Source organism: Streptomyces sp. NPDC006372, from assembly GCF_040612515.1.
Taxonomy (GTDB): domain Bacteria; phylum Actinomycetota; class Actinomycetes; order Streptomycetales; family Streptomycetaceae; genus Streptomyces.
The window spans coordinates 56,697-107,087 of the sequence record NZ_JBEXQJ010000034.1; the positions used below are offsets into that span (position 1 = coordinate 56,697).

Annotated in this window: 40 protein-coding genes and 3 pseudogenes (1 of these 43 cut by a window edge); 25 read left to right on the forward strand and 18 right to left on the reverse strand. The window is 72.0% G+C overall.

Going from position 1 to position 50,391, the window contains the following annotated elements:
• Positions 1-93, forward strand: the 3' end of a protein-coding gene (locus ABZ016_RS34685; protein WP_356920681.1) for a DUF3140 domain-containing protein. The gene continues 240 nt to the left of window position 1, outside the view; the window shows 93 of its 333 coding nt (coding positions 241-333); its start codon lies beyond the left edge, outside the window; the stop codon is at positions 91-93.
• A gap of 328 nt (positions 94-421) precedes the next feature.
• Here ABZ016_RS34685 and ABZ016_RS34690 read toward each other — a convergent pair whose 3' ends face one another.
• From ABZ016_RS34690 to ABZ016_RS34705, 4 genes are all read right to left on the reverse strand, one after another.
• On the reverse strand, positions 422-655 hold the full coding sequence (locus tag ABZ016_RS34690; RefSeq protein ID WP_356920682.1) for a hypothetical protein: 234 nt from the start codon (positions 653-655) through the stop codon (positions 422-424).
• A gap of 385 nt (positions 656-1,040) precedes the next feature.
• Positions 1,041-2,060, reverse strand: a complete 1,020-nt coding sequence (locus tag ABZ016_RS34695; protein ID WP_356920683.1) for a hemolysin family protein — start codon at positions 2,058-2,060, stop codon at positions 1,041-1,043.
• The gene (locus ABZ016_RS34700) at positions 2,057-3,403 is read right to left on the reverse strand and encodes a hemolysin family protein (protein ID WP_356920684.1); all 1,347 of its coding nucleotides are present in this window, start codon (positions 3,401-3,403) and stop codon (positions 2,057-2,059) included. The genes ABZ016_RS34695 and ABZ016_RS34700 overlap by 4 nt, the downstream gene beginning before the upstream one ends.
• Positions 3,404-3,591: 188 nt before the next feature.
• Positions 3,592-4,092 (reverse strand): MarR family transcriptional regulator, encoded by a 501-nt coding sequence (locus tag ABZ016_RS34705; protein WP_356920685.1) that lies wholly within the window; start codon positions 4,090-4,092, stop codon positions 3,592-3,594.
• A gap of 125 nt (positions 4,093-4,217) precedes the next feature.
• Between ABZ016_RS34705 and ABZ016_RS34710 the strand changes: the two genes are divergently transcribed.
• A complete protein-coding gene (locus ABZ016_RS34710; RefSeq protein WP_356920686.1) occupies positions 4,218-4,733 on the forward strand; it encodes a YceI family protein in 516 nt (171 codons plus the stop codon).
• 103 nt (positions 4,734-4,836) lie between these two features.
• On the opposite strand, the gene ABZ016_RS34715 is transcribed toward ABZ016_RS34710, so the two are convergent.
• Complete coding sequence (locus tag ABZ016_RS34715) at positions 4,837-8,892, reverse strand: bifunctional nitrate reductase/sulfite reductase flavoprotein subunit alpha (RefSeq protein ID WP_356920687.1); 4,056 nt, start codon at positions 8,890-8,892, stop codon at positions 4,837-4,839.
• A gap of 194 nt (positions 8,893-9,086) precedes the next feature.
• On the opposite strand from ABZ016_RS34715, the gene ABZ016_RS34720 reads away from it, so the two are divergent.
• The 4 genes from ABZ016_RS34720 (at position 9,087) to ABZ016_RS34735 (ending at position 11,775) form a co-directional block, all read left to right on the forward strand.
• Positions 9,087-9,482 carry a cell division protein SepF gene (locus ABZ016_RS34720; protein ID WP_030244370.1) on the forward strand — a complete coding sequence of 132 codons (396 nt, stop codon included), beginning with the start codon at positions 9,087-9,089 and terminating at the stop codon, positions 9,480-9,482.
• 100 nt (positions 9,483-9,582) lie between these two features.
• Positions 9,583-10,806 carry an ATP-binding protein gene (locus ABZ016_RS34725; RefSeq protein ID WP_356920688.1) on the forward strand — a complete coding sequence of 408 codons (1,224 nt, stop codon included), beginning with the start codon at positions 9,583-9,585 and terminating at the stop codon, positions 10,804-10,806.
• On the forward strand, positions 10,799-11,125 hold the full coding sequence (locus ABZ016_RS34730) for a nucleotide pyrophosphohydrolase (protein WP_356920689.1): 327 nt from the start codon (positions 10,799-10,801) through the stop codon (positions 11,123-11,125). The genes ABZ016_RS34725 and ABZ016_RS34730 overlap by 8 nt, the downstream gene beginning before the upstream one ends.
• A gap of 179 nt (positions 11,126-11,304) precedes the next feature.
• Positions 11,305-11,775: a DUF6099 family protein gene (locus ABZ016_RS34735; protein ID WP_356920690.1), complete on the forward strand. Its 471-nt coding sequence runs from the start codon at positions 11,305-11,307 to the stop codon at positions 11,773-11,775.
• A 104-nt stretch (positions 11,776-11,879) separates the two neighbouring features.
• Here the strand turns inward: ABZ016_RS34735 and ABZ016_RS34740 are convergent, their stop codons facing one another.
• On the reverse strand, positions 11,880-12,059 hold the full coding sequence (locus ABZ016_RS34740) for a hypothetical protein (RefSeq protein WP_356920691.1): 180 nt from the start codon (positions 12,057-12,059) through the stop codon (positions 11,880-11,882).
• A 239-nt stretch (positions 12,060-12,298) separates the two neighbouring features.
• On the opposite strand from ABZ016_RS34740, the gene ABZ016_RS34745 reads away from it, so the two are divergent.
• A complete protein-coding gene (locus tag ABZ016_RS34745; RefSeq protein WP_356920692.1) occupies positions 12,299-13,222 on the forward strand; it encodes an LLM class F420-dependent oxidoreductase in 924 nt (307 codons plus the stop codon).
• Between the two features lie 22 nt (positions 13,223-13,244).
• Here the strand turns inward: ABZ016_RS34745 and ABZ016_RS34750 are convergent, their stop codons facing one another.
• Entirely contained in the window at positions 13,245-14,057 is an 813-nt protein-coding gene (locus ABZ016_RS34750) for an SAM-dependent methyltransferase (RefSeq protein WP_356920693.1), read from the reverse strand.
• A 160-nt stretch (positions 14,058-14,217) separates the two neighbouring features.
• Between ABZ016_RS34750 and ABZ016_RS34755 the strand changes: the two genes are divergently transcribed.
• From ABZ016_RS34755 to argF, 11 genes are all read left to right on the forward strand, one after another.
• A complete protein-coding gene (locus ABZ016_RS34755; RefSeq protein WP_356920694.1) occupies positions 14,218-15,681 on the forward strand; it encodes a 3' terminal RNA ribose 2'-O-methyltransferase Hen1 in 1,464 nt (487 codons plus the stop codon).
• The gene (locus tag ABZ016_RS34760; RefSeq protein WP_356920695.1) at positions 15,678-18,272 is read left to right on the forward strand and encodes a polynucleotide kinase-phosphatase; all 2,595 of its coding nucleotides are present in this window, start codon (positions 15,678-15,680) and stop codon (positions 18,270-18,272) included. Before ABZ016_RS34755 ends, ABZ016_RS34760 begins: the two co-directional genes overlap by 4 nt.
• Positions 18,273-18,363: 91 nt before the next feature.
• Positions 18,364-19,881, forward strand: coding sequence for a hypothetical protein (locus ABZ016_RS34765; RefSeq protein ID WP_356920696.1), 1,518 nt, complete (start codon positions 18,364-18,366; stop codon positions 19,879-19,881).
• Between the two features lie 16 nt (positions 19,882-19,897).
• On the forward strand, positions 19,898-20,989 hold the full coding sequence (locus tag ABZ016_RS34770) for an AAA family ATPase (protein WP_356920697.1): 1,092 nt from the start codon (positions 19,898-19,900) through the stop codon (positions 20,987-20,989).
• A complete protein-coding gene (gene fxsT / locus ABZ016_RS34775) occupies positions 20,989-25,482 on the forward strand; it encodes an FxSxx-COOH system tetratricopeptide repeat protein (RefSeq protein WP_356920698.1) in 4,494 nt (1,497 codons plus the stop codon). Before ABZ016_RS34770 ends, fxsT begins: the two co-directional genes overlap by 1 nt.
• A 124-nt stretch (positions 25,483-25,606) precedes the next feature.
• A complete protein-coding gene (locus tag ABZ016_RS34780) occupies positions 25,607-26,782 on the forward strand; it encodes a hypothetical protein (protein WP_356920699.1) in 1,176 nt (391 codons plus the stop codon).
• Positions 26,779-27,906 (forward strand): caspase family protein, encoded by a 1,128-nt coding sequence (locus ABZ016_RS34785; RefSeq protein WP_356920700.1) that lies wholly within the window; start codon positions 26,779-26,781, stop codon positions 27,904-27,906. The genes ABZ016_RS34780 and ABZ016_RS34785 overlap by 4 nt, the downstream gene beginning before the upstream one ends.
• A gap of 97 nt (positions 27,907-28,003) precedes the next feature.
• Entirely contained in the window at positions 28,004-28,240 is a 237-nt protein-coding gene (locus ABZ016_RS34790; RefSeq protein ID WP_356920701.1) for a hypothetical protein, read from the forward strand.
• Positions 28,241-28,336: 96 nt separating this feature from the next.
• On the forward strand, positions 28,337-30,025 hold the full coding sequence (locus ABZ016_RS34795; protein ID WP_356920702.1) for an HEXXH motif domain-containing protein: 1,689 nt from the start codon (positions 28,337-28,339) through the stop codon (positions 30,023-30,025).
• 109 nt (positions 30,026-30,134) lie between these two features.
• Positions 30,135-31,358 (forward strand): arginine deiminase, encoded by a 1,224-nt coding sequence (locus tag ABZ016_RS34800; RefSeq protein ID WP_356920703.1) that lies wholly within the window; start codon positions 30,135-30,137, stop codon positions 31,356-31,358.
• A gap of 97 nt (positions 31,359-31,455) precedes the next feature.
• Positions 31,456-32,463: an ornithine carbamoyltransferase gene (gene argF, locus ABZ016_RS34805; RefSeq protein WP_356920704.1), complete on the forward strand. Its 1,008-nt coding sequence runs from the start codon at positions 31,456-31,458 to the stop codon at positions 32,461-32,463.
• Between the two features lie 12 nt (positions 32,464-32,475).
• On the opposite strand, the gene ABZ016_RS34810 is transcribed toward argF, so the two are convergent.
• A complete protein-coding gene (locus ABZ016_RS34810) occupies positions 32,476-32,943 on the reverse strand; it encodes an ATP-binding protein (protein WP_356920705.1) in 468 nt (155 codons plus the stop codon).
• A gap of 307 nt (positions 32,944-33,250) precedes the next feature.
• On the opposite strand from ABZ016_RS34810, the gene ABZ016_RS34815 reads away from it, so the two are divergent.
• Positions 33,251-34,078, forward strand: coding sequence for an enoyl-CoA hydratase family protein (locus ABZ016_RS34815; RefSeq protein ID WP_356920706.1), 828 nt, complete (start codon positions 33,251-33,253; stop codon positions 34,076-34,078).
• A complete protein-coding gene (locus ABZ016_RS34820; protein WP_356920707.1) occupies positions 34,063-36,420 on the forward strand; it encodes a bifunctional salicylyl-CoA 5-hydroxylase/oxidoreductase in 2,358 nt (785 codons plus the stop codon). Before ABZ016_RS34815 ends, ABZ016_RS34820 begins: the two co-directional genes overlap by 16 nt.
• Positions 36,421-36,553: 133 nt before the next feature.
• Here ABZ016_RS34820 and ABZ016_RS34825 read toward each other — a convergent pair.
• The 3 genes and pseudogenes from ABZ016_RS34825 to ABZ016_RS34835 form a co-directional block, all read right to left on the reverse strand.
• Positions 36,554-36,832: pseudogene (locus ABZ016_RS34825) on the reverse strand (transposase); the annotation flags it as partial.
• Positions 36,833-37,560: 728 nt separating this feature from the next.
• A pseudogene (locus ABZ016_RS34830) lies at positions 37,561-38,072 on the reverse strand (transposase family protein); the annotation flags it as partial.
• A 74-nt stretch (positions 38,073-38,146) separates the two neighbouring features.
• Positions 38,147-38,551, reverse strand: a complete 405-nt coding sequence (locus tag ABZ016_RS34835; protein WP_356920708.1) for a Rid family hydrolase — start codon at positions 38,549-38,551, stop codon at positions 38,147-38,149.
• Between the two features lie 253 nt (positions 38,552-38,804).
• Here ABZ016_RS34835 and ABZ016_RS34840 point away from each other — a divergent pair.
• Positions 38,805-39,316: pseudogene (locus tag ABZ016_RS34840) on the forward strand (transposase family protein); the annotation flags it as partial.
• 33 nt (positions 39,317-39,349) lie between these two features.
• Here the strand turns inward: ABZ016_RS34840 and ABZ016_RS34845 are convergent.
• Both ABZ016_RS34845 and ABZ016_RS34850 read right to left on the reverse strand, forming a co-directional pair.
• A complete protein-coding gene (locus tag ABZ016_RS34845; protein WP_356920709.1) occupies positions 39,350-40,168 on the reverse strand; it encodes a PaaX family transcriptional regulator C-terminal domain-containing protein in 819 nt (272 codons plus the stop codon).
• Between the two features lie 15 nt (positions 40,169-40,183).
• On the reverse strand, positions 40,184-41,806 hold the full coding sequence (locus tag ABZ016_RS34850) for an AMP-binding protein (protein WP_356920710.1): 1,623 nt from the start codon (positions 41,804-41,806) through the stop codon (positions 40,184-40,186).
• A gap of 128 nt (positions 41,807-41,934) precedes the next feature.
• Between ABZ016_RS34850 and ABZ016_RS34855 the strand changes: the two genes are divergently transcribed.
• Complete coding sequence (locus ABZ016_RS34855; protein WP_356920711.1) at positions 41,935-43,065, forward strand: acyl-CoA dehydrogenase family protein; 1,131 nt, start codon at positions 41,935-41,937, stop codon at positions 43,063-43,065.
• Positions 43,062-43,460, forward strand: coding sequence for a RidA family protein (locus ABZ016_RS34860; RefSeq protein WP_356920712.1), 399 nt, complete (start codon positions 43,062-43,064; stop codon positions 43,458-43,460). Before ABZ016_RS34855 ends, ABZ016_RS34860 begins: the two co-directional genes overlap by 4 nt.
• A gap of 13 nt (positions 43,461-43,473) precedes the next feature.
• Here the strand turns inward: ABZ016_RS34860 and ABZ016_RS34865 are convergent, their stop codons facing one another.
• Positions 43,474-43,668 (reverse strand): DUF5999 family protein, encoded by a 195-nt coding sequence (locus ABZ016_RS34865; protein WP_039933917.1) that lies wholly within the window; start codon positions 43,666-43,668, stop codon positions 43,474-43,476.
• A 245-nt stretch (positions 43,669-43,913) separates the two neighbouring features.
• On the opposite strand from ABZ016_RS34865, the gene ABZ016_RS34870 reads away from it, so the two are divergent.
• Entirely contained in the window at positions 43,914-44,354 is a 441-nt protein-coding gene (locus ABZ016_RS34870; RefSeq protein WP_356920713.1) for a DUF6299 family protein, read from the forward strand.
• A 7-nt stretch (positions 44,355-44,361) separates the two neighbouring features.
• On the opposite strand, the gene ABZ016_RS34875 is transcribed toward ABZ016_RS34870, so the two are convergent.
• The 4 genes from ABZ016_RS34875 to ABZ016_RS34890 all read right to left on the reverse strand — a co-directional run bounded on the left by ABZ016_RS34875 (position 44,362) and on the right by ABZ016_RS34890 (position 49,205).
• Positions 44,362-45,126 (reverse strand): class I SAM-dependent methyltransferase, encoded by a 765-nt coding sequence (locus ABZ016_RS34875; RefSeq protein WP_356920714.1) that lies wholly within the window; start codon positions 45,124-45,126, stop codon positions 44,362-44,364.
• An 88-nt stretch (positions 45,127-45,214) separates the two neighbouring features.
• Entirely contained in the window at positions 45,215-46,411 is a 1,197-nt protein-coding gene (locus ABZ016_RS34880) for an aminotransferase class V-fold PLP-dependent enzyme (protein WP_356920715.1), read from the reverse strand.
• A gap of 5 nt (positions 46,412-46,416) precedes the next feature.
• The gene (locus ABZ016_RS34885; protein WP_356920716.1) at positions 46,417-47,736 is read right to left on the reverse strand and encodes a pyridoxal-phosphate dependent enzyme; all 1,320 of its coding nucleotides are present in this window, start codon (positions 47,734-47,736) and stop codon (positions 46,417-46,419) included.
• A complete protein-coding gene (locus tag ABZ016_RS34890) occupies positions 47,733-49,205 on the reverse strand; it encodes a Y4yA family PLP-dependent enzyme (RefSeq protein ID WP_356920717.1) in 1,473 nt (490 codons plus the stop codon). The genes ABZ016_RS34885 and ABZ016_RS34890 overlap by 4 nt, the downstream gene beginning before the upstream one ends.
• A 298-nt stretch (positions 49,206-49,503) precedes the next feature.
• Between ABZ016_RS34890 and ABZ016_RS34895 the strand changes: the two genes are divergently transcribed.
• The coding region (locus tag ABZ016_RS34895; protein ID WP_356920718.1) for a type I phosphomannose isomerase catalytic subunit at positions 49,504-50,391 on the forward strand (888 nt) is incomplete at its 3' end.

Genomic DNA, 50,391 nt, shown 5'->3' on the forward strand with positions numbered 1-50,391 from the left:
CGCCGGCACCTGGCGCAGCGGCCCTCCGGCGACGTACAGGACACCCGGTGGCGCCACTCACTCATGAACTGGGGGCATGACCCACTGACGTGACACCGTTCAGTGCCTGGGTCGCCTGGTGCTGCGTCTCCTCGGACACCACGCGGGCCTCCTCCACGACGTCACCGCGTTCGCGTACGAGGCTCTCGTAGATGGGAAGTTCTTCGGTCGTGGTCGATTCGGGTTTCATTGGGATGGTCCTATCGCTTTACAGCCGGGTCTGAGGGGCCCGTGTAAGTCTGCGTCATTACGTTCCGCGGTGTTACCCACCCCCGTCGTGTCCATATTTCCGTCACGTGCTTCGCGAATTCCCCAACATTGCGACCGTGAGCAGCACGAAGGGCCCCGGGAATCGATCCCGGGGCCCTTCGTACGGGGTTCGTCAGAGCGACGTCGTGTGAACGCCCGCGTTGGCGCCCGCCGCGGCGCCCTCCGTCGACAGCGCCGCCTGCAGGTTCCCGCAGAGCTCGGCGGTCAGCGGGCCGACCAGGCCGGCGGAGAGGCCGCCCGCGAGGCCGCCCGCAAGACCCGCGGACGCACCCGCGTTGCCGCCGGAGACCTGCTCCAGGTCCGCGTCGGACAGCTCGGCGATCTCGACCCGGGGGGTGTTGTTCATGGGGGTGTTTCCCTTCGCGTGAATGTCGCAATGGCGAGGAGCGTGGGTGATGGCCGGATCGAAGAACCGGGTTTCCGTACCTGCGCTCCGCCGTGCGCAGGATCAAAGCACTCCCTGCCGCACGACGGCCAGCCGCCCGCCCGCGCGGTACCCCGCTTTTCGCCTGACGTCTTCACCGTCATGACCGAGGGTGCACCGAATGGGCGCACTTCTTCACACGGCCCGTCGCCGAACCATGGGCGGGGGTATTGCGCCCCGAATTCCGAAGCGGGCACTTCGGCGCCAATTCCCCAAGCCGTGCCATGGACTTGGCGCCCGGCGTGCCGCCCCGCCGCATCCTCGCCCGCCATGTGCAGATGTGCTGGAGGTTCGGCCCCCGCCCCCGTCAGACCGCCGCCGGCTGCATCAGCCGGGCCAGCAGATCGTCCAGGGTCACCAGGCCGGTGAGCCGGCCCGAGACGTCGCGGACGACGGCCAGGGACGACCGGCGGCGGCGCAGCACCTCGATCGCGTCGGCGACCGTGGTGGCCTCCCTCAGCTCGGGCACCGGGCGGGCCAGCTCACGGGCGGTCGTGGCCCGGCCCCGCGCCCGGGCGACCAGGGCGTCACGGGCGTGGACGGAGCCGAGGACGGTACCGCCCTCCCGGACGAGCAGCCGGGTGCGGTCATGACCGGCGGCCAGCCGCAGCAGGGCGTCGACGTCCGCGCCGCCCTCGACCCACGTGATGCGCGCGGCCGGGACGGACAACGCGGCGACGGGCGTCTCCGGCTCGGTCAGCGACCGGGTCAGCAGCTGCGAGTCGGTCGCGCTGATCAGCCCGAGCCGCTCCGACTCCTCCACCAGGTGGGTCAGCTGCTCCCGGTCGTGCACCGGGGCCAGCTCGTCGCGCGGGGCCACCCGGCACAGCCGCACCAGCGCGTTGCTCACCGCGTTGAGCAGCCGGATCAGCGGACGCACGGCCCGCACCACGGCCCGGAAGGGCGGCGACAACAGCATCGCCGAGCGCTCCGGGTGGGCGATCGCCCACGACTTGGGGGCCATCTCACCGACGACCATGTGCAGGAACACCACCACGACCATCGCCACGGCGAACGCCACGCCGTAGCTCACGGCACTGGGCAGCCCCAGCTTGTGCAGCAGCGGGTCCAGCTCGTGCGAGATCGCCGGCTTCGACACCGACCCCAGGCCCAGCGTGCACACGGTGATGCCCAGCTGGGCACCGGCCAGCATCAGCGACAGCTCACGCATGCCGGCCAGCGCCGCTCCGGCTCCGCGCCGCCCCTCGGCCGCCGCCTTCTCCATGCGGTGCCGCTTGGCGGCGACCAGCGCGAACTCGGCCGCCACGAAGAAGCCGCTGCCGATCAGCAGCAGTACGGTCACGAAGACCGCCATCGGGAAACTCACGCCATCTCCTCGGCTTCTTCCACGGCCCCCACCGGCGGGCCGATCCGCACCCGGTCGGCCACGTGCCGGTCGAGCGTCCGGACCTCGATCACGGCCCGGCCGCCCTCGGGCAGCCCGACCGTGACCCGGTCGCCCACCGTCGGGAAGCGGCCGAGCCGGTCCACGACCAGGCCGGCCACGGTGTCGTAGTCGTCGTCCTCAGGCAGCCGGACACCGGTCGCCTCGGCCACCTCGTCCAGCCGGCGTCCGGCGTCCACCAGCCAGCCGTCGCCGTCCGCGACGGCGAGCAGGGTGACCCGGTCGGACTCGTCCGCGATGTCGCCGACCAGTTCCTCGGCGATGTCCTCGTACGTGACGATGCCGGCCACGCCGCCGTGCTCGTCGAGGACGACCGCGAACTCGTCGTCCTGCTCGCGCATCCGCGACACCGCGTCCGGCAGTGCCAGCGTGTCCGGCAGCAGCAGCGGACGGCGCGCCACGGCACCGGCGGTGGCGGCCGCGAGGCGGGCCGCGGGCAGCGCCATCAGCTCGCGCACCCCCAGCACGCCCACGATGTCGTCCGGGTGGTCACCGAGGACGGGGTAGTTGGAGTGGCCGTGCGCGGCGATCAGTCCGACCGCCTCGTCGGCGCCGGCGTCCGTGCGGACGAAGACGGCGTCGGCGCGCGGCACCATCACCTCGTGGAGGGTGCGCTCGGAGAACTCCAGCGCGTGGTCCAGCAGGGCGGCGGTGTCCTTGGGCAGCGCGCCCTGCTCGTGGGACTCGCCGATCAGATGGCCCAGTTCCTCCAGCGTCGCACCGTGGTGCAGCTCCTCGACCGGCTCGATGCCGACCCTGCGCAGCAGCTTGTTCGCCGCGTTGTCGAAGATCCGCACCACCGGGCCGACGATCTTCAGATACGCCAGCGTGGACGGGGCCAGCGCCTTCGCCAGCCGCTCCGGCACGGCGATCGCGAGGTTCTTCGGCGCCAGCTCACCCAGCACCATCTGCACGACCGTGGCCAGCACGAAGGCGAGCACGACGGCGATGCCGCTCACGGCCGCGCCGGGCAGGCCCAGCCCGGACAGGGCGGGTCTGAGCAGCGCGGACACCGACGGCTCGGCGATGAAGCCGACGACCAGTCCGGTGACGGTGATGCCGAGTTGCGCGCCCGACAGCATGAACGACAGCCGCTCCAGCACCTTCAGGGCGCGGACGGCCGCGCGGTCCCCGGCCTCGGCCGCACGGGCGAGGGCGAGCCGGTCGGCGGAGACGTACGCGAACTCCTGGGCGACGAAGTAGCCGGTGCCGGCGGTCAGCACGAACACGGCGAGCAGGCCCAGCAGAGCCTGTGCGGCACTCACCGACCACCACCCCGCCGTGTGCCGCGATCACTCGTGTCGTGGCGGGATGGTCGGGGACTGTGCCCCGGAGGGTCCGTCGGTCTGGCGGACAAAGAAGTCGCTCCTTGTGTGAGGTGTGCACTCGGGACAACGACCGTCGTCGTGCCCGTGTTCCCGCCCGAATTCTACGACGGTGTAGAGACAGCCGCTCAAGTGCCTCGGGGCTCCTGGGCGAGGTCCGGCACCAGCCCGCGCATCGCCGCGCACTGGTCCGGCCCCATGAAGCGGGCCAGGCCCTCGGTGACCGTCTCGGCGAGTGCGCCGGAGGTGTCGGTGAGGAGGCGGCGGGCCTTGTCGGTGAGGGCGACCTCGATGCCGCGCCTGTCGCCGCACACCGACCGGCGGGTGACGAGGCCGGCGTGCTGGAGGCAGGCGATCTGGTAGGTGAGGCGGGTCTTGGGGCGGCCCAGGAGTTCCGCGACCCGGGTCATGCGCAGGCCGCCCTCGGGCTGCTCGGCGAGCAGGCACAGCACCAGGAACTCGTCGTGCGAGACGTCCAGCTTCTCCTTCACGACCGCGCGCAGTCGCTGCTCCACGGCTCCCGTGGCGGCGAGCAGCAGCATCCAGGCGCGCAGCTCTGCCGGCAGCAGCCCGGCGCCCCCGGTGGGGCATTCGGGCAGGTCGGCGGGGTGCTCCTGAGGTTCGGCCATGCGGTCCAGCGTACCTGTCGTCCAAATTTGAAGGAGAGGGGTTGTTCAAATTTGGACGAGGGGCTAGCGTGCGGTTCATCGAAACAGTCATCCAATTTTGGACGACATGAGTGTGGGAGAAGATCATGACCGTCGCCGTGGAAACCGGACTGTGGCAGCTCGACGCGACCGCATCGACCGTCGGCATCCGGCACAGGACCATGTGGGGCCTGGTCACCGTCAAGGGCGGCTTCGGCGCCCTCAGCGGCACCGGAGAGGTCCGGCCCGACGGGTCCGCCGTCGGCACCCTGACCGTCGACGTCGCCACTCTCGACACCGGCAACGCCAAGCGCGACACCCACCTGAAGGGTGCCGACTTCTTCGACGCCGGCCACCACCCCGAGATCACCTTCGTGGCCCGCAGCGCCGAGCTCCGCGACGGCGACCAGGTGCACGTCGTCGGCCAGCTCACCGTGCGCGGCGTCAGCAGGCCGCTGTCCCTCACCGCACGCCTGAAGGACGGGGACGCGGCGGGGCTCACCCTGGAGGCGGAGTTCAGCGTGGACCGCGAGCAGTTCGGTATGGGCTGGAACCAGCTGGGCATGATCCGCGGCCGGACCACCGTCACCACCACGCTCCGCTTCGTCCGGGCCGCGGGCTGACGTCGCGGTCAGCCCCTTCCGCGCACCGCCTGCCGGGCAGGCGAGCGGGGCCTGGACGGAGGTGAAGAGGCCGGTGTGAGGGGAGTAAGGACCCGCCCCGCGGTCAGTACACGTCCCGCACGTACCGCTTGTCCGCCGCGAGTTGCTTCACGTACGCGGCGGCCTCCGCCTCGCTCAGCCCGCCGTGCGTCACCGTGATGTCCCGCAGCGCCCGGTCCACGTCCTTCGCCATCCGGGAGGCGTCGCCGCACACGTAGAAGCGCGCGCCGTCCCGCAGCCAGTGCCACAGTTCCGGCCCGTGCTCGCGCATCCGGTCCTGCACGTACACCTTGTTGCGCTGGTCCCGGGAGAAGGCGGTGTCCAGGCGGGTGAGGGTGCCCTCGTCGCGCAGCGCCGTCAGCTCGTCCTCGTAGTAGAAGTCCGTCGCCCGGTGCTGCTCCCCGAAGAACAGCCAGTTGGGGGCCCGGTGGCCCAGCGCCCGCCGTTCCTCCAGGAACCCGACGAACGGCGCGACGCCGGTCCCGGGGCCGACCATGACCATCGGCGTCGACGCGTCGGCCGGGGGCCGGAAGTGCGGCGCACGCTGCACGAACACCGGCACCTCGGTGTCCGGCCCGGAGTCGGCGAGGAACGGCGAGCACACCCCGCCGCGGGCCTGCCCGCGCAGGTTCTCGTACCGCACCACGGACACCGTCAGCGACACCTGCCGCGGATCGACCAGGGGGCTGGACGATATGGAGTACAGCCGGGGCTGGAGCCTGCGCAGCACCCCCGCCCACTCCGGCGCGCTCGCCCGCACCCCGTACTCGGCGACGACGTCCACGGCCTGCCGCCCCCAGCTCCACTGCGCGAGACCGTCCTTGTTGTCGGGCCGCAGCAGCCTGCGCAACTCGTGGTCGTCCCGGGCGCGTTCGGCGACGAAGCGCAGCAGGTCGGGCGTGATCCTCGTGATGTCGAGATGCCGGCGCAGCGCCTCGGCGAACGGTACCTCCCCGACACCGCCCACCTCGACGGCCGCCCCGGCGTCCAGCCCGGTCACCGCCAGCCACTCCGCCACGAGGCCGGGGGAGTTGACCGGCCGCACGCCGAGCGCGTCCCCGGCCTCGTACGCCAGGTCCGTCCCGCTGGTGTCGAAGGTGAACCGCCGGACCTCCTTGCCCGCGCCGGGCCGGCTGAGCAGCCGGTTGCCGACGAGCCGGACGGTCGTGGCCGGCGGCTTGGAGGCGGACCTGGACGCGGGCCGGGGCGCGGGCGTCGCCTTCGGTTCCTCCGTGGTGGTGCCGCCCAGTGCCGACAGCACCTGGTCGAGCCACGCCCCGGCGGAGGTGTCGTAGTCCGGCTCGCAGTCCGTGCGCGGGGCCAGCCGCACCCCGCCCAGTTCGTCGAGCCGCGCGTCCAACCGCCGCCCGTGCCCGCAGAAGTCGTCGTACGAGGAGTCGCCGAAGGCGAGCACGGCGTACCGCACGCCGTCCAGCCGCGGGGCCTGCTCGGCGGCGAGTTCGTCCCACAGGCCGGAGCCGTTGTCGGGCGCGTCGCCGTCCCCGAAGGTGCTGGTGATGAAGAGCAGGTCGGCGGTGCGGGCGAGCGTGCCGACGTCGGCCTCGTCCATGCCGACGAGTGTCGTGCGGTGCCCGGTCGCGGTCAGCCGCTCGGCGGTGGCGGTGGCGAACTCCTCGGCGTTGCCCGTCTGCGAGGCCCACAGCACGACGACCTCACGACCGTCCTGGTCTCCCTTCCGCGGCGGCGCGGCGGCTTCCGTCCGCGAGTACATGCCCGCGAGGACGCCGTTGACCCACAGGGCGTGCTCGGGGGAGAAGGGCGCGTCGGGCGGCAGCACCGGCACACCCGGGGCGCCCGAGCCGAGCCCGGCGAGGAAGCCCGTGAGGTACCGCCGTTCCTGCGCCGAGAGCACCGGCGGCGGGGAGGGTTCGAGCCCGAAGGGGTCGGCTCCGCGCGGCGTCACGGTCGCCGGGACGAGTGCCGCCGGTTCCTCGTCCCCGGGCGTCGCCACCTTCGCCAGTGACACGGCGCACACCTTGAACTCCGGCTGGAACGACAGCGGATCGACCGCGTCGCTCGTCACGGCGTTGACGCTCAGGTACTCGCCGAACAGGTCGTTCCAGTGGAACGGCGCGAAGCAGCACCCCGGCCGCACCCGGTCCGTCACGACCGCCGGCAGCACGGCCCGCCCACGCCGCGAGGAGACCTCGACCGGATCGCCCTCGGCGACGCCGAGCGCGTCCGCGTCCCGCGGGTGGAGCTCCACGAAGGGCCCGGAGTTCAGCTTGTTGAGCTTGGCGACCTTGCCGGTCTTGGTGAGGGTGTGCCACTGGTGCTGCACCCGCCCGGTGTTGAGGACGAACGGATAGTCGTCGTCGGGCATCTCGGCGGCGGGCAGATGGGGCCGGGCGAAGAAGACGGCACGACCGCTGTCGGTCGGAAAGCGCGGCTCACCGTCCCCGACGTACCGGACGGGGTTGCGCGCCGGTCCGTCCTCCCGCGCGGCCGGCCACTGCACGGGTGTCTCGCGCAGCCGCCCGTAGGACACCCCGCGCAGATCCCACCCGGTTCGCGGGTTCCAGAACCGCCGGATCTCCTCGAAGACCTGCTCGGCGCTGTCGTACGAGAACCCCTTCTCGTACCCCATGGCGCACGCCACCTCCGCGATGATCCGCCAGTCGGCCATCGCCTCTCCGGGCGGGTCCGCGGCATGCTGGGCCAGTGTGAGGTTGCGCTCGCTGTTGACGAAGACGCCCTCCGCCTCGGTCCACATTGCGCCCGGCAGGACGACGTCGGCGTACGCGTTCGTCTCGGTGTCCGTGAACACGTCCTGCGTGACGACGAACTCGGCGGCCTCCAGGCCCTCGATGACCGTGCGGCGGTTGGCGACGGAGGCGACGGGGTTGGTGCAGATGATCCAGCAGCCCTTGATCTCGCCCTCTGCCATCTTCCGGAACATCTCGACGGTGCCCTGCCCGGCCCCGTCCGCGCGCAGCGTCCCGGGCGGCAGCTCCCACACCTCCTCGGTGAAGGACCGCTCGTCGGCCACCAGCACCGACCGCTGGCCCGGCAGCCCGGGGCCCATGTAGCCCATCTCGCGTCCGCCCATGGCGTTGGGCTGACCGGTGAGGGAGAACGGCCCGGCCCCCGGACGGCAGATCGCGCCCGTCGCCAGATGCAGGTTGACCAGCGCGTTGGTGTTCCAGGTGCCGTGCGTGGACTGGTTGAGCCCCATGGTCCAGCAGCTCATCCACCGCTTGCCCGCCGCGCCGATCAGCCGGGCGGCCTCGCGCAGATCGTCCTCGGCGAGCCCGGTGATCTCCGCGACCGCAGCCGGGGTGTAGTCGGCGAGGAACCCGGGCAGGGCCTCCCAGCCCTCGGTGTGGGCCGTGACGAACGCGTCGTCGGTGTGCCCGCCGGCATGCAGCAGATGCAGCAGGCCGTTCAGCAACGCGAGGTCGGTCCCGGGCCTGACCTGGAGGAACAGGTCGGCCTTGGCGGCGGTGGCGGTCCGGCGCGGGTCGACGACGATCAGTTTGGCCCCGGCCTTGACCCGCTCCATCATCCGCAGGAAGAGGATCGGATGGCAGTCGGCCATGTTCGACCCGATGACGAGAAAGGCATCGGCCTGCTCGAAGTCCTCGTACGACCCGGGTGGCCCGTCCGCCCCCAGCGACAGTTTGTAGCCGGTGCCCGCGCTCGCCATGCACAGCCGCGAGTTCGACTCGATCCGGTTCGTCCGGACGAACCCCTTGGCCAGCTTGTTCGCCAGGTACTGGGCCTCCAGGCTCATCTGCCCGGACACGTAGAAGGCGACCGCGTCCGGCCCGTGCGTCTCGACGATCTCGCGCAGCCGCCGCGCGGTCTCGGCGATGGCGTCGGCGACGGGCGAGGGCACCGGTTCCTCACCCCGGTCGTCCCGGACCAGCGCGGTCGTCAGCCGGCCCGGTGCGGCGAGCATGTCGGCCGTGGTCGCGCCCTTGGTGCACAGCCGGCCCGCGTTGGCCGGATGGGCCTTGTCGCCGGACGCCTTCAGCACCGTGCGCCGCCCGTCCGGCCCCGTCGCGACATCGAGGACGAGGCCGCAGCCCACACCGCAGTACGAGCAGACGGTGCGCACCTGCCGCGTCTCCTGCCGGGTCCCGGGGGTCGTGGTCATGCCCCCGACGGTACGAATCGTCCGTTACGCCTCTGTCACACGGCTTGATCATCAGGGGTTACGCCCGTCACACAGCCGCCTTCCGGCCGTTGTGAGGTGCTTTGGCGTCGCTGAGCGTGTCGCTGTTGGGCCGAACGGGTGACCGTGCGCAACAATTGGCCGATGCAGACAGCGAGTGCGAGCCAGGACGGAGCATGCCGGTGAACAGCCACGATGTCACCGACGAACAGTGGGAGGGGCTCGCCCAGGTCGTGCCGCTGCGGGGCCGGGACGCCTGGCCGTCCTCCGTCGGCCACCGGTCCATACCCGAGGCCGAGACGGAGACGCGCCGCCGCTTCGTCGTCCTGCGCGTCAACGTCTTCGCCGACGCGCGTGACGTCGCCGAGCGGCTGATGGCGGGCGTGCCCGTGCTGCTCGACCTGACCGGCGCGGAGACGGATGTCGCCAAACGCGTTCTCGACTTCAGCACGGGCGTGGTCTTCGGCCTGGCGAGCGGAATGCACCGGGTGGACCGCAACGTGTTCCTGCTGACCCCGGCGGGGACCGAGGTGACCGGGCTGATGGAGGGGGTCGGCATTCCGGGGGTGTGAGTCCCCGCCCGAAAGGCCGGGTCGCTCGATCGTAGGAAGGCCCCGCAGACGGAACGGTTCGTCCCGCCGGCGGAGCCCGGCGACGCCCTACCGTCCGGATATGACCCAGCCCCCCGCTCCCGCCCCCCTCGTACCGCCCGGCCCGCCCTCGGACGGCGCCGTGCACCCCGGCCGCCCCCGGATCACCGAACTGCGGCTGTCCGCCTTCACCACCCACCGTCGCGCCGTGCTCCCGCTCGGGCCGCTCACCCTGCTCGCCGGTCCCAGCGGCAGCGGCAAGTCCAGCGCGCTGCGGGCGTACGAGGCGCTCGCCCGGCTCGGAGGAGGTGCCGGGCTCGGTGAGGCATTCCCGGACCCCGTCGCCTGTGTGCCGGAGCGGGCCCGGCCCGACGCGCAGCGCCGGCGCGGCTTCCGGATCGGGTGCACGGCCGACGGCCCGGCCGGTCCCGTCCGGCTCGACGTCGCCGTACAGGCCGAGCCCGAACTGCGCGTCGTGGGGGAGCGGTTGACAGCCGACGGGCTGGTCCTGCTGGAGACCGCCCTGCGCGACCCCGGGAAGCGCGCCGTGCAGGCCGCCTGGCACACGGCCGGACCGACGCCCGTCACCCGCGGCCCGCTGCCGGACGACCGGCTCGGTACGACCCTGCTGCCGCTGCGCGTCGCCGGCAAGACGCCCGGGCAGCGCAGAGTGCTGGCCGCGGCCGAGCAGATGGTGGTTGCCCTGCGCTCCGTCTTCGCCTGCGATCCCGATCCGGCCCGGATGCGCGGCCCCGTACCGGCCGGTTCCGGACGGCTGCTCGGCGGCTGCGGAAACCTCGCCGACGTCCTGTGGCGCACCCGCGCCGAATGCGCGCGCCGGCACACGCAGTTCGTCGCGGCGGTACGCGCCTGCTGCGCGGGACCGGTGGCGGACGTCCTCGCCGCACCGGTGACGGAACAGCGCGCCCTGCCGAACGGCACCGGTACCGGCACCCGGGCCGGTGTGCTCCGCGCGGCCCTCGACCGGGGCGACGGCACCACGACGGACCTGCGGCGGCTCGGCGACGGCGAACTGCGCTACCTCGCCCTCGCGTTGGTCCTCTTCACCGGCCCCGGTGTCCTGGAGGTCGATCCGGCCGGTGAGGTGCCCGCCGCCCTGCAGACCCTCACCGTCCTCGCCGACGGCTTCGACCGGAACCTCGACGTACGGCAGCGGCACGAACTGCTGCGGCTGGCGGCCCGGATGTGCGAGCGCGGGCACATCCGGCTCGTCGGCGCGGTCAGCGACGCCTCGTGGGCCGACGGGACGGAGGGCGTCACGGTGGTACACCTGAGCCGTGACTGACGAACCCCTGGACGTGGCGGGACTGCAACACCGGCTGGCCGAGTTCGCCGCCGCGCGGAACTGGCAGCCGTACCACACCCCCAAGAACCTGGCCGCCGCGCTCAGCGTGGAGGCGTCCGAACTGGTCGAGATCTTCCAGTGGCTGACACCCGAGGAGTCGGCCCGCGTCATGACCGACCCGGACACCGCGCACCGCGTCACCGACGAGGTCGCCGACGTGCTCGCGTATCTGCTCCAGCTGTGCGAGGTGCTCGGCATCGACCCGCTGGCCGCACTGGACGCCAAGATCGACCGGAACGAGCGGAGGTTCCCCATCTAAGGAGCGGCGCAGTCCACTTGTACAGTGAGTAACCAAAATGCGGCCCGATTCCGAATTGTTGTCCGCTAATTTCCGTCTTCCTCTGGCTTTTCGTCTCAGAGCCCTTCACTCTGGGTAGTGAACAAGGGAGTTCGAGCGGATGGACGCGCCCAGCGCGTCGCGACAGGACGGGGCAGCGCATGGACGCGGTGCGGCTCATCGTGACGAGCAGGCGGTCCCTGGCCGCGGGCGGCGACGTGCCGGAGATCCTGGCCGAGGTGTGGCAGGCGCAGGCTCTGGCGCAGGCCATAGGGAGTCGGCTGGCTGTCTCCGGCCCGCCCGAACTGCGCGGCGAGGCACTGGGGTTGACGGAACTGGCGGGCCGTGGCTGCGGCGTCCTCGACCCGCCCGAGCTGGCCCCCGGTGAGCTGCGGGCGAGCCGGCTCACCGAGCTGGGCGACGCCCGTCAGACCTTGATGTGCCTCGGCGGTCTCCTCGGCGAGGTCGGCATCGCCCTGGTCGGCCTCGCCTGCGCCGCGGACGACGAAGGCACCTACTGGCAGTGCATGGAGGCCATCGACGCGGCGGACGAGTCCCGCGACCGCGTCCTGGAGATGCTCCGCAGACTCGCCGACCGGGAGCAGGCACTGCCCGAGATGGAGGCGGGGTAGGGGCGGGAGCCGTGGGAGGGCGCGGGGGATGACCGCTGCCCGACGGACCCCCGGGGGCGGAGGGGAGTGACGAGCTCGCCGCGGGCACCCGCCGGGGACGGGTCTCAGCCGGCCTTCCCCTCCTCGCCGGAGCCCGGCCCCCGTCCGGCGTCCCCGGCCGCCTGAAGGTCCGCGTCCAACGCCGACAGATCCGCGTTCAACGCCGCCATCAGCTCCTCCATCTGCTGCAACAGCCCTTTCGGCTGCCCGGTCCCGCCCTGCTGCGGCACGGTCTCTTCGGACATGACGGCCTCCTCGGCCCATGGCCCCACGGGGAGGCCGACGCGGGTGACGCCCCGGCGGTCACCGCCCGGCGCGGAAGCCGGGGGCTCCGGCTCCGCCCGAGCAAACGATCACCACCGGGGCCGGTCACTGGCCCGGTCACGGGGCACACGCGGTATGGACGTAATTTCACCCGACCGGGGACCGGGCGGCACGGGGGACCGGCCTCGTGGCCCCGCCCCCCGGCATGCAGGATGGAAACATGGATCTTCGCATCTTCACCGAGCCCCAGCAGGGGGCGACCTATGACACTTTGCTCACCGTGGCCAAGGCCACGGAAGATCTCGGATTCGACGCGTTCTTCCGTTCCGACCACTATCTCCGCATGGGCTCCGCGGACGGCCTGCCCGGCCCCACCGACGCCTGGATCACCCTGGCCGGCCTCGCCCGCGAGACCAAGCGCATCCGGCTCGGCACCCTGATGACCGCCGGCACCTTCCGGCTGCCCGGCGTGCTCGCGATCCAGGTCGCACAGGTCGACCAGATGTCCGGCGGCCGCGTCGAGCTCGGCCTCGGCGCCGGCTGGTTCGAGGAGGAGCACAAGGCCTACGGCATCCCGTTCCCCAAGGAGAAGTTCGCCCGCCTCGAGGAACAGCTGGAGATCGTCACCGGCCTGTGGGCGACGGAACTCGGCAAGACCTTCGACTTCCACGGCACCTACTACGACCTCACGGACTCTCCCGCGCTGCCCAAGCCCGCGCAGGGCAAGATCCCCGTGCTCGTCGGCGGCCACGGCGCCACCCGCACCCCCCGGCTGGCCGCGAGGTACGCCGACGAGTTCAACATTCCCTTCGCCTCGATCGAGGACAGCGAGCGTCAGTTCGGCCGGGTGCGCGCCGCCGCCGAGGAGGCCGGCCGCAGCGGCGACGACCTGACCTACTCCAACGCCCTCGTCGTCTGCGTCGGCCGGGACGACCAGGAGGTGGCCCGCCGGGCCGCCGCCATCGGCCGTGAGGCCGACGAGCTCAAGCTCAACGGCCTGGCGGGCTCCCCGGCCGAGGTCGTCGACAAGATCGGCCGCTACGCCGAGACCGGCGCGAGCCGCATCTACCTCCAGATCCTCGACCTGGACGACCTCGACCACCTGGAGCTGATCTCCTCGCAGGTGCAGTCGCAGCTGTCGTAGGGCCGGTGCGGCAGGGCGGTCGTCACGGCTTGCGGGCGACCGCCACGTAGAGGGGTATCTCCTCACCCCCGCGTCGGTCCTGGCCGGGTGCACTCCGCTCGGGGTGCCACTGGGCGGCCAGGACCACGCCGGGATCCACCAGCTCCAGCCCCGTGAAGAACTCCGAGAACTCGGCGCGGGTCCGCACCTGAGCCGTCGTCCCGCCCTTGCGGTACACCTCGACGACCCGCTCCCAGGTCTCCGGATCGAAGTCCCCGGTCGCGTGGGAGAGCGTCAGGTAACTGCCCGGAGCGAGCGGTTCGAGCAGTTCACGCACGATCCGGAGGGGCTCGTCCTCGTCCCCCACCAGGTGCAGCAGAGCCACCAGGGACAGCGCGACCGGCCGGCCGAAGTCGAGGGTCTCCCGGGCCGCCGCGATGATCTTCCCCGGCTCCCGTACGTCGCCGGAGACGTAGGCGGTCCGGCCCTCACGGGTGCTGTGCAGCAGTGCCTCGGCGTGCCGCAGGACGATCGGGTCATTGTCCGCGTACACCACCCGGGCGTGCGGGACGACGCCCTGGACGATCTGGTGGAGGTTCGGCTCGGTCGGAATGCCGGTTCCGATGTCGAGGAACTGGTGGACGCCCCGCTCGGCCAGCAGCCGGGAAGCGCGGTGCATGAACGAGCGGTTGGCCCGCGCCATTTCACGGACGGCCGGGAAGAGGGATACGACCTGGTCGGCCGCTTCCACGTCGACCGGATAGTTGTCCTTCCCGCCGAGGAAGTAGTCGTACATACGAGCCGAGTGGGGCTTGCCGGTGTCGAGGTGGTCGGTGCTGCGCCCGGCGTCTGTCACGTGAGGCCTCCGCATCTGTGCGTGCGTGGGCGCTCCGCCCGAATCCCCCTCGAACGCCCGGTCGACCGGGAGGCTAGCGAAAATTCCCGGGTGCTGCCGCTGCCCGCTCTGTACGGTGGGCGTATCCGCAGTTCAGACCAGTGATCGAGGTCGACCCACCGTGTTCCTGACCCTCACCACCACCGGCACCCCGGAGCGTCCCGCCACCGACCTCGGCTTCCTGCTGCACAAGCATCCCGAGAAGGCGCAGGCGTTCTCCACCTCCTACGGCACGGCCCACGTCCTCTATCCCGAGGCGGACGCCGAACGCTGCACGGCGGCGCTGCTGCTGGAGGTGGACGCGGTGGCACTGGTCCGGCGCGGCAAGGGCAAGGGCCGCGGCGGCGCCCCGGACGCGGCACTCGCGCAGTACGTCAACGACCGCCCTTACGCCGCCTCCTCCCTCCTCGCCGTGGCGCTGAGCAGCGTGTTCTCCAGCGCGATGCGCGGCGTGTGCAACGCCCGCCCCGAACTGCCCGCGCTGCCAAGGCCGTTGCGGATCGAAGTGCCCGCACTGCCCGCCCGCGGCGGCCCCGCGCTGGTACGACGGCTCTTCGAACCCCTCGGCTGGACGGTCACCGCCGAACCCGTCCCGCTGGACACCGAGTTCCCCGAATGGGGCGACTCCCGGTACGTCCGGCTCGAACTGGAGTCCGCCGACCGCACCCTCGCCGAGGCCCTGCGGCACCTGTACGTCCTCCTCCCGGTGCTGGACGACGCCAAGCACTACTGGGTCTCCTCCGAGGAGGTCGACAAGCTGCTGCGCGCCGGTGAGGGCTGGCTGGCCGGCCACCCGGAGCAGAAGCTGATCACCAGCCGCTACCTCTCGCGCCGCTGGTCGCTGACCCGGCAGGCGACCGAGCGGCTGGAGCTGGTGCGGCTCGCGGAGACGGACGACAGCGAGGTCGAGGAGATCGACAACGCGGTCGAGGGGGAGACCGAGACCGAGGAGCGGCCGACCCCGCTCGCGGTGCAGCGCCGGGAGGCGATCACCGCGGCGCTCAAGGCCTCCGGGGCCGCCCGGGTGCTCGATCTGGGCTGCGGCCAGGGCCAGTTGGTGCAGGCCCTGCTCAAGGACCCGGCGTTCACCGAGATCGTGGGCCTTGACGTGTCGATGCGGGCGCTGACCATCGCCTCCCGGCGGCTGAAGCTGGACCGCATGGGGGAGCGGCAGGCCGCACGCGTGAAGCTCCTCCAGGGCTCGCTCGCGTACACCGACCGCCGGCTCAAGGGGTACGACGCGGCCGTGCTCAGCGAGGTGATCGAGCACCTCGACCTGCCCCGGCTGCCCGCCCTGGAGTACGCCGTGTTCGGCTCGGCCCGCCCGCGCACCGTCCTCGTGACCACCCCGAACGTCGAGTACAACGTGCGCTGGGAGAGCCTCCCGGCCGGCCACGTCCGGCACGGCGACCACCGCTTCGAGTGGACCCGCGCCGAGTTCCGCGCCTGGGCCGAGGCGGTGGCCGCACGGCACGGCTACGACGTCGGGTTCGAACCCGTCGGCCCCGACGACCCGGAGGTGGGGCCACCCACCCAGATGGCCGTGTTCACCCTGACCACCCCGAAGGAGGCGAAGGCGGCATGACCGACGTACAGAACGCCACGGACGTACCCGAGGGGCGCGTGCTGCCCGTCACCGACCTCTCCCTCGTGGTGCTCGTCGGGGCCTCAGGCTCCGGCAAGTCCACCTTCGCCCACCGGCACTTCAAGCCGACCGAGATCATCTCGTCCGACTTCTGCCGCGGTCTCGTCTCGGACGACGAGAACGACCAGGGCGCCACCAAGGACGCCTTCGACGTCCTGCACTACATCGCGGGCAAGCGCCTCGCCGCGGGCCGCCGCACCGTCGTGGACGCGACCAGCGTGCAGCCCGACGCCCGGCGGCAGCTGATCGACCTGGCCAAGCGGCACGACGTGCTCCCCATAGCCATCGTGCTCGACGTGCCCGAGGCGGTGTGCGCCGAGCGCAACGCGGCCCGCCGCGACCGCGCGGACATGCCTCGCCGGGTCATTCAGCGCCACACCCGCGAACTCCGCCGCTCCCTCAGGCACCTGGAGCGCGAGGGCTTCCGCAAGGTGCACGTCCTGCGTGGCGTCGAGGAGGTCGAGCACGCCACCGTCGTCACCGAGAAGCGCTTCAACGACCTGACCCACCTCACCGGTCCCTTCGACATCATCGGGGACATCCACGGCTGCTCCGCCGAACTGGAGGCGCTGCTGGCCAAGCTCGGATACACCGACGGTGTCCACCCCGAGGGCCGCACGGCCGTCTTCGTCGGCGACCTGGTCGACCGCGGCCCCGACAGCCCGGGCGTGCTGCGCCGCGTGATGGCGATGGTGAAGTCCGGCAACGCCCTGTGCGTGCCCGGCAACCACGAGAACAAGTACGGGCGCCACCTCAAGGGCCGCAAGGTCCAGCACACCCACGGCCTCGCCGAGACCGTCGAGCAGATGGCGGGCGAGAGCGAGGAGTTCGTCGCCGAGGTACGGGAGTTCATCGACGGCCTCGTCAGCCACTACGTCCTCGACGGCGGCCGGCTGGTCGTCTGCCACGCCGGGCTGCCCGAGAGGTACCACGGCCGCACCTCCGGCCGGGTCCGCAGCCACGCCCTGTACGGCGACACGACCGGGGAGACCGACGAGTTCGGCCTGCCGGTGCGCTACCCGTGGGCGGAGGAGTACCGGGGACGGGCTGCCGTGGTCTACGGGCACACCCCGGTCCCGGAGGCCACCTGGCTCAACAACACGATCTGCCTGGACACCGGTGCAGTCTTCGGCGGCAGGCTCACCGCGCTGCGCTGGCCGGAGCGCGAACTGGTCGACGTTCCGGCCGAGCGGGTCTGGTACGAGCCGATGAAGCCGCTGCGCACCGAGGCACCCGGCGGGCACGACGGCCGCCCGCTGGACCTCGCGGACGTGCACGGCCGGCGGGTCGTGGAGACCCGGCACCAGGGCCGTATCTCCATCCGCGAGGAGAACGCGGCGGCGGCCCTGGAGGTCATGAGCCGTTTCGCGGTGGACCCGCGGCTGCTGCCGTACCTGCCGCCGACGATGGCACCGACGGCCACCTCGCAGGTTGAGGGCTACCTGGAGCACCCGGCGGAGGCGTTCGCCCAGTACGCGCGGGACGGCGTCGCGCGGGTCGTGTGCGAGGAGAAGCACATGGGATCGCGCGCGGTGGTTCTGGTGTGCCGCGACGCGGAGGCGGCCCGCAAGCGCTTCGGCGTGGACGGACCGACCGGCTCCCTCTACACCCGCACCGGCCGACCGTTCCTCGACGACGGTGCTCTCACCGAGGAGATCCTCGACCGGCTGCGCACGGCGATCGGCGAGGCCGGCCTCTGGGACGAGCTGGAGACGGACTGGCTGCTGCTCGACGCCGAGCTGATGCCCTGGTCGCTCAAGGCCTCCGGGCTGCTCAGGTCGCAGTACGCCGCCGTGGGGGCCGCGTCCGGCGCGGTGCTGCCGCAGGCGCTGGCCGCCCTGCGGGGCGCGGCCGCGCGGGGCGTGGACGTGACGGACCTGCTGACCCGGACCGGCGAACGGTCCGCCGACGCCGCCGCGTTCACCGAGGCGTACCGCCGCTACTGCTGGACCACCGACGGCCTGGACGGCGTCCGCCTGGCACCGTTCCAGATCCTCGCGGTCCAGGGGCGCAGCCTCGCCGCGCTGCCGCACGACGAGCAGCTCGCCCTGCTCGACCGGCTCGTCGAGCACGACGGCAGCGGCCTGCTCCGGACCACACGTCGGCTGTACGTCGACACCGCTGACCCGGAGTCCGTCCGGGCCGGTACCGACTGGTGGCTGGAGATGACCGGCCGCGGCGGCGAGGGCATGGTCGTCAAGCCGGTCGGGGCGCTGGTCCGGTGGGGGTCCCCCCGCTCGAGCGAAGCCGAGAGTGGGGGAGGCGAGGGCCGCCTGGTGCAGCCCGGCATCAAGTGCCGTGGCCGCGAGTACCTGCGGATCGTCTACGGCCCCGAGTACACGCGCCCGGAGAACCTCGCCCGGCTGCGCTCGCGGTTCCTGAACCACAAGCGGTCGCTGGCGATCCGCGAGTATGCGCTGGGGCTCGAGGCCCTGGACCGGCTGGCCGAGGGTGAGCCGCTGTGGCGGGTGCACGAGGCGGTCTTCGGCGTGCTGGCTCTGGAGTCGGAGCCGGTGGACCCGAGGCTGTGACCGTGATCCCAACAGTCCCTGGTTAACCGCTGGTTGCCGTGCTAACTTCGCTGGTCGGTCAAGCAGGTGAACCGACTCAGGGGGAAAGTCGGTGCAGACAGGTGCGGCGCCCGGCGAGCCCCGGGACGAATCGGGACATCAGCCGGATTTCGAGCTGCTGTTACAGCTCACCGACGTCCTCTGCGAGCTGGGCTGCGTGGAGGACGCGCCGAGCCGGGTGCAGTTCGCCAGTCTGCTGGGAGGCCAGCTCCACCGGCAGGTGGACGTGCGCGGCGTCAGGCTCCGTGAGGACGTGGTGAGTCTGGTGACCGCCGCGATGAGCGTGGCGGGCGGGGAACACGTACTTGTCGGAGTGGTCCGCATCCTCGAAGGCGCTCCGGCCGGAGACGAGCTCGCACGGCTGATCACTCCCGTGCCCGCCGTGGCCGGACCGCTGTCCAAGGAGGACGAGAAGAGTGCCCGCGTCGCCCTCTCCCGCGGCGATCTCCCCGCCGCGCGGTTACGGGACGGGCTGGCCGAGGAGCTCGCCGGCCTCGACCTCCCCGACGGGCTCACCCCCGAACAGCTCTTCGCGTACCTCTTCGAGTGGAACGCGCAGGCGGACGGCCTGCCGCCCGTCGTCGTCCTGCTCGACCACGCGGCCCGGCTCGCCCGGACCGTCGAACACCGCCTCGCGCTGACCGCCTGGGTCGACGACTGGGCCGCGCGCGCGGGCCTGGCCGCGGAGCTGGTGCGGCGCCGGGAGAGACGCGCGGCGGTGGTGTGGTCGCCCGACATCCCCCGCACCCTCGTCGTCGCCGTGGAGCCGGCCCGGGACGGCAGCACGGACGTGGTGGTGCGGACCTGGACCAACGCCACCCCGGGCCGCTGGGACCCACGCCCCGGCGAGCCGGACACGATTCCCCTGGACGACCTCGGCCGAGCGGTGGACGAGGCGCTCCGGCGCGGCACCCGGCTCTGGCTGGTGCCGCGCGAACCGGACTCGGGCGGACTCCGGGAACCGCCTGCGTACATAGAGTTCCTCCTTCCGTACGATCTGATGAACCACGATGTGGCGGGGTTGACGTTCGCCATCGGCGACGGGGAGCCCACTCCGCTCGGCCTGCGGTACGGGGTGCACCTACGCAGCCTCGAACGCATGCGTACGGACAACGCCGTGGTCCGGCAGCAGTGGCAGCGGCGCTGGGCGGCTCTGAAGCAGCATGGCATCACGGTGCATTCCTGGAGAGAGGCGGACGCCCGCCGGCTGCGCGCGTGGCAGATCGCGCTCGCCGGGGAATCGAGAAGTACGGCAGTGCTGTTGGACGCGCCGACCGGGGCGCCGGCGCTGGAGGCACTCAAAGCGGCGATCGCGGAGGGGGTCGGGCTGGCCGTCTGGGACCGCAGAGGCGTGTTCAAGGAGGAGCGGCGCGAGGTGGTGACCGCGGTCTTCGCGGCCGTCACGATGCCCGTGCAGCTGCCTTCCGTCATTCACCGCATGCGTCTGAACGCCGAGAGCGGAGCGGAGGACGCGGTGCAGTACCTTGCTCGAAATGTCGGATTTTTATGGGACGACCCCACGCGTGTCGTCGACATGCAGACCACCGACCCCGGCGGTCTCGCCAGCTGAGCTAGGAGGCTTCGGCATGAGCGCACAGGAACGGACGGCCGCGGACGACTGGCGCGTCTTCCACGCCACCGGACGCCCGCAGGACGCCCCACCCGTGCTGCCGGACCCGCCGCCCTGGCGGAGGTTCCGCGGCGGCCCGGCCGAGGCTCCACCCCCGGACGACACCGAGGCCGCGCTGCGCCGCCTGGGGCCCGGCGGCCTCACGCCCCAGCTCGACCGGGATCAGATAGAGACGGTCAACGCCGCCCTGCTGCTGCGCCGCCCCCTGCTGATCACCGGACCGCCCGGAGTGGGCAAGTCGACGCTCGCCTACCTGATCTCGCGTGAGCTGGGGCTCGGCCGGGTACTCGAATGGAACATCGTGAGCCGCACCAGCCTGCGGGACGGCTTGTACGTCCATGACGCCATGGGCCGCGCCCAGGCCATCGCCGCCTGGCAGGCGGGGCTGCGCGACGTGGCTCACGCGGAGCCGGTGTTCGAAGACGGCGAACAGCCCGTCAACCCGTCGACCATGCCAAAAGATCGTCAACTTGCGCCGGTTATAGGCGAGTTCATTACACTGGGACCGCTGGGCACCGCCCTGCTGCCCTACGAACGGCCCCGGGTGCTCCTCGTCGACGAACTCGACAAGAGTGACATCGACCTGCCGAACGACCTGTTGCACGTTCTGGAGAATGGAAGTTATGAGGTTCCGGAGCTGGTGCGTGACGCCGCTGACGCGGCGAGCGTGCACACCAGCGACCCCGGAAGCCGGGCCGTGGTGCGCGACGGACGGGTCGAGTGCCGGGAGTTCCCCGTCGTGGTGATCACCAGCAACGGGGAGCGGGAATTCCCCGCCGCCTTCCGTCGCCGCTGCCTGCCGATGGAGATGCACACCCCCACCCGGGAGCAACTACTGGCCATGGTGGAAGGCCACCTGGGGCTCCGGCCGCGAGGCACCGAAGACCTCGTCGACCTGTTCGTTCAACGGGTCCAGGCGGGCGGCGTCCACTCCCTCGACCAGTTGCTCAACGCTGTCCAGATGACTACCGCGGGTGGTTTTCAGGCTGACGGTGACGGGCGTAAGCTCGTCGAACTGCTGCTCCGCGACCTCGCGAAGGGCCGCTGATGACCCGGGAGCGCGCATCCGGACCGGGCGACGGGGATCCCGCATCGGGACCGCCGCCTCCTTCGGTGTACCCCGAGCCGCTCGCCCACGCGAGCGAGCGCGGAGACCGGGTCCCGGCCGCTCCCGATCACTTCGTACCGCGCTGGCAGGAGTTCGCCGACGCGGTATGGCTCGCCGCGCACCGCAGCCGGTACGGCGGTTCCGGCGACGCACCTCAGGAGGCACCGGCCGTCGCCGTGGAACGCCCGCAGGACGACGAGGCCGGAAGCCCGGCCCGGCCGCCGATCACCCACGACGCGCTCCCCGGCCCGCCCCCGGCCGACGACGAGGACGCGAGCCCCGCGCCCCCGCCGGAGAACCGCGCCCCCGCCGCACCGGCCCCCTCTGCCGACCGCACCGCCGCCCAGGCCGCCGACCGCTTCTTACCCCACCCCGAAGGCCGCTTCACCCTGCACCTCGGGCCACCGCTGCTGCCCCGGCCCGAACCCGACCCGTCCGGCCCCGGCCGCGTCACGGCCCTGCTCGCGCGCGCCCTGCACCATCTGGCCCGCCGCATCCCGTCCCGCGACCACCTGGAACTGGACGAGGAGACCACCGCCGAACAGGGCCTCGTCGACGGGCTGTGGATGCCGTTCCTGCGGCCCGCCCGGATCTCCGCCTTCGACCTGGTGCTGCTGCTCGACGACGCGCCCACCATGCGGATCTGGGAGGAGAGCGCCGCGCGCCTGGCCCGTGCCGCCGAGCACAGCGGGGCCTTCCGGAGCGTGCGCACTCTCCGGGCGACCGTGCCGCGCACCGGCACCGCCACCCTGCGCTGGTCCACGGGACGGGCCGTCGCCGACCCCGCCGAACTGCTCGACGGCCGGGGCAGCCGGATCTTCCTCGTCGTCACCGACGGACTCGCCCACGGCTGGGCCGCCACCGCCGCGGACGAACTCCTCGGCCGTCTCGCCCACGCCGGTCCCACCGCCCTCGTCCACCTGCTGCCGCCCCATCTGCGCCACCGCTCCTCGCTCTACCCGTACCCGGCCGTCCTGGAAGCCGGCGGTTTCGGAGCCCCCAACGACGGCCTCGGCCACTGGGCGCCGCCCGGCGGCCCCGACCCGATGCGGCCGCTGCCCGAGGCGGGCGACGGCTCCGTCGCCGTCCCGGTGCTCTCCCTGAAACCGGCCTCCCTCGCCGCCTGGTCCGATCTGGTCACCGGTGGGCGCGGCGTACGGCGTTCGCTGCCCGTGGTGCTGGCGGGCGCCCTGAGCAAGGGCGCCCCCGCTCTCGGGCTGCGCGCCCCGCGCCTCCCACGCGCCGCCACCGCCGCCGTACGACGCTTCTTCAGCCTCGCCACCCCCTCAGCCCGTCGGCTCGCCACCCAACTGGCGGCCATTCCCTTCGACTTCGATCTGGTCGAGCAGCTGCGGCGACGCGTCATGCCGGAAACCGGTCCCGATCACCTCGCCGAGATCCTCATGGGCGGGCTGATCGACTGGGAGGGCGGAGAGGAAGGGCGCCCCGAGTTCGCCGAGGGCGTCCGCGAGGCGCTGCTCGCGACCACCACGCGCAGCCAACTCGCCCACACCGTCAGCGTGGTGGGCGAGCTGCCGGCCGCCGGGGAGCGGGGTGTCGCCCTGCGGGCCGCCCTGCACGACCCGCTGCGGACCAGGCTGCCCGACCCCGCCGAACGCGGCTGGGCGCGTAGCGAACTGGCGGTGATGCGAGCCCTGTCGGGCCCCTACTCCGAGCGGGCCAGGCGCATCGAACCGAACCTGTCCAGGTACGTCCCCGCCGCAACCGTACAGGTCGAGACCAGTGCGTCCGCACATCCACCCCCACAGGTGAATAACCCGGGCGATACGACTCCATCCAGCCCAGCGGGCAGTGACCCGGATTCGGGAAATTCCGATCTGACTGGAGAATCCGCGCCGTCTGAGACGGCCGGCGCGCACCGACAAGAGACCCCGGAGGCAGAGCCGCTCATGCAGAGCACCACGACCGCGACGCCGGCCCTACTGGTGAACGTCCCCATGCGTAACACCTCGTTCGTCGGCCGCCAGGCGCTGCTGAGGGCCGTGGAGGAGCAGCTCGCCGCCCAGGACACCGCAGCCGTGCTGCCCAACGCCCTGCACGGCCTCGGTGGGGTGGGCAAGTCGCAACTGGCGCTGGAGTACATCTACACCCACCAGCGCGACTACCGGATCATCTGCTGGATCCCCGCCGAGCGCGAGAGCCTCATCCTGGCCGCGCTCTCCTCCCTCGCCTCCCAGCTGGGCGTCGCCCCGTCCGGCCAGGACAGCCTGGGCGCCGCCGCGGCCAACACCGCCGTGCCCGCCGTGCTGGAGGCGCTGCGCACCGGAACGCCGTACGACAACTGGCTGCTGGTCTTCGACAACGCCGAGGACATCGACGCGGTGCGCGGCTATTTCCCCCACAACGGGCCGGGCAAGGTCATCGTCACCTCCCGGAACCGGGGCTGGGAACGGGTGGCCAGCTCGCTGCCGGTGAACGTCTTCGAGCGCGACGAGTCCATCGAGCTGCTCCAGAAGCGTGCCCAGGACCTGCCCCGGGAGGACGCCGACCGGCTCGCCGAGGCGCTCGGCGACCTGCCGCTCGCCGTGGAGCAGGCGGGCGCCTGGCTCGGCGTCACCGGCATGGAGGTCGACGAGTACCTCGACCTGCTCGCCCAGCGAAGCCCGGAGATCCTCGAGATCGAGCAGAGCCCCGACTATCCGGTCTCCGTCGCCGCGGCCTGGGACATCTCCCTGGAGCGCATCAGGGAGAACAACCCGGGCGCCCGTCAGCTTCTCGACATCTGCGCCAGCATGGCCCCCGAGCCGATCCCGAGGTCGATCCTGCGGAGCAGCCGGGGCGTCAACATCACGCCGCAGATCGACCCGATGCTGCGCGAGCCGATCAAACTGAACCGGGGCATCCGCGACCTCAGCCAGTTCTCCCTGATCAAGGTCGACCCGCGCGCGGGCACCCTGCAGATGCACCGTCTTCTCCAGACCGTGCTCCTCGCCAAGCTGAGCGAGGAGGAGCGCGAGCGAATGCGGGACGCCGCCCACCAGCTGCTGTCCGCCGCGAATCGGGGCTCCTACGGGGCTTCCCAGGGGTGGCGCGACTACCAGGCGTTGCTGCCCCACGTCCTCGCCTCCCAGGCGGTGACCAGTACCGACCCCTATGTGCGCGACCTGGTCTACGACACCATGTGGTTCCTCTACTACTGGGGTGACCACGAAGGTGCCGCGGTCTTCGGCCGGCAGGCCTGGAGCGCGTGGCTCGCCGCCTCCGGCGAGGAGGACATCTATGTCATCCGCATGACCAAGGGCCTGGGCTTCCTCCTGCGCCAGGTCGGCCAGATCGCCGAGTCGATCCCGCTCACCGAGAAGGCGCTGGAGGTCTCCCGCCGGGTACAGGTCGAGCCGGAGGAACTGATCGACTCCCTGTGCGAGATGTCCGACGCCCACCGGTACCAGGGCCGGTTCCAGGAAGCGCGGGACCTGGGCAAGGAGGCCACGGAACTGGCCCGTTCGCTGTTCGGCCCCGATGATCCCGCCGCCCTGCGCAGCAGCCACAGCTGGGGCGTCGACCTGAGACTGTGCGGGGAGTTCCGGGAGGCGCTGCCGCTGGACCAGGAGACCGCCCGCCAGCGCGACCTGCTGCTCGGCGACGCCAGCTTCTTCACGCTCAACACCCTGCACTGCGTCGGCATCGACACGCGGGAGGCGGGCCGGTACCCGGAGGCGCGCGAATGGCAGGAGGACGTCTACCGCCGGGCGCTCACCGCGCTCGGTGACAAGCACCCGCTGACCCTGCGCATCGCCCGTGACCTCGGTGTCTGCCGCCGCAGGGACGGAGACCTCGCCGAAGGCGCCAAACTCGCCGAGGAGACCCTGCGCAACTTCAAGTCCCGCTACGGTGACGAGCACATGGACTCGCTGACCACGGCGACCAACGTCTGCGTCGACCGGCGTCTGGCCGGGGACCTGGAAGGCTCCAAGCGCATCGCCGAGTCCACCGTGGCGCGGCTGGTGCGGCGCCTGGGCGGGGATCACGCGCACACCCTGGTGACCAGGGCGAACCTGGCCGCCACCGAGCGTGCCCTGGGTTCCCTGGACACCGCGCAGGAGCTGGAGGACGACGTGGTGCGCAGGCTGGGCGACACCGTCGGGGCGCGTCACATCATCACTCTCACCGTCGGCATCGGCCAGGCCAACACCGCTTACGCGAGGCTCGACTTCGAGCGGGCGCACGCCATCGACTCCGCCAATCTGCCGCTGCTCACCGAGGTGGCGGGCGACGATCACCCGCTCACCCTCTCCTGCACCTCCAACCTCTCCCTCGATCTGCGGGGACTCGGGCGGGCCGACGAGGCGGACGTGCTCCAGCGAAAGGCGGTGGAGGGCTTCGCCGCGGTGCTGCGCACCGACCACCCCTGGCTCCAGGCCGCCCGCCAGCGCCGCCGCATCGAATGCGACCTCGCTCCCATGCCCATGTGACGCGGACGGTCGAACGGCCCGCCGCCCGGCCCCCCGGGTGGCGGGCCTCTTTGATTGCGTTCCTTCAACGCCCTCGTCATAGTGGTGAGTTGGCATCAGAGGGCAATCGTGTCGCGGGGGGCTCATGACGGCGGTCGTCTTCGTCCACGGGACAGGGGTCCGCGAGCCGGGCTTCTCCGCGCTGCTGGGACGCGTGACGTCCGGACTGGCCGCACAGCGCGGCGGGCTGCGCGTCCTGCCCTACTACTGGGGCGCGGCACACGGTGCCACGCTCGCGGCGGACGGAGCGAGCCTGCCGCCCCGGCCCGGCACCACACGCGGTCTCGGAGAGGGCCCCGTCGGGCCGGACCCGAGCGGCGGGACGACCGCGGCATGGGCAGTCCTCTACGACGACCCGTACGCCGAACTGGCCCTGGCCGCCGCCGGATCCGGCCCGGCCGTCGAACGACCGCCCGGCTCCGCACCGCCGCAGCAGCGGATACGGGCGCTGCTCACCGCACTCGCCGCCCAAGGGGACGCGCCCGCCGCCGAACTGGGCCCCGGGCTGGCCCGGGCCGCCACCGACCTGGCCGCTCACCCCCTGCTCGGCCCCGCCGCCGACGCCCTCGGACCGGCGGACTTCGCCGTTCTGGCCGCCCGCTCCCTGACGGCCCGCCTCATCGCCGACGCCCTCGACGCCGACTCCCCGCTGGTGCCGGTCGGCGAGACCCGTGACGCCGTCACCGACCGGATCTCCGAGGGCCTCGGGGCACCGGCCCGGGGCACGGAGCGCGGGCTGCGCTCCTACCTGCTGCGGACGGCCGGGGCCGTGGCCTCGCGCGCCGTCGAGCGCCGTCGGCGTGCACTCACCGAGGCCACTCACCCCGCCGCCGGTGACATCCTGCGCTACCTGAGCCGGGGCGCGGCCTTCCGGGACGGTCTGCGCGCCCTCGTCGCCGGCCTGGAGCCGCCCGTCGCCGTGGTCGGCCACAGCCTCGGCGGCATCATCGCCCTCGACACGCTGATCTCCGCCCCGCTGCCGCAGGCCGGGCTCCTGGTCACAGTGGGTTCACAGGGGCCCTTCCTCTATGAGTCCGGCTCCCTGCCGTCCCTGGAACACCCCGCGCCCTTGCCCTCATACGTCCCCGCCTGGCTGAACCTGTACGACCCGCGCGACCTGCTTGGCTACCTCGGCGCCGGACTCTTCCCGGGCCGCGTCACCGATGTCGCGGTCGACGGCGGCCAGCCGTTCCCCGCCGCGCACAGCGCCTACTGGACGAACCCCGCCGTGTACCGCCACATCGTGGACCACCTGCCGTGACCGGGCCGACGCCGCCGGTCGACCCGGCCCGGGTGCACGCCCTCGTCGTCGGGATCGAGGCGTACGAGGCCGGTGACGCCTGGAGCCTTCCCGGACCCGCCCGGGACGCCGTACGGTTCTGGCGGCTGCTGCGGGACGCCGGGGTGCCCGAATCCCAACTGCGCCTGCACCTCGCGCCGTTGCCCTCCTACGATCCACGAGTCCCCTTCGAGAGCGCGGACCGGGCGACCCTGCGTCGTGTCCTGGTCCGCGAACTGTCCCCGGTCCAGGGCGACATGCTGTGGGTCTGGTGGGGAGGGCACGGTGTGCTGGACCGGGCCGGGAGGCTCCGGCTGTTCTGCGCGGACGCGGGCGTCGCCGACAAGGTCGGCGTCGACCTGGACTCCGCGCTCGCCCGGTACGCGGGGGACGCCGTGCCCGGTCTGCGCGAGCAGCTGTGGATCGTGGACGCCTGCGAGACCTTCGAGGAGGACCTCGCCTTCCAGGAGGCGCTGCCCGCCGACGCCCTGCCCGTGGGCCGGCCCAACCATGCGCACCGGCAGACCGTGCTGCGCGCAGCCGGCCGGGGCAGAGCGGCGGCCAACGATCCCGTCCGGGCCACCGGCCTGTTCTCCGACGTCCTGCTCGGTCTGCTGGCCGACCGGGCGGCCGTGCTGCCCGCACCGCCCGATCCGGAGGAACTGTTTCCGGCCGTTCGGGCGCGCATCGCTGCCCTCAGGGAAGAGGGCCGTACTCTTCAGCATCCCGAGATCCGGCTCCAGGGCCCCGACCGCACCGAGACCCTGCCCCCGGCCGGGCCGCCCGTCGCGCCACGCCCCCTCGCGGCGTTGCAGCGGGCGGTGGAGGCCCTCCTCGCCTACCCCCTGATGCACGACCCCGACGAACGGCAGACGGTCGTCGCCTCGCTGAACCCCCGTGTCACGGCCGTACTCCGCCGTCACAGCAGGGCGCGTACCGACGTCGTCAACCTCCTCGGCGGGCTCGCCCGGCGGGACCCGGAGGCACTGCGGGACCTGTTCGACGCCGTGGTGTCCGTCGATGACGATCCGGCACTGAGGGACGAACTCGCCGCCGCACTGGATGAGTTGGCGTCCACGTCGGCGCGCCGACGTGACCGGCGATGATCAGTGGCGTGATCGTACGGTTTTCGCCCCGGGGGGTATTGGCCATGATGGAAAGACACGGGGCATCGCGTGCCACCGTGCGAGAAGGGGGAGCATCTTGGACCAGCCGCCCGCTCTGTGCCGCACCGGAGCCGCCGCACCTGAACCGGTCGTCGCCGCCGTGGGGACCGATGTCTGGGAATCCGATCTGGCGGACCTCGCGGCGCTGCCCCTGAGCGCCGTGGACGGTCTCCCCACCCTGCCCCCCACGACGCGCCTGCTGACCGAGGTGCTGCGCGCCCGCAGCAGCATGCGGAGCGGCGAAGGCGGAGGCCAGGGCGCCCGAGCCGACTAGCCGCCGCCCGCGTCACGACGGCAGAACCCCGGTGCGACACCCGCACGCGCACCGGGGTGCGCGCATGTCCACCATCCCGACCGGAGGTCCGCGACGATGACCAGCGAGCAGCACCTCGCTCCCTTCCGCATGCCGGACCGGCTCTTCGCGGAGCTGGCCGCCGGGGGCGGCTCGGCAGCGGCTGTCGCCTTCCTCGAACGGGCCGAACGTGCCCGGCGGTTGCTGCTCCTGCGCACCCTCCTCGACGATCTCGCCGCCCTGCCCACCCCGCTCGCCCCCGTCTCCGAAGCCTGGCGGGTGCTCAAGGAGGCGGCCGGGAAGTCGCCCGAGCCGGTCGAACGCCTGCTGCTGGCCCCGGCGACCGGCGGCTGGATCTCCCACATGCTGCGCCGGGTGCACGGCACGGCGACCGGGCCGCCGCTGTGGGTGGAGGCGGGCCACCTGAGTGCGCTGGCCCTCTCGGCCTCCGTCCAGGCGGGCACCGAGGCGGCCCTCGACGTTCCCCTCACCGGCGGGCGCTTGCCCCTGCCCGGTCTCGGCATGGTCCGGCTCCCCGACGGGAAGGAGGGCTTGGCGCTCGGCCGGGCCACGACGGCCGGGGGAGAGCTGACGGTCACCGGGCCCGGCCGCACGACCGGCTCGGTGCGGGTGACCTGCCGTCCGCTGACCCAGCGTGCCGACACCGGCACCTGGCTCCCGTTGCGTGCCCTCACCCACCCCCGCCCCGACGGCGGGGCCCCGGTCACCGTGGTCCTCGAAGACCTCGACCCCTACCGTGATCTCGACGACCACCTGCCCCCCGCCCGGCTCGACGAGGAGGAGGTGCGGGAGTGGCAGCGGTTGTTCGGCGAGGCCGCGCGGCTCCTCGCGCATCCGGACGGGCCGGGCCCCGGGCGGGTCGACCCCGCCATGATCCGGGCGATCGTGCCGTTCGGACGCACCGCCGCCAGCCCGCCCCCGCCGCCCTTCGTCCAGGTGTCGGCGTCCAGCGGCGACTCCTTCGGCGGCATGCTCATCGTGCGCCCGTCGTCCCCGCTCGCCCTCGCCGAGACCCTGGTGCACGAGCTCCAGCACAGCAAGCTGGCCGCCCTCCTCCACCTCTTTCCGCTGCTGGAGGACGACCGGGCCGAGCGCTACTACGCCCCCTGGCGCACCGACCCCCGCCACCTCACCGGCCTGCTGCACGGCGTGTACGCCTTCACCGGCGTCGCCGGCTTCTGGCGGGACCGGCTGGCCGGGGCCCAGGACGACCGGACGGCGGACACGGCCGGGTACCACTTCGCCCTGCGCCGCCTGCAGAGCCGCCTGGTGGTGCGCACCCTGCTGGCGGAGGGCCGGCTCACCCCGCAGGGCCGGGCCCTGGTGTCCGGCCTCGCCCGCACACTGGACGGCTGGCTGCGTGAGCCGGTCCCGCACGGCGCCCTCACCCGGGCCCGCACAGCCGCCGCGCTGCACCGCACCGAGTGGCGGCTGCGCAATGTCGACCCCGCGGCACAAGCGGCGTCGGACGGGCCTCGCTTCCGCCTCGACCGCACCTTCTGGTCCGACGTCCGCACCCACGCCTTCGCCACCCGCCCCGTCGCCCCGCACACCGCCGACGAGCACCTTGCCGCCGGTGACACGGCCGCCGCGCTCACCGGATACGCCGAGCGGCTGGCCGCCGATCCCGCCGAGCCGCACGCCCTGGCCGGGTGGATCGTCGCCCGGGCCGCGCACGACCCGGGCCGGGAGACCCGGCGCATGCTGGCCAGGCCCGAACTGCTCCAGCCGCTGCCGAGCGGCTGAACCGCGGACGTACTCCTCCGGGGCGTTGTCGTCAGGCGGACGCGAACAAGAGTCCGCGGAAACGTGCGAGCGGCGCGTCAACGGGCGCTTCGATGGTCAGGATGGAGGCATGGCATACCACGTCCACTCCGAGGCCGGGCGGCTGCGCCGCGTCATCCTGCACCGGCCCGATCTCGAGCTCAAAAGGCTCACCCCGAGCAACAAGACCTCGCTGCTCTTCGACGACGTGCTGTGGGTGCGCAGGGCCCGCGCCGAGCACGACGGATTCGCCGACGTGCTGCGCGACCGCGGTGTCACCGTCCACCTCTTCGGTGACCTGCTGGCCGAGACCCTTCAGGTCCCGGCGGCCAGAACCCTCGTCCTGGACCGGGTCTTCGACGAGAAGGAGTACGGCCCACTCGCCACCGACCACCTGAGAGCCGCCTTCGAGCACCTGCCCGCGGGGGAGCTGGCCGAGCTGCTGGTGGGCGGCATGACCAAGCGCGAGTTCCTGGACGTGCACCCGGAGCCGACGTCGGTGCGCTTCCACGTCATGGAGCTGGACGACTTCCTGCTGGGCCCGCTGCCCAACCACCTCTTCACCCGTGACACCTCCGCCTGGATCTACGACGGCGTCTCCATCAACGCCATGCGCTGGCCCGCCCGGCAGCGCGAGACCGTGCACTTCGAGGCGATCTACCGCCACCACCCGCTGTTCCGCGACGACGCCTTCCACGTGTGGTCCGAGGGACAGGCCGACTACCCGTCCACCATCGAGGGCGGGGACGTGCTCGTCATCGGCAACGGGGCCGTCCTCATCGGGATGAGCGAGCGCACCACGCCCCAGGCCGTCGAGATGCTCGCGCACAAGCTGTTCGCGGCCGGTTCCGCCGAGACGATCGTGGCCCTCGACATGCCCAAGCGGCGGGCCTTCATGCACCTCGACACCGTGATGACCATGGTCGACGGCGACACCTTCACCCAGTACGCGGGCCTCGGCATGCTCCGCTCGTACACCATCGAGCCGGGTGTCGGCGAGAAGGAGCTGAAGGTCACCGACCATCCGCCGGAGCACATGCACCGCGCGATCGCCGCCGCGCTCGGCCTCAACGAGATCCGGGTGCTGACCGCCACCCAGGACGTGCACGCGGCCGAACGCGAGCAGTGGGACGACGGCTGCAACGTCCTGGCCGTCGAACCCGGTGTGGTGGTCGCCTACGAGCGGAACGCCACCACCAACACCCACCTGCGCAAACAGGGCATCGAGGTGATAGAGATCCCGGGGAGCGAGCTGGGGCGGGGGAGGGGCGGGCCGCGGTGCATGAGCTGCCCGGTCGAGAGGGAGCCGGTATAGCGCGGACGGCCCCCGGAACCGCCTCCGTATAGGCATGCTGAGCTTCGTATAGTATTCCAGGAGTCTTGTTCCCCCTCCGCATCCCTGGAGCGCCCCCATGGCGACAGTCCCGACCGCCCTCGCCGGCCGCCACTTCCTCAAGGAGCTGGACTTCACCGAGGAGGAGTTCCGCGGTCTGGTCGAGCTGGCCGCCGAGCTGAAGGCCGCCAAGAAGGCCGGGACCGAGACCCAGTACCTGCGGGGCCGGAACATCGCGCTGATCTTCGAGAAGACCTCCACCCGCACCCGGTGCGCCTTCGAGGTCGCGGCCGCCGACCAAGGTGCCTCGACGACGTACCTCGACCCGTCCGGCTCGCAGATCGGGCACAAGGAGTCGGTCAAGGACACCGCCCGGGTGCTGGGCCGGATGTACGACGGGATCGAGTACCGGGGCGACAGCCAGCGGAAGGTGGAGGAGCTCGCCGCGTACGCCGGTGTCCCCGTCTACAACGGGCTCACCGACGACTGGCATCCCACCCAGATGCTCGCCGACGTGCTGACCATGACGGAGCACTGCGCCAAGCCGCTGGACGGGATCACCTTCGCGTACCTCGGCGACGCCCGCTTCAACATGGGCAACTCCTACCTGGTCACCGGCGCCCTGCTCGGCATGGACGTGCGTCTCGTCGCCCCGAAGGCGTACTGGCCGGCCGAGGAGGTCGTCGACCGGGCCCGCGCGCTCGCCGATACCAGCGGCGCCCGCATCACGCTCACCGAGACCCTGGACGAGGGCGTCCGTGGCGCCGACTTCGTCGCCACCGACGTCTGGGTCTCCATGGGTGAGCCGAAGGAGGTGTGGGAGGAGCGCATCACGGCCCTCGCCCCGTACGCCGTGACCATGGACGTGCTGCGCGCCACCGGCAACCCGGACGTGAGGTTCCTGCACTGTCTGCCGGCCTTCCACGACCTCGGCACCAAGGTCGGCCAGGAGATCCACGCGGCCCACGGCCTGTCGTACCTGGAGGTGTCGGACGAGGTCTTCGAGTCGGCGCACTCCGTCGTCTTCGACGAGGCGGAGAACCGCCTGCACACCATCAAGGCCGTCCTGGTCGCGACGCTCGGCTGAACCCGGCGGTCCTCAGGCCGAAGGGCGCCGCTGGGCCGGCACCACGGGCAGCCTGAACCACACCGCCTTGCCGGACTCGGTGGGGCGGTGCCCGCACGACGAGCTCAGGGCGCGGATCAGCAGCAGACCGCGCCCGTGTTCCTGCCAGGGGTCGGGCGCCGCGATGGTCGGACAGGTGAGGTTGCCGGGTGGCGCCGGGTCGGTGTCGTGCACCTCGACCTGGCAGCCCGACGCCATCAGCTCCACGACCAGCTCGATCGGGGTCTCGCCGGAGGTGTGCTCCACGGCGTTGGCCACCAGCTCCGCCGTGAGCAGCTCGGCGGTGTCGCAGTCGGCCTCGTGCTCCCGCTCGGCCAGCGCCGTACGGACCAGGGCACGGGCCACCGGCACGGCCGCGGCGGTCCGCGGCAGCGCGACGCGCCAGGAGGCGGGGGCTGGGGGGAGTTCGTACACGGCGGGTCCGTTCATGGAGCAGGACATCCTGCTTTCAACCTTATGAATGGTACGGGGCCACTTCTCGGACGCGACCGAGGGGCACCGTAGGGGGCCGTCGGCCCCCTTGCCGCACGGCTTACCCAGGTGAACGCGGTGCCGCGCACGGCTGCGCCCGCCGTTACGCCGGTGTGGATGATCTGTGACGGATGTGACCGGCCCGGCGCACACCCGGGCTCACAGCCATCCTTACCCGGACGGCCTATCGCGCAGTCATGACGACAGTCACGGATGAGTGATAACTTCGTGGGGTAGAGCTCAGTGAGGCAGTGCCCGCCCGAGGAGGCCGCACGTCATGAGTCCCTTCACCGGCTCCGCCGCCCGCACCCCGAGCTGGGAGCACCTGCGCGTCGACATCACCGACGGCGTCGCCACCGTCACCCTCGCCCGCCCCGAGAAGCTCAACGCGCTCACCTTCGGCGCCTACGCCGACCTGCGCGACCTGCTCGCGGAGCTGTCCCGGGAGCGGTCCGTACGGGCCCTGGTCCTGGCCGGTGAGGGCCGCGGCTTCTGCTCCGGCGGTGACGTCGACGAGATCATCGGCGCCACCCTGGGCATGGACACCGCCCAGCTCCTGGACTTCAACCGCATGACCGGCCAGGTGGTCCGCGCCATCAGGGAATGCCCGTTCCCCGTGATCGCGGCACTGCACGGCGTGGCGGCGGGCGCCGGCGCGGTACTCGCCCTGGCCGCCGACTTCCGCGTGGCGGACCCCACGGCCCGCTTCGCCTTCCTCTTCACCCGGGTGGGCCTCTCCGGCGGCGACATGGGCGCGGCCTACCTCCTGCCCCGCGTCGTCGGCCTGGGCCACGCGACCCGCCTGCTGATGCTGGGCGACCCGGTCCGCGCGACCGAGGCGGAGCGCATCGGCCTGATCAGCGAACTGACGGAGGAGGGCCAGGCGGACGAGACAGCACAACAACTGGCCCACCGCCTCGCTCAGGGCCCAGCCCTGGCCTACGCCCAGACGAAGGCCCTGCTCACGTCGGAACTGGACATGCCCCTGGCGGCCTCGATCGAACTCGACGCCTCGACGCAGGCGCTGTTGATGAACGGCGAGGACTACGCCGAGTTCCACGCGGCATTCACGGAAAAGCGCCCCCCGAAATGGAGCGGACGGTGAGCGAGTCACCCCCAGGGGCGCGGGGAACTGCGCGACAAGCCCCCACCCACCCGCACCCGCACCACGACACGCCCCACCCCCTACGCGTCGCAATCATCGGCGGAGGCCCCGGCGGCCTCTACGCCGCCACCCTCCTCAAACGCCTCGCCCCCACCCGAGACATCACCGTCTGGGAACGCAACGCCCCCGACGACACCTTCGGCTTCGGAGTGGTCCTCTCCGACGAAACCCTCGGCGGCATCGAACACGCCGACCCCCAGGTCTACGAAGCCCTCCAGAGGGACTTCGTCCGCTGGGACGACATCGACATCGTCCACCGCGACACCCACCACACCTCCGGAGGCCACGGCTTCGCCGCACTCGGCAGAAAACGCCTCCTGGAGATCCTCCACACCCGCTGCCGGGAACTCGGCGTCGACCTCCGCTTCCGGACCGAGGCCCCGAAGGACCTCCCGCGGACCCACGACCTGGTCATCGCCGCCGACGGAGTCCACAGCACCACCCGCGAGACCCACGCCGACGCCTTCCGTCCCCACCTCACCTCCCACCGCTGCCGTTACATCTGGCTCGCCGCCGACTTCCCCTTCGACGCCTTCCGTTTCGAGATCGCCGAGACCGAGCACGGTGTCATGCAACTGCACGGCTATCCCTACGCCCCCGACGCCTCCACCGTGATCGTCGAGATGCGCGAGGAGGTCTGGCAGGCGGCCGGCTTCGACGAACTCGACGAGGCCGAGTCGGTCGAACGCTGCGCCAAGATCTTCGCGGAGGCGCTCCGCGGCCGCCCCCTGAGGTCCAACAACTCCACGTGGACGACCTTCCGCACGGTCGTCAACGAGCGCTGGTCGCACGGCAACGTCGTGCTGCTCGGCGACGCCGCTCACACCGCGCACTTCTCCATCGGCTCCGGCACCAAGCTCGCCGTCGAGGACGCCCTGGCCCTGGCCGCCTGCCTGGAGGAGCGGGACACCCTGGACGAGGCCCTTGCCGCCTACGAGGCGGAACGGCGGCCGGTCGTCGCCTCCACGCAGCGCGCGGCCCGCGCCAGCCTGGAGTGGTTCGAGAACCTCGCCCTCTACCTGGACCAGCCGCCCCGCCAGTTCGCCTTCAACCTGCTCACCCGAAGCCGCCGCGTCACGCACGACAACCTCCGGCTGCGTGACCCGCACTTCACCGAGTCCGTGGAGCACGAGTTCGGCTGCCCGCCCGGCACGCCCCCGATGTTCACCCCGTTCCGGCTGCGCGGCCTGACCCTGCGCAACCGGGTCGTCGTCTCGCCCATGGACATGTACTCCGCGGTCGACGGCGTCCCCGGTGACTTCCACCTCGTGCACCTCGGCGCGCGGGCGCTGGGCGGGGCCGGGCTGGTGATGACGGAGATGGTGTGCGTCAGCGCGGAGGGCCGGATCACGCCCGGCTGCGCCGGCCTCTACACCGGCCGGCAGGCCGAGGCATGGCGGCGCGTCACCGACTTCGTGCACGCGCAGGCGCCCGGGACCGCGATCGGCGTGCAGCTCGGACACAGCGGCCGCAAGGGCTCCACGAAGCTGATGTGGGACGGCATGGACGAGCCGCTCCCGGACGGCAACTGGCCGCTCGTGGCCGCGTCCGCGCTCCCCTACAAGCCGTACAGCCAGACACCGCGCGAGCTGTCCCGGGCGCAACTCACCGACATCCGCGAGCAGTTCACGGCAGCCGCCGCGAGGGCCGCCCGGGCCGGCTTCGATCTGCTCGAACTGCACTGCGCCCACGGCTATCTGCTCTCCGGCTTCCTCTCCCCGCTGACCAACCGCCGCACCGACGCCTACGGCGGCTCGCTGGAGAAGCGGCTGCGGTTCCCGCTGGAGGTGTTCGACGCCGTACGGAACGTGTGGCCGGGGGAGCGGCCCATGACCGTGCGGATCTCCGCCACCGACTGGGCCGAGGGCGGCACGGGCGTCGAGGACGCCGTCGAGATCGCCCGGGCCTTCGCCGCGCACGGGGCCGACGCGATCGACGTGTCGACGGGGCAGGTCGTGGCGGACGAGCGGCCGGAGTTCGGGCGGTCGTACCAGACGCCGTTCGCCGACCGGATCCGGCACACCACCGGCGTCCCGGTGATCGCGGTCGGCGCGATCTCCTCCTGGGACGACGTCAACTCCCTGATCCTGGCGGGCCGTACGGACCTGTGCGCCCTGGCCCGCCCGCACCTGTACGACCCGCACTGGACGCTGCACGCGGCGGCCGAGCAGGGCTACACGGGCCCGGGCGCCGACTGGCCCGCCCCGTACCGTGCGGGCAGCCGCCGCCCCCAGACGGGCCGCACCGACGCGCCCAAGCCACGGCTCACGCTGGGGAGCTGACGCCAGCGCTCCGAGAGCGGTCCGGCCGCCTCAGAACTCCAAAGAGGGCTGGATCAGCGTCAACGGAGGCTGCTCGACCAGGTGCGAGGGGAGTGGCGGAGCGAAGTCCTCCAGACTTCACCCGGCGCCTACGAGTGCCCTTTTCCACGTCCTCGGTCTCGTCGACGACCAGCACCGCGCCCTCGTCGTGTAGATGTTCCAGCACGTACTCGCGCACGTCATCGCGTACCCGGTCGGCATCCCACTTGGCCCGGCCGAGCAGGTGCTGCATGCCGTCCGGACTGGTCTCCCCGGTCCACTCGGCGATACTCCAGCAGTTCTTGCGCGGAAGGTGGGACAGCAGCCCCAGCACCAAGTCCCTCACGCGGCGCCGGGGTGCAACCCTCGCGAACCGGCTCGCTATCGGGGACATCAGGTGACCTGCGGCCACCGCATGATCTTCCCTCTTCACACACCGATGATTCAGTGGTGGCCGTACTCGTCCCGTCACCTACCCGCGATATCTTGAAGTTCACAGCAAAGCAGGCCGAATCCCGCCGCGACAAGCGGGGCTACGTGAATAACCGCGGGATTTGCTCCCACGGCAAGCAGAGTGATCTCTTACAGGGCCATGACGCACGCACATCCGAGAAGGACGTAGGCGAGGATTCTCGCCAGCACTCCCGAAACTTGATTCACTTTTCGGCCTCATTTTTTGTGCCGACGCGCGACAATGACGATAATCGCCACCGCGGTCATGGATCCGAGAAATACGAATTTTTCAAGTACCTACCTATCTAGAGGCCGGACGGGTCAAGGCAGGTGCCGGTGCAGCGGTAGGGCTGGTTGCTGCCACTGGTGGTGCGGGCTTCGCCGTAGAGGCCGTAGCTGTAGGTCGGGGTGCGCTTGGACGAAACCGGTGGTGTTCTCGCGCGTCATGCCGGTCGCGGTGCTGGCGAAGGTCGAACTGTCATGCGTGAGACGGACGTTGTGACCCAGTCCGGCGTAGCTGTAGGTCGAAGCGGCGCCGGAAGCCGTCAGGCTGGAGAGCTGAGTGAAGGGCGTCCACTGGCCGCTCGGGCGGGCGCCGGTGGGGGAGGCGGTGGAGGTCTCGTTGCCGTCGCCGAACGCTTGGCGGGCCTGCTCGCGTGGACGACGGCTGTGGGCGTGCGCGGCGGTCAGGTCGCGGGTGCGGCCCGGGAGAACCAGAGCGGTGTGCCGTCCGGTCGGGTGATGACCTGGACGCGCATGCCGTACTGCCTGTGCTTCTGGGAGTAGTACGGCTCGTCCGCATGGATGCGGTCGGTGGCGGTGAAGGTGCCGTCGACAACGACGAAGTCGTCCTCACCTACCCCGGTCAGGGTCTCGTGCAGGCACGGCGCCCACACCGCAAAGAACACTTAGGGTCTCGTCGGCATAGCATCAGGCCGTCGCGGTCGAGACGCCGAACCCGGCCGCGAACTGAGCGAACGACTCGTTCTTCCGCAGGTGCGCCAGAGCGAGTAGCGCCTGTTTGAAGCAACCGAGCTTTCTTCACGGCGAGTTCGGTTCACGCCTCCCGGTGTGGATGAGCCAGGAGACATGCTCGACGTCCCGTACGAGGTCGTCGAGCATGGCTCGATAGGAACCAACAGGGCCCCTCCGGTCGCCGGTGTGATGAGTGAGATCACCACCCCGACGACCAGGGGTCGCCCTCCTAGTACAGGATGAAAACGGCTCACTGAAGGAGCCAGGCCGGCCTGCTTACCTATGGCTTCACATCGAGACGCACGAGCGCGCCGATCTCCACGAGCTGGCCCGGCAGCGCCAAGTCGGAAACTCCCAGGACCGTGCTGGCAGGCCGGTGCTCCCCGAAGAACTCGGCGTGGAGGCGTGCTGTCGTGTCGAAGTTTTCCCGCAGGTTCCTCACCAGAACCGTGGTCTCCACTATCTGGCCGCGCTCGGCCCCGAACTGCTTCAGCACCAGGTCCAGGTTCTCCAGGGTGGTGCGGACCTGCAGTGCGAAGTCGTCCGCACCCACGAAGGCGCCGTGACGGTCATGAGAGAGCTGCCCCGACACATGAACCGTGTCACCGACCTGAACGGCCTGGCTGTAGCCGTACAGCGACTCCCACGGCATGCCGAAACCGAATGTCTTCGCCTGGGAACTCATGATTCACTCCCTTGATGCAGCTCATAGAGCTGCCAATTGCAGACATGTAACTGATGGAGATAACTTACGATCCTTCGCAAAAAACTCTTGTCCGGTAGCGCCGTCGTAGTGTTCTCTGCGCGCACAAAGTTGGCTGCAGCGGGCTCCTCGGGTGCCGGTATGATGAGTGGCCCCGTCGGCCAGCCATTGAGCCCGATTCAACTGCCTCCGAGATAAGCTAGTTGGTCTGGCAATATGGTGAAGCCCCTGGTAGATGAGATCTCGACCAAGAGAACCGGCTCCACCAGAGGCTTCACGTGCTCGTCTACCCTCGGGCGTCGACGTGTCCAGCTCCGCCCTCCGCTTCCTCACGCAGCAGTTGCGGCGGCACCGCCGCGCGATCGGCTCCCGGTGGCGGCGCCTGACCGCCGGCCACCAGGCTCTGCTCGCCCTCGCCCATCTGCGGATGGGCCACACCTATGCCCAGCTCGCCGCCGGGTTCGGCGTCGGCACCACGACGGCCTACCTCTACGTCACCGAGGCGGACACCCCGTGCTGGGCCGACAAGGGGCACCGAGGTGCCGGCGGCACAGTCCGCATCCCGTGCTGGGGACGGTGGGAGACCCTCTCCGTGGGCCAGAGAGCGGTCAACCGGTCCCACGCGAAGATCCGGGCCCTCGTCGAGAAGGCCGTCGCCACCCTCAAGTCCTGGCGACTCCTCCCAAACTGCGGTGCTCGACCACCCGGATCACCAGCCCCGTCCAAGCCGTCCTCACCCTGCATCTGACCATCTCAAATGGTTTCGTGACAGGGACCGAATCATTCGGTTGGGATGACGAAGTCCGCGCCCGCGTCCCGCAATCGCTCGTGCAACCCGCGGAACACCGCGGACGAGCGGAGCCCCGGCCAGCCGCCGGGGAGCAGTTCGGAGGGCAGGCCGGGGTCGGCGTAGGGGAGGTGGCGCCAGGAGTCCAGGGCGAGGAGATAGTCGCGGTAGGCCTCCTCGGGCGGCGTCTCCGACCGCTTCTCCCAGGCGTGCAGCACCCGCTCGTGACGGTCGAGGAACGCCTCGTGCTGCTTGGCGATGGCGGCCAGGTCCCACCAGCGGGCGACGGCGTCCGCGGTCGGCGCGAAGCCGAGGTGGTCACCGCGGAAGAGGTCGACGTACGCGTCGAGCCGGAGCCGCCGCAGGGTGTGCCGGGTCTCCTCGTACAGCCGCGCGGGCGCGATCCACACGCCCGGGGCGGCCGTGCCGAAACCGAGCCCGGCCAGCCGCGAGCGCAGCACGTGCCGCTTCTGCCGCTCGGACTCCGGCACGGAGAACACCGCGAGCACCCAGCCCTCGTCCCCGGGCGGCGCGGTGGCGTAGATGCGCCGGTCGCCGTCGTCGAGCAACTGCCGGGCGTCCGGGGACAGTTCGTACCCGGCCGCGCCCTGTGCGGTGCGGGCGGGCACGAGCAGTCCGCGTCTCTTCAGCCGCGACACCGAGGAGCGCACGGAGGGGGCGTCCACGCCGACCGCGGCGAGCAGCCGGATCAGTTCGGCGACGGGCACGGGGCCCGGGACGAACCGGCCGTACGCGCCGTAGAGCGTGACGATGAGAGACCGTGGGGCATGCTGGTCGGACACGTTGATCATCTTAGGTCGTACGGATCATTCCCGGTCGGTTTCGGGGCCGTCGTCCGGGTCTCCCGCGGCGCGCAGCCTGAACCGCTGGAGTTTGCCGGTGGCGGTGCGCGGCAGCGCGTCCAGGAAGACGAACTCGCGCGGGCACTTGTACGGGGCCAGCTCCGCCTTCACGAAGGAGCGCAGCGCCTCGGTGTCCCGCACGGCGCCCTCCTTCAGGACGGTGAAGGCCACCACGACCTGCCCGCGTGCCGCGTCGGGCCGTCCCACGACCGCCGTCTCCACCACGTCCGGGTGCCGCAGCAGCGCGTCTTCGACCTCGGGCCCGGCGATGTTGTACCCGGCCGAGATGATCATGTCGTCGGCGCGGGCGACGTACCGGAAGTAGCCGTCGGATTCGCGGACGTAGGTGTCGCCGGTGATGTTCCAGCCGCCGCGTACGTATTCCCGTTGCCGCGGGTCGGCGAGGTACCGGCAGCCGACCGGGCCGCGAACCGCGAGCAGCCCCGGCTCCCCGTCGGGCACCGGCTCGCCGTGCTCGTCCTGCACGCGCGCCTGCCAGCCCGGCACGGGAACGCCCGTGGTCCCGGGCCGGATCCGCTCGTCGGCCGCGGAGACGAAGATGTGCAGCAGTTCGGTGGCGCCGATGCCGTTGATGACGCGTATACCCGTGCGCTCGTGCCAGGCCCGCCAGGTGGCCGCCGGCAGGTTCTCCCCGGCCGAGACGCAGCGGCGCAGCGACGACACGTCGTGCCCGTCGAGTTCGTCGAGCATCGCGCGGTACGCCGTCGGTGCCGTGAACAGGACGGAGACCCGGTGCCGGGCGATGGCGGGCAGCAGTTGCTTCGGACCGGCCTGTTCGAGCAGCAGGGCGCTCGCCCCGGCCCGCAGCGGGAAGACCACCAGGCCGCCCAGCCCGAAGGTGAAGCCCAGCGGGGGACTGCCCGTGAACACGTCGTCCGCGCACGGCCGCAGCACGTGCCGGGAGAAGGTGTCGGCGATCGCCAGGACGTCCCGGTGGAAGTGCATGCAGCCCTTGGGGCGGCCGGTGGTCCCGGAGGTGAAGGCGATCAGCGCCACGTCGTCGGCGGCCGTGTCGACGGCCCGGTACGGCGTCCCGGGTGCCAGGCGGTTGAACAGGTCGTCGGGGGCGTCGCCGCCGTAGGTCGTGATCCGCAGCTCCGGGACCTCGGCCTTGGCGAGGTCGTCGACGGCGCGGACGTCGCACAGCGCGTGCCGGACCCGGGCGATCTCGCAGATCGTGCTCAACTCGTGCGGGCGCTGCTGGGCGAGCACCGTGACCGCGATGGCCCCCGCCTTCAGCACCGCCAGCCAGCAGGCCGCGAGCCACGGTGTGGTGGGGCCTCGCAGCAGCACGCGGTTGCCGGGGACGACGCCGAGTTCACCGGTGAGCAGGTGCGCGACGCGGTCGACCCGGGCGCGCAGATCGGCGTACGTCCATGGCTCGCCGGCCTCGGTGAGGAACGCCGGGCGGTCGTCGGGCGGGCCGCCCAGCAGTTCGGCGGCGCAGTTGAGCCGTTCGGGGTAGCGCAGCTCCGGCAGGTCGAAGCGGAGTTCGGGCCATTGGTCCGGGGGCGGCAGATGATCGCGGGCGAAGCTGTCGACGTGGGCCGTGCTCCGTGGATTCATACGGTTCGCCCCCTCGGCGTGGTGGGCTCGCTCCTGGAGCGTATCGTGTTGGTGACGACAGTCAACGGTCCGCGATAACCTCGGAGGGGTCCGGCCCGGGAGGCGGGGTGGCGGAGAAGGGACCGGCGATGACCGCATTCTCACTCGAACCGGCACAACTCGCCTGGTGCGCCGAGCTGCGCACCCTGGCCGCCGAGCGGCTCCGCCCGCTGGCCGACAAGGGCGAGCCGGGCCGGGTGAACCGCGCCCTGGTCGCCGAACTCGGCAGCCTCGGACTGCTCGGCCGGCTCTTCACCTCCGGCGCCCTCGACCTGTGCCTGATGCGCGAGTCCCTCGCCCACGGCTGTACGGAGGCCGAGACGGCCCTCGCCCTCCAGGGCCTCGGCGCGCACCCCGTCCACGCCCACGGCACCGCGTCCCAACGCGCCCGCTGGCTGCCCCGGGTGGCCGACGGCACGGCGGTCGCGGCCTTCGCGCTGAGCGAGCCGGGCGCGGGATCGGACGCGGCGGCGCTGGCGTTGCGGGCGGAGGGGGACGCCGCCACCGGCTGGCGTCTCAGCGGGCAGAAGCGCTGGATCTCCAACGCCCCCGAGGCCGACTTCTGCACCGTCTTCGCCCGGACCGCTCCCGACGCGGGCTCTCGCGGCGTCACCGCCTTCCTCGTGCCGGCCGACCGCCCGGGCCTGACCGGCACCGCACTCGACATGCTCTCCCCGCACCCGATCGGCGCACTCGACTTCGACGCCGTTCCGGTGACGGCCGACGACGTGCTCGGCGAGGTGGGCCGCGGCTTCAAGGTCGCCATGGGCACCCTCAACCTGTTCCGCCCGAGCGTCGGCGCCTTCGCGGTCGGCATGGCCCGGGCGGCCCTCGACGCGACCCTCGCCCACACCGCCGGCCGGGACGCCTTCGGCGGCAAGCTGAAGGACCTTCAGACGGTCGCTCACACGGTGGCCGAGATGGCCCTGCGCACGGAGGCGGCCCGCCTGATGGTCTACGCGGCGGCGACGGCGTACGACGACGACGCCCCGGACGTGCCCCAGCGCGCCGCCATGGCGAAACTGCTCGCCACCGAGACCGCGCAGTACGTCGTCGACACGGCCGTCCAGCTCCACGGCGCCCGCGCGCTGCAACGCGGCCACCTGCTCGAGCACCTCTACCGGGAGGTCCGCGCCCCACGCATCTACGAGGGGGCCAGCGAGGTGCAGCGCGGCATCATCGCCAAGGAGTTGTACACGGACCGGCAGGAGGCCCGGTGACCACCGAGCGCGTGAACCCGCCCGACCTCTCCCCGGCGACGGGCTTCTCCCACGCCGTCGTGGCCACCGGCTCCCGCGTGGTGTTCCTGGCCGGGCAGACCGCCCTCGACGCCGACGGCAAGGTGGCCGGGCGGACCCTGCCCGAACAGTTCGAGAAGGCGCTGACGAACCTGCTGACCGCCCTCGCGGCGGCCGGCGGCACACCCTCCGACCTCGCCCGCGTCACCGTGTACGCCACGGACGTCGCGGCGTACCGCGCGCACGCCCCGGAACTCGGCCGCCTGTGGCGGAGCCTCGCGGGCCGCGACTACCCCGCCATGGCGGTCGTCGAGGTCGTCCGGCTGTGGGACGAGGAGGCGATGGTGGAGCTGGACGGCTTCGCGGTGCTGCCGTGAGGTGACCCTCCGGTCAGGCCGCGACGGCCATCCGCTCCGCCGTCACCCGGTGCGGTTCCACCACGCGTCCGTCCGGCAGCAGCTCGCCGGTGTCGTCGAAGACGATCGCCCCGTCGCACAGCAGGCTCCAGCCCTGCTCGGGGTGGGCGGCGACGACGTGCGCGGCGCGGGAGTCGGTCGCGGGGCAGAGGGTCTGGTGGGCACACATGGCGCACCTCCACGTCGGTAGGGCCATCCGTAGGTTCGTATGACTCTTACGGATTGACGATGCTCCCGACTCGAAGCTGATCGGAACGGCCCGGAGCGAAGCGTGACACGCCCCGGACATTCCCGGGACGGTTCCACGACGGTCGGAGCGGACCCACCGCCGAAGGAGTGAGGACTGGTTGCGCCGACCCGGTCGACCGGTACGAGTGGAAGGTGACATTTCGCTACCTTCGGGAGGTTTTCCCCGTGCGTGTACGTCCCCTCCTCGGCGCGGCGACCGGTGCAGCGCTGCTCCTGCTGGCCGGAGCCACCGCCGCACCCGCCACCGCGTCCGCCGCCGCCCCCTCCGAGGCCGTGACGGTCGACTCGGCGGGCCGGATCGCCGCCGACGGCACCCTCACGCTTTCCGGTACCTATACCTGCGTAAACGCCACCGGCCCCGTCTACATCGGCTCCTCCGTGCGGCAGGGCGCCTCGACGACCAGCTACGGCATCGGCGGCACCCGGGCCGTGTGCGACGGCGTACAGCACCGCTGGCAGAACACGGGGCGTCCCACGCCCGGCGCGATCGTGCCCGGCGCGGTCCACGTGCAGGCCACGATCCTGGAGCTGCGCCCCGTCGGAATCCTGCCCCTGCCGCACCCGCATGCCGTGAAGGACCAGGGCATCACCCTGACCCGGAGCTGAGCGCGAGCTAGCGGACCGCGACGGCCACACAGCTGTCGCCGTACTGCCAGACCGGCCCCGCTGTGTCGAACCCCGCCTGCCGCAGCAGGCTCAGGTGGGTGGAGAGGGGGAGTTCGGCGGGGCGGCCGGTGGCGCGGGGTGCCGTGCGGCGGTGGCGCTCGGTGAGGAGGTCGGCCAGTTCGGGGTCGTCGGCGACTGCGGTCCACCACGACCTCCAGTCCTCCTGTGCGAACACCCGCTGCCGGTCCGCCCGGCACCGCCCGACGTGAGCGGCGATGCCGGCCGGGCCCGTGTCGTCCTGGGGGAGGTGGTCGCCGTTGACGAGGACGCCGCCGGGCCGCAGCAGCGTGGCGAGCTGGCGGTAGACGCGCAGCAGGGTGTCGCGGTCGAGGTAGTGCAGGGCCGTCGTGGAGACGGCCGCGTCCAGGGGCCGGTCCAGCTCCAGGGCCCAGGTCCAGCCGGGCGCCCCGATCTCCGCGTCGACATAGCGGGCCGCGTCCGGGTGATGCGTCCGGCCCAGCTCCAGCAGCAGCGGGTCCCGGTCCACGGCCACGACCTCCGCGCCCGGCAACCGCCGAACCAGCCGGGCCGCCAGGGAGCCCGGCCCGCATCCCAGGTCGACGACCAGGGGCCGGGGCGTGCGCCCCGCCGTGACGTGCTCGACGACATCCGCGATCACCGTGAACCGCTCCTCGCGGTCGACGGCGTACCGCTGCTGCTGGAGCTCCCAGCGCTCCACCCACCGCTCCGCTGTCGCCAGACTCAGCCCCATCCGGTCGCGCCACCTCGCCGTCTCGCACCTGACTCTCGGCACCGAGCCTACAGGTGGAAACGGTTCCCATTACGTATAGTCGGCGCGGTCACGAGAGTGAAGCGAGAACCGACAGCAGCCGGTCGATCTCCTCAACCGTGTTGTACACATGCAGACTCACCCGCACCGAACCGGTCTTCTCGCCCGCGTCGCCCTGGCAGTGGTTGTCCGAGCGGACCATGAAGCCGTGGCTGAAGAGGACGAAGCCCAGATCGCCCGACTCGACGGCGCGGTGCCGCAGGGTCACGATGCCCTGACGTCGCTGCACGGTCGAGTCGGCGGCCAGGCTGAGCGGGCAGCCGAGCACCTCGTAGGCGTCCAGTCGGCGCAACCCGTCAGTGAACCGGGCCGCCAGACCGGCCGTCCAGCGCTCGATCCGCTCCACACCGGCGGCGTCCAGCCAGTCCAGAGCCGCCTCCAGCGAGGCGATGCCCACGGTGTTCGGAGTGCCGCTCCACCCACCGGGCGCGAAGGCAGGTCCCCGTTCCTGCCGGGCCCACACCGCCCCGGAGCCGGGCAGGGCCAGCGCCTTGTGTCCGGAGAAGACGACGAAGTCGACGTCCAACTCCGCCACGGACACCGGCAGATGGCCGACGCTCTGCGCCGCGTCCAGACAGATGACCGCGTCCGGGCCGACCGCCCGGCGGATGCGGTGCACGTTCATGTCGCCGCCGTAGACGTGGTGCACATGGGTCGCGGCGACGAACCGGGTGCGCGGCCCGGCCCGCTCGGCCAGCGCCCGGTGGTCGTAGTCCCCGGAACCGCTCTGGTACGGCATCGGCACCACCCGGACCCGCGTGCCCTCCCTGGCGAGCAGCCGCTGCACTTCCAGCCAGGGCTCGATGTTGGCCCGGTGGTCGGCGTCCGGTACGACGATCTCGTCGCCGTCGCGCAGGAACCCCGGCAGCCAGTCGCGGGCGATGGTGCGCAGCCCCTCGGTCGTGCCGCTGGTGAAGTGCACGGCGGAGCGCTCGGGCCGGCCGTCCCCGAGGAACCGGGCGACCCGCTCGCGCGTCCGCTCGACCAGCTCCGTGGTCCGGTTGGCCCAGGTGTAGGTGCCGCGCGCGGAGTTGGCGTTGCCGGTGGTGAGGTACGTCTGCACGGCGTCCAGGACGGCTTGCGGCTTCTGCGCCGTCGCCGCGCTGTCCAGGTAGGCCAGTTCCGGGTGCCCGGTGATGATGGGGAACTGCGCGCGCAGCGCCCGCTGCCACTGGTGGAGGTCGCCGCGGACGGCCGGAGCGGTCATGGCGCTCAGTCCCGCACCAGGGGCGCGCCCGCGTCCCGCCAGGCGATGACGCCGCCGGCCAGACTGCGCACGTCCGGGTGTCCCATCCGGGTCAGCAGCGCCGCGTACCGGGCGGACTGCTCGCCCACCGGGCAGACCAGCAGCACGGCTTGACGCCGACTGAACGGCAGCCCGCCCCGCAGGAGTTCGGCGAACAGCTCGTCGACGATGTTGACCGACCCGTCGATGTGCAGCGCCGCGTACGCGAAGGGGCTGCGCAGGTCGACCACGAGCGGCCGGCCGGTGTCGATCCACCGCCGGGCGTCGGCCACGGAGACCGACGGCGCCCCGGCGATCTCGGCGTCGGTCAGGTCGGCCGGCGAGTTCTTCCGGGGCGGCCTGCCCAGCAGATCGGGCCGCCGCTGCCGGACGTAGCTCAGATAGCTCTCCACCCGGTCGCAGACGATGAACACCGCGCTCCGGCGCTCGTCCGACTCCTCGTCCAGTGCCCGGAGATGGCGGACGGCCCCGAAGTAGGCGGCGCCCCCGGTGGGTCCGCCCAGGATGCCGCAGCGGCGGTTCAGGGTCAGCATCCCCTCGATCGCCTCGTCGGCGGTCACCGACTCCATCGTGTCGTACGTCTCCGGGTCGAAGAGGCCGACCTCCTGCACCTCGTCGATGGTGCGGATCCCGGGGATGAAGTCGGACTTGGCCGCGACCAGCCCGACCACCCGCACCGAGGGATCCTCCTCGCGCAGCGCGCGTGCCACGCCCGTGGAGGAACCGGCCGTCCCGACGCACGCCACGAACCAGTCCGGCACCCGGCCGTCCAGGTCCTTGACGATCTCCGGCCCGGTACCGGTGAGATGCGCCTCGGTGTTGCGCGGGTTGAAGTACTGGTCAGTGTGCAGATGCGTGCTGCCGGAGGCCGACAGCTGCCGGTGGAAGAGGGTCAGCGGGTCGTCCGTCGCACTCGGGTCCAGGCATTCGCTCTGTCCCGGCAGCTCCTCGATCTCCGCGCCGAGGAGCAGCAGGAGGTCCTTGATCTCCGGAACCCGCATCCGGTTGGTGACGCTCCTGAAACCCAGGCCGTGCATCCCCGCGACGACCGCCAGGGCCTTCGCCGTGTTGCCGCTGGACAGCTCCACGACCTGGCTGCCGCGTTCGACCGCGTCGGCCAGCAGCGGGCGCGCCATGCCCCAGGCCGCACGGTCCTTCACCGAGCCCCACGGGTTGAGCATCTCCAGCTTGGCGAACAGGTCGATGTTCCGCAGCCCGTGCACGGCCGGGTCGATCCGCACCAGCGGGGTGTTGCCGATCGCCTCCGTGATGCTGTCGTACCTCACTGGGCTCCCCCCGAGGGCGTGGTCGGCCAGAACTGGTCGTCGAGGCACCAGCGCCATCCGTCGCCGTCCTGCCAGGCGGCGGCCTTGCGGGCGGCGGGCTGGTGCTGGGCACCGGTGGCGTGGAAGTCCATGGCGTAACCGGCGGTGTTGGCGAAGGCCAGCAGATCGCCGGGTTCCGGACGCCGGGGCAAAAACACCGTACGGCGGGTGATCAGATCCGTCTCCAGGCAGAGACTGCCGAAGAGATGCACGGCGACGGGCCCCGGGCCGTCGGCCGGCGGGGCTTCGCCCCTGGGGACGACGAGCGGGTCCATGAGCACTCCGTGGTCCTCCAGGGCGATGTCGTCCGCCTTGGCGGCCAGCCGTACGAGGAGTTCCGCGCCGGGCTCCTGGGCGCGGACCTCCAGCACACGCGCCAGCGTCAGCCCGCACTGGTCCAGCAGCGCCCGGCCGGGCTCGGTGTGCAGGTCGTACAGGTGCTCCAGCAGCAGTGCGGCCAGTGGACGCCCGCCCAGGGAGGCGGCGGGCTGGGCCAGCAGCTCGTCCAGGTAGGCCGCGCCGGCGACGGGCCGGTGGGCGGGGTAGAGGCCGAGCGTGCCGCGCAGGGTGCCGGACTCGTTGCGCAAACCGTAGCCGTGACCGCCCCACGCCAGCGACGGGCGCCGGCCCAGCACGGCGGAGGTGAGCGCGCTCGTGTACGCCTCCCACTGCTCCCCCTCGGCGACGTAGCTGACGCCGAACCCGCCGCCGATGTCCACGGCCCGGGGCCGTAACCCCCGGCTCCGGCACGCCTCCAGCGCGGCCAGGGACCCTTCCAGGGCGGTCGCCTTCTCCGCGACGCTGGTGGTGTCCAGGTGGTACCCCACGCCCGTCAGCTCGACCGCGTCACCGTGCCGCTCGACCGACTTCAGCAGCGTGTCCAACTCCCTTACGGGCGTGCCGAAGCGGCTGCGGCGGCTCAGCACCTTCACCCCCGGCGCCTCGAACCCCGACAGCCGCAGCAGCACCCGTACCGGGGGGAGTCCGAACCGGCATACCAGAGCGGCCAGTTGGTCCAGCTCGTCGGCCCCGTCCACACTGACGGTCACGCCCGTACGGGCCGCGAGCCACAGGAACTCGGGGTTCTTCGGCCCCGTGGCCGTGAGCCGGTCGGCGGTGAAACCGGCCCCCAGGGCGTGCCGCAACTCGCCCAGCGACGCGACGTCCACGCCCGCGCCCGTGGCGGCCAGGCGGCGCAGCAGCGCGCTGGACCGGTTGGCCTTGTGGGCGTAGAAGACCTGGCCCGACAGGTGGTGCGCGCGGTACACCGACCGGAACCGGTCCAGGTTCTCGGCGATCTGGTCCGGCACCACGACGTGCAGGGGTGAGCCGAGCGCGTCGGTGAGCGAGTGCAGTGTCCCGGTCGCCGCCAGGAGTGACCTGAGCCGTGGTTCCAACCGGGGTTCCAGATACAAGGGCCGGCCGTCCATGCGTGCTCCCTCCCCTGAAGCCGCTGCGCCCGGCATCCGGGCACGTCCGACACTCCCCGTGTTTCGCCGTATAGCCCCTATCCATTCTTCGGTCGCTTTACGCCCTGTATCGCCCGGGGATGGCCGCCCGGCGTTCAGTCCGTCGGGAAGCCGTCCCTGACCTGGTCGAAGACCGGGCTCGCCCGAGGCCTCCGCCGGTGTCGCGCATGCGCCTCTCCCGCCCGGGGTACCCCGCCCATCCATCCGGCCGTGTACGTGCGGTCGTGTACGTGCGGCTGTGTACGAGGAGGGACGGGACGTGGACTGGCACCCGCTACGACTCACCACCCCCGTCAAGCAGCACGTCTTCGGCGGGCGGGCCATCGCCGAGCGGCTGGGCCGCACCGGGCTGCCCGACGGCCCGGTGGCCGAGACGTGGGAGGTGAGCGACGTCGACGGCGACGCCTCGACCGTCCTGGACGGCCCGCTGGCCGGACGCACCCTGCGGCAGATCATGGTGGAGCACCCCGAGGAACTGCTGGGGCCACGCCTGCGCCCCGGCCCCCGCTTCCCGCTCCTCACCAAGTTCATCGACGGCAGCCACCCGCTCCCGGTGCACCTGCACGCCGACGACGCCACCGCCCGGCGCCGGGAGGGCGAACCCCACGGCAAGACCGAGGCCTGGCACATCCTGGACGCGGCCCCCGGAGCCACCGCCCTGGTCGGCACCCGGCCCGGCGTCGACCGCGACACACTGCACCGGGCGCTGCTCGCCCAGGACTACGACGCGGTCATGCGCCGCCTGCCGGTCCGCGCCGGGCAGACGGTCTACGTCCCGGGTGGCACCCTGCACAGCTTCGGCCCCGGCACGCTCGTCCACGAGATCGAGCAGACCTCCGACATCCAGCAGCACGCCATGCGCACCCGCATGGAAGACGGCTCGCCGGTCCCCGACGAGGAGTGGCACACCAACCTCGCCGCCCTGCTGGACCAGTGGCACCCGGACCCCCGCCCCGAGTTCCACCCGGGCCTGGACCTCCGCACGGACGACGGTGCGGTACGCACCGTGCTGTGCGCGGGCCCGTACTTCGCCCTGGAGCGCTGGACCACCGGCGCCACCCTGCGCCACTCCTTCTCCACCGTGCGGATCCTCACCAACGCCGGGTCCCCGGTGACCGTCACCTCCGGCGACCGGTCGAGCCGGCGC

Coding starts and splice junctions, on each gene's coding strand:
- ABZ016_RS34690 (WP_356920682.1), bottom strand. CDS start 655: ATGAACAACACCCCCCGGGTCGAGATCGCCGAGCTGTCCGACGCGGAC.
- ABZ016_RS34705 (WP_356920685.1), bottom strand. CDS start 4,092: ATGGCCGAACCTCAGGAGCACCCCGCCGACCTGCCCGAATGCCCCACC.
- ABZ016_RS34710 (WP_356920686.1), top strand. CDS start 4,218: ATGACCGTCGCCGTGGAAACCGGACTGTGGCAGCTCGACGCGACCGCA.
- ABZ016_RS34715 (WP_356920687.1), bottom strand. CDS start 8,892: ATGACCACGACCCCCGGGACCCGGCAGGAGACGCGGCAGGTGCGCACC.
- ABZ016_RS34720 (WP_030244370.1), top strand. CDS start 9,087: ATGCCGGTGAACAGCCACGATGTCACCGACGAACAGTGGGAGGGGCTC.
- ABZ016_RS34725 (WP_356920688.1), top strand. CDS start 9,583: ATGACCCAGCCCCCCGCTCCCGCCCCCCTCGTACCGCCCGGCCCGCCC.
- ABZ016_RS34735 (WP_356920690.1), top strand. CDS start 11,305: ATGGACGCGGTGCGGCTCATCGTGACGAGCAGGCGGTCCCTGGCCGCG.
- ABZ016_RS34740 (WP_356920691.1), bottom strand. CDS start 12,059: ATGTCCGAAGAGACCGTGCCGCAGCAGGGCGGGACCGGGCAGCCGAAA.
- ABZ016_RS34745 (WP_356920692.1), top strand. CDS start 12,299: ATGGATCTTCGCATCTTCACCGAGCCCCAGCAGGGGGCGACCTATGAC.
- ABZ016_RS34760 (WP_356920695.1), top strand. CDS start 15,678: ATGACCGACGTACAGAACGCCACGGACGTACCCGAGGGGCGCGTGCTG.
- ABZ016_RS34770 (WP_356920697.1), top strand. CDS start 19,898: ATGAGCGCACAGGAACGGACGGCCGCGGACGACTGGCGCGTCTTCCAC.
- fxsT (WP_356920698.1), top strand. CDS start 20,989: ATGACCCGGGAGCGCGCATCCGGACCGGGCGACGGGGATCCCGCATCG.
- ABZ016_RS34780 (WP_356920699.1), top strand. CDS start 25,607: ATGACGGCGGTCGTCTTCGTCCACGGGACAGGGGTCCGCGAGCCGGGC.
- ABZ016_RS34795 (WP_356920702.1), top strand. CDS start 28,337: ATGACCAGCGAGCAGCACCTCGCTCCCTTCCGCATGCCGGACCGGCTC.
- ABZ016_RS34800 (WP_356920703.1), top strand. CDS start 30,135: ATGGCATACCACGTCCACTCCGAGGCCGGGCGGCTGCGCCGCGTCATC.
- argF (WP_356920704.1), top strand. CDS start 31,456: ATGGCGACAGTCCCGACCGCCCTCGCCGGCCGCCACTTCCTCAAGGAG.
- ABZ016_RS34810 (WP_356920705.1), bottom strand. CDS start 32,943: ATGTCCTGCTCCATGAACGGACCCGCCGTGTACGAACTCCCCCCAGCC.
- ABZ016_RS34815 (WP_356920706.1), top strand. CDS start 33,251: ATGAGTCCCTTCACCGGCTCCGCCGCCCGCACCCCGAGCTGGGAGCAC.
- ABZ016_RS34820 (WP_356920707.1), top strand. CDS start 34,063: ATGGAGCGGACGGTGAGCGAGTCACCCCCAGGGGCGCGGGGAACTGCG.
- ABZ016_RS34835 (WP_356920708.1), bottom strand. CDS start 38,551: ATGAGTTCCCAGGCGAAGACATTCGGTTTCGGCATGCCGTGGGAGTCG.
- ABZ016_RS34845 (WP_356920709.1), bottom strand. CDS start 40,168: ATGATCAACGTGTCCGACCAGCATGCCCCACGGTCTCTCATCGTCACG.
- ABZ016_RS34850 (WP_356920710.1), bottom strand. CDS start 41,806: ATGAATCCACGGAGCACGGCCCACGTCGACAGCTTCGCCCGCGATCAT.
- ABZ016_RS34855 (WP_356920711.1), top strand. CDS start 41,935: ATGACCGCATTCTCACTCGAACCGGCACAACTCGCCTGGTGCGCCGAG.
- ABZ016_RS34865 (WP_039933917.1), bottom strand. CDS start 43,668: ATGTGTGCCCACCAGACCCTCTGCCCCGCGACCGACTCCCGCGCCGCG.
- ABZ016_RS34875 (WP_356920714.1), bottom strand. CDS start 45,126: ATGGGGCTGAGTCTGGCGACAGCGGAGCGGTGGGTGGAGCGCTGGGAG.
- ABZ016_RS34880 (WP_356920715.1), bottom strand. CDS start 46,411: ATGACCGCTCCGGCCGTCCGCGGCGACCTCCACCAGTGGCAGCGGGCG.
- ABZ016_RS34890 (WP_356920717.1), bottom strand. CDS start 49,205: ATGGACGGCCGGCCCTTGTATCTGGAACCCCGGTTGGAACCACGGCTC.